Source organism: Magnetococcus sp. PR-3 (assembly GCF_036689865.1).
Taxonomy (GTDB): Bacteria; Pseudomonadota; Magnetococcia; order Magnetococcales; family Magnetococcaceae; genus Magnetococcus.
Genome location: NZ_JBAHUQ010000016.1, coordinates 1 through 57671, shown reverse-complemented (window position 1 = coordinate 57671; position 57671 = coordinate 1). Strand labels below are relative to the sequence as shown.

Here is a 57671-nt window from a genome sequence, read left to right as displayed (position 1 = left end):
CGGTCTTTAGAGAGTGCCCGAGATGAAGCTGAAGAGGCCAATGCTCGTAAAACCAAGTTCATGGCCGTGGCCAGTCATGATCTGCTGCAACCCCTCAATGCCGCCCGCTTAATGATCTCATCGCTTTTGGAGCGAGAGATGCGGCAGGAAAATAAGCAGATGGTGCAGCGTATTAATATGGCCATGGAGGGGGTGGAGAGTCTGTTAACGGATTTGATGGATATCTCCAAATTTGATGCCAAGGTTGTGGAGGTGAATCCATCCCCCTTTGCAACAACCCGACTCCTCAACGCTTTGGAAAATGAGTTCTCTCCGGTTGCCGCTCAGGCGGGGTTGGTTTTGACGGTGCAGCATCAGAGCTATCAGGTTGTCAGTGACTATCCGTTGCTTAGCCGGGTGTTGCGCAATTTTATCTCCAATGCCATTCGCTATACGCCACACGGTGAGGTGCAGGTTCGTTGCCGGTTATCTGATGAGGCGGGTTTTTGCCGTTTTGAGGTGCAAGATAGCGGTATTGGTATCGATCAAGAGAAGTGGGCGGAGGTGTTTGAGGATTTTCGCCAACTGCCCAATTTTGCGGATGAAGATCTCAAGCGGCACAAAGGGGCTGGGTTGGGGTTGGCTATTGTAAAGCGGATTGCCCAAATTCTGGATCACCCCATTGGTTTGGACTCCACATTGGGGGAAGGTTCGCTGTTTTGGATTGATGTACCTGTTATCTCTGTACAAACCCATGAACCCGCCCAGGCCCCTTTGGTCACCACCAGTCAGAGTGAGAACTTCACCAACCTGCCTGTTTTGGTGATTGATAATGACCCAGATATACTCTACGGCATGCGCACGCTGCTTGAACCCTGGGGGTGTTTGGTCTATACCGCCCTGGATGCCACGCAGGCTGAGCAACAGTTGCAACAGGTTGTTGCGCAGGGGGCATCATTGGCGCAGGTGGTTGTGTTGGCGGACTATCAGTTGGATGATGGCGCGTTGGGACCTGAGGTGGTACAAAATCTGCGCGCGCAAAGTGGCGCTCAGCTCCCCTGTTTGGTGATTACGGCCAACTACTCCCAAGCGTTGAGCCAGCAGCTTCAAGCTGAGGGGTTCCAGGTGTTATGTAAACCCTTAAAACCCGCCAAACTACGCGCCTTATTGGCCTATACCCTGACCGCATTAGGTTAAAGGGTTGCTCTCTTTCATCATCAACAGAGCTTGGGTACGGTTGTTGACTTTAAGCTTACGAAAAATGGAGGTAATGTGAGCTTTGACCGTGGCTTCCTTAATGCCAATATCACTGGCAATAATCTTATTGGGTTTGCCTTGGGCCAGATGCTCCAGCACCAGAAGTTCGCTCGGGGTAAGGGAACGCAGCGAGCGGATGGTGTTCTCTGACGCAGGGGGGGGCTCACCAGGGGGGCTGTGGGGGGTTAATAGGTGGGCTGGCCACCACTCTCCACCCTGTAACACCACCTCCACCACCTCTTGAATCTGTGGCCTAGGGAGCGATTTTGGAATAAAGGCGGATGCACCGTAGCTCATGGCCAGGGATATGGTCTCCCGTGCTTCACTGGCCGAGACAATGATCACCGGCACTGAGGGGGCTGCACGGCGTACCTCAACCAAACCGGAAAAACCCTCCACACCCGGCATGCGTAGATCCATCAACACCAGATCCAACTCCGGATTGAGTAGCTCCAGCAGTTGATCATATGAGCTGGCTTCCTGCAGCGCCTTATGACCCGGTAGGGTCTCTAATGTATGCCGCAGAGCTTCCCTGAAGAGGGGGTGGTCATCTGCGATCAGTATACGCAACATCATACCTCTCCCCCACGGGTCTGTTCTTCACGATCGTGGATGACTGCACATGCCGTAACCAAGGACTAATTATGATCCGATGGGGAGAATCATACACATTTTCCTCATGGGCGGGTATGGGCTTATGATCAATGGGCTGCTGAATGGGGGTAGTTGGTCTTGCCGCCGTATAACAGGGCAGGGGGGCGGCGGCGGAGGTGGCGAAGAGAACCCTCTTGGTGGTTATCCGGCTTGTTGATGCCGTGTGGTTCGGCCCTAGGTGGTGTGGTCTCACCATGGGCTGTTGTGAACAGACCCCTGGTGAGACGCGCTACTTTTAGTCAAAGTGAGCTGTCCATCTTTAGGAAGGTGCGCACGGCCCCAACCACTTGATCTCGCTGTAGGGGCTTAGGCAGGATCACCACATCATCCGGCAAAGCGGCTGCGCGTTTATGGGCTGGTTGCTCTTCATCTTCACTGGGTTCCCCGAGTAGGACAATGGGGGTAATGGCATTCACCGTTTCAGCACGGCGGATACGCCGAACCTCAGCCAAGCCACCATCGGGCTGGTGGGCGCAATCCATAATAATTACCCCAAACTGGGCCGCCTGGGCATTTTCCAGGAAGCCACAACTGGCTTGGCAACCATCCAGCTCAACAGTATTCAGCCCCAGCTCTTCCAAAATCCGCTTTAAAATCATCCGAGCCACTGGATTGTGGCTGACCAGTAAGGCTTGATCTGAAACCTTGTTGACGTTCAGCGCATTGGCCAGGGACTCTTGGGGGCGCCACACTTTACGACAGGGGAGTTGAATATGGAACACACTGCCGTGGTCGGGTTCACTGCGCAGTTCAATGGTGCCATCCATCAGGTCCACCAACCGTTTGGTGATGGTTAGACCCAGACCAACCCCCCCACGGGTGCGGTTGGGCAGGTCGCCCTGATTAAAGGGTTCAAAAATGGCTTGAATCTGCTCTTCTGGGATCCCAACCCCTGTATCAGAAATGACAAAATGCAGGGTGCCTGAGCGTGCTTTAGGCTCCCCTTCATACCAGGTGTTCAGGCTAACCTGTCCTTCATGGGTGAACTTCACCGCATTGATCAGCAGGTTGTTTAATGCGTGGCGGGCACGGCCTGCATCCAGCATGATCTCTTTAGGTAGGGTGGGCGAGACCTCCATCTCAAAATTAAGATGCTTCTCCTGGGTCTTCTCTTCGATCTCATCATGCAGTTCAGTGAGCAGGGTGTTAAGGTCGCAAGGCTCCTCATGCAGGTGGAACTGCTCACTTTCAACGCGGGAGAGGTCCACCAGATCCTGAATCATGGAGGCGAGGTGAGAGGCCCCTTCCTGAATATTCTCCAGATGACGCCCCTGTTTATCACTGAGATTCTCTTCATCCCGGATCAGTTTGACACACCCTTTAATGATGTTCAGCGGGGTGCGGAACTCATGGGTCATGTGGGTCAAGAATTCGCTCTTAACCTGATTGGCGGTCTCGGCCGCGTTGCGGGCGTGTTCAATCTCTTTTTCCAGCTCAATACGGGCAGAGATATCCTCTTTAATCGAGAGAAAGTTGATCACTTTGCCATCTTGATCCCGGATGGGGGAGATGGTGTTTTTCTCCCAATAGCGCTTGCCGTTTTTCTTACGGTTACGGAACACCCCTTGCCAAGCTTTGCCCTGATTGATGGTCCCCCACAGATCCTTATAGGTTTCCCGTCCGGTCTCCCCAGACTTTAAAATGCGGGGGTTGCGCCCAATCACCTCATCTGGTCGGAAACCTGTTAGGCTGACAAACTCAGGATTAACATAGAGAATGCTGCCTTCCGTATCGGTAATCAGCAGGGCTGTGGGGCTCTGCTCCACCGCTTGAGAGAGCTTGGTAACCTCCGCCTCAATCCGTTTACGTTCCTCAATTTCATCCCGTAGATTATCTCGGGTTCGTACCACCTCTTGCATCATGCGCTCAAAGCGACTGACCAAGGTGCCCAGCTCATCTCGTGATTTCTCCTGGGTCAGTTGTGCCCCCAGGTTCTCTTGGGAAAATTCAGAAATCCGTAAAGATACCCGCCGGATGGTGCGCGTAACCCACAGCATAATAAGAATAGAGGCGAGAATAAGGACAAAAGCGGTAATGGCACGCTGTTGACGTTCTGTAATCAGAATATTCTGACTTTTCTCTTCCGCCAGTTCGGTGGAGATCAGGCTAACCATCTCGACCATGGTGCGGCTGGCTCCGCGACCTTCTAGGTTGATGAAGGTCTTACCCGCAATAATAAACTCCTTCTCCAACGCTTTTAGGGGGGTGCCGGGTAGCAGCGTTTGGGGCGCGTTACTGGCAATAATGTGTTCAGGGGAGCCCGATGCTAATGCGATGATCCCATCGGAGGGTTGGTTAGCCCCCATATGGGTGGTCATAAAGGTGTCATCCAGTGGGGTGGCGGCCACCAGCAGGCGGTTGGCTTGAGCGCTCTCGACCGGCTCTGTGAAGAGCAAGTATGGCGTGTCGCCAATTTCCACAATCATCACTGGTGCTTCCGAAGGCTTGCGGCTGAGCTTATCTAAGCTTAACAGTCCCTTCGGGGGTGGTGGCGTGGTGATGCGGTGATACACCTCCAGCGCATGGCCGTTGGATCCCGCTAAAATAAGATAGGGCACTGGGAGTAGTGAGTTGATCAACCCCTGTTCAGGTAGCCACTGAGGGGTGGCGTTATGCATGCGCGGCTTGAACTGTCCCACGCGACGGGATTCGGGGGATTGCAGGTAGGCATCCACCCGCTGTTGGCTGGCCATGAGCGTCAGCGCATCCCCATAGCTCAGCACTTTGCGTTCAAAGGCAACCCGGCTCTCCAGTGCACGTTCCCACACCTGATGGAGCAGTTCGTTATGGAACAGCTCTTTCAAATGGCGGGTTTGCCAATGGTCCAACGCCCCCCAGGTTGCCACCCCGACCAGCAGCGTGGCCAATAGGGTTTTAAAAGTCAGGGAGGTGCGTCGCAACATGCTGCGTAGCGAAGGGGTTTCTTGATCCATGGTCGCCCAGGCGATTGATTAATGAGTTAAAAAAGTCCATATGAAGACAATGGCCGAGCCCGCAGGTGGCTCGGCCAAATATGATGATACGCCCTTTCCCGGTCTGGGCAAATGGGTTTTTTGCCAAACCGGAAAAGGGGCTGTTTTTTTCAAAAAACGTCAGGTGGCTTAGGCCGGGATTATGCCTCCGCGGCAGCCGCCTCTTTGCGCTCTTTGTCGCTGCCCAGAATATCTGGGTTTTGCTTTTCGGCATGACCTGATGGATTGGTGAACTGATCGTTCAAGCGCTGTACCAGGGCATCGCTCTCTTTAAGAATGTTCTCTAACTCTTTAATGCGGCGGCTGTTCCACTCGCTGGGGGTTTTGCGCAGCAAAGAGCGTGTGGAGCGGGTGTTGAAGCTAAAGACACGCTTTAGGGTCTCCAGCATCTCAGGCTTTTTCTCTTCCCGTTCCATCTTGGCGTTGACCAACTTGGCCATCATTTTACGGATGGTAAAGTGCAGATAACCGCCAATACCCGCAAAAAGTGCCAAAATGGCTACGGAACCGATATGGGCCAGTCCAAAGCCCCCTTCAGGGTTGCTCCAATCCAGCTCCGCGGGGTTGGGTCCGGGCCAGGGCAGAGCGTTGGAGAACATGGCGATCAGCATAACGACCAGGGCGGAGCCCAGGACGATTGCATCGGTCATTAATACTTTATTGCGCCAATCAGCCAGCATACCGGTAATGCGGGGGATGACCTCTTCATTAATGCTACGGGCCGAGAACTCCAGCACACCCACAATGCGGTAGGCACGTTCCACCTCCACCTGCTGGATGCGGCTCATGATCTCTTGCATATCCTCCTCGCGCTTTCCTTCATAACGGGCACGCAAGCTGGAATCTTCAATGGGTTTGGCCGCTTCTTTATTGTAGATCTGGTAAAAACGACCAGCCGTCAGGCCCGATTGGGAGAGTGAACGCTGCCATGCCGCCACCACATCTTCCAGGTTATCCTCTTGGGCTGTGCAATCAATTTGATTAAGCACAAAGAGAAATTTGTTGGAGTCGTGACGGTGAATGGTGTTGGCAACCAGATGCTCCAGGGTGTCGCGCATGGCGCCGGGTTCGGGGTGGCGGGCATCAAAGAACACCAACACCAGATCGGCCAGCTCCATAATATGATCGGTAATACGCAGGGTTGAGTTGCGTTGATCGTCGGCATCAAAACCGGGGGAGTCGATCACAATTTTACCGCGCAGATCTTCAGAACGGCAGGTTTTTAGCTGGAGATAAGCATCGATACGGCGTCCTTCTCCCTCTACAACCTGGTCGATATCACGGCTGATTTGGTAAAAGGGGAAGCGGGGGTCAGCATCCAGGGCAAGACCGGGCAGTGTGTGGCTTTCGGCTTCTTTGCTGTAGCACAGCACGGTGAACTTGTCATCCACGGCCTGATTGCCGGTGCGCTGTAATTTATCATCTAAAAAGGTGTTGATAAAGGTGGACTTGCCTGCTGAAAAGGTGCCCAGGATTGAGATCAATGGCCACCAGGGAACCCGGGTGGCATAGGAGTCGTCGGGATCCAGGATGCCCAATTTATAGGCGATGGCGTCGAGTTCGCGGAAATGTCTAACCGCCTGAATAAGTACTGGGTTTTCTTCCTGTAGGTGATTCTCCAGACTGTCAAGTCTGCGTTTGACCAGGGTACTGGGACCTTGCTGCATCTTCCACGCCTCCTCGTTACTTACGGGACACTTTTTTTCCGAAAAAGCTACGCCTTTTTGTAGGAATGGTGTAGTCTCTTGTTGGGGTATAGGTGTATTTTATACACCCTCTTGAGTGTCCATTATAGTATGGGCCGTCCAATCATTTTCTAAAAAGCAGTGTACCCATATTATGGGGTGGATTGAATCCCAATTTTTGCTAAATTTTGAAAAAAAACGTGGAAGTTTAAACCGGTGAGGCAAAAGTTCAGTAGCGTGGGCTGCCTCATCGAATCTTTAGTTTCAGCAACCTAAAGAAGAGCGGGGTTGAGTTATGTCCAAGGAAACCATCACCATTCGCGATAACCGTACCGGTAAAGAAGTGGAGTTACCCATTCAAGAGGGTACAGCCGGGCCGCCCGTGGTGGATGTGACCAAATTTTATAAGGATTTCGGTCTGTTTACTCTGGACCCAGGGTTTCGTTCCACCGGTTCCTGCCAAAGTACCATCACCTTTATCGATGGTGACAAAGGTATCCTGTTGCACCGGGGCTACCCGATTGAGCAACTGGCTGAGCAAAGCTCTTTCCTGGAGGTCTGTTATCTGCTGTTGAACGATGACCTGCCCAGCAAAGAAGAGTTTCAGAAGTTTGAGAATACCATCACGCATCACACCATGGTGCATGAGCAGCTGTTGCGTTTCTTCTCCGGTTACCGCCGGGATGCCCACCCCATGGCCATCATGGTCGGGGTCGTTGGCGCACTGTCTGCCTTCTATCATGATGCCCTGGATATTCGTGATCCTCAGCATCGTCTGATCTCAGCCCATCGTTTGATCGCCAAGATCCCAACCATTGCTGCGGCCTCTTACAAGTATCACAACGGTCAGCCTTTTGTTTACCCCAACAACAAAATGAGCTACTCCGAGAACTTCTTGAACATGATGTTCAAGACCCCTTGTGATGAAGACTTCAGCATTGATCCGCGCTTGGTGAGTGCCATGGATAAGATCTTTATCCTGCACGCAGATCATGAGCAGAATGCTTCGACATCCACCGTGCGTCTGGCGGGTTCTTCTCTGGCCAACCCCTATGCCGCCCTGTCGGCTGGTATCTCCGCGCTGTGGGGACCTGCTCACGGTGGTGCCAATGAAGCTGTGCTGAAAATGCTCGGCGAAATTGGTAGTGTGGATAAGATTGAAGAGTACATTGAAAAAGCCAAGGATCCAGACGATCCCTTCCGTCTCATGGGCTTTGGGCACCGTGTGTACAAAAACCACGACCCCCGTGCGGTTGTGCTGAAAGGGGCCTGTCAAGAGGTTCTGGACGCCGTGGGTAGGCATGATGAGCCCATGTTCAAGATCGCCATGAAGCTAGAAGAGATTGCTCTGAGTGATGAGTACTTCATCAAGAAGAAGCTCTTCCCCAATGTGGACTTCTACTCCGGTATCATCCTCTCCGCCATCGGCATTCCGGTGAACATGTTCACCGTGATCTTTGCTCTGGCCCGTACCGTGGGTTGGGTCAGCCAGTGGAAAGAGATGATCGAAGAGGAAGGTCAATCTATCGGTCGTCCCCGTCAGCTCTATGTTGGTGCAGCCCAGCGTGACTATGTGCCCTTAGATAAGCGTGGATGAGGGGAGCTTAAGCTTTCCCTAAAACCCACTATTGACAAAGTGGGGTGTAAAATCGCATAGTTCGATATTTACATCCTTTGAGAAATGCGCCCGCCTTCATCACTGGAGGCGGGCGTCTTGTTCGAGACCGGTTGGCTTGTGGGCAGGGTCTAGGGAGATACGCGCTGTATTTACCTGCTTTTGCGCCATAAAGAAAACCGGTCAATTGTTCTTTGTTATGGGAGTCGAGTCGTGAAATTGACCGGCGCGGAAATCATCGTTCAGTGCCTGCTTGAGCAGGAAGTTAAAACCGTTTTTGGCTATCCAGGCGGTGCCGTACTGAACATTTATGATGAAATCTATAAATGTGAAGATATCCAGCATGTGCTGGGTCGGCATGAGCAAGGTTTGCTGCACGCAGCAGACGGTTACGCCCGGGCAACCGGTGAGGTGGGGGTAGCCCTGGTGACCTCAGGTCCGGGTGCCACCAACGCTGTTACTGGCTTGGCCACCGCCTATATGGACTCGATCCCTATGGTCTGCATTACCGGTCAGGTGCCGGTACCGCTGATTGGTAATGACGCCTTCCAGGAGGCCGATACCGTGGGTATTACCCGCTCCTGCACCAAGCATAACTACTTGGTGAAGGATGTGAAGGATCTTGCCCGTGTGATCCGTGAGGCCTTCTACATTGCCCGTACAGGCCGTCCTGGTCCTGTGTTGGTGGATGTGCCCAAGGATATCACCATCGCCACCACCAACTATGAGCCAGCCAAAGGTGAGGTATCTATCCGCTCGTATAAGCCCACCACCACCGGTCATACGGGGCAGATGCGCAAAGCGGTTGAGCTTATGGCCAAGGCCAAGCGTCCACTCTTCTACACCGGCGGTGGGGTTATCCTCTCCGATGCAGCAGATGAGCTGACCAAAATGGCCCGTAAGGTGGGTGCGCCCATTACCAACACCCTTATGGGTTTGGGGGGCTACCCCTGCACCGATAAGCAGTTTGTGGGTATGTTGGGCATGCATGGTACCTACGAGGCCAACATGGCGGTGAGCCGTTGTGATCTGCTGATTGCCATTGGCGCTCGGTTTGATGATCGGGTAACCGGCAAGATTGCTGAATTTGCACCGGAAGCCAAGATTATCCATGTGGATGTAGATCCAACCTCCATTTCTAAAAATGTGGAAGTGGATGTGCCCATCGTTGGGGATATCAAAAAAGTCCTCACCAAAATGTTGCCTATGATGGAAGAGGATGCCTTTACCCAAAATCGCCCAGATATGGGGGATTGGTGGGTTGAGGTTGAGGCTTGGCGTCGCAAAGAGTGCCTGAAGTTTGACCAGAGCGACGATGTCATTGAAGCCCAATATGTGATCCAGAAGCTCTATGAGCTGACCAAAGGCAACGCCATCGTAGCCACGGATGTGGGTCAACATCAAATGTGGGCCGCACAGTTCTACGGTTTTGAAAAGCCCCGTCGCTGGCTCACCTCTGGTGGTCTGGGTACCATGGGCTACGGCTTACCAGCGGCCATGGGTGCGCAAATGGCGTTCCCCAATGATACCGTGGTGTTGATCACAGGTGAGAGTTCGATCCAGATGAACATCCAGGAGTTGGCGACTTTGAAGCAGTATAATCTGCCCATCAAGATTGCCATTCTCAATAACAGCTTCCTGGGGATGGTGCGTCAGTGGCAGGAGCTCTTCTATGAGCGCCGTTATGCTGAGTCAGATATGACCGTACAGCCTGATTTTGTACAGTTGGCCCAGGCCTACGGGGCCACCGGTATGATGACCAGCCGTCCTGTTGAAGTGACGGGTGTGATTGAGAAAGCGTTGGCTGTGGATGGTCCTGTGGTTATGGACTTCCGCGTAAACCGTGAAGCCAACGTCTATCCCATGGTGCCCGCTGGTGCGGCCCTCAATGAAATGATTTTGCTGTAAGGGGAGGGTGCCATGAAACATGTTCTTTCCGTTTTGGTTGAGAATGAAGCAGGTGTCCTAACACGGGTATCTGGTCTATTTTCAGCCCGTGGCTTTAACATTGAGAGCCTGACTGTGGCACCTGTAGGTGATGGGGAGACCTCCCGCATTACCTTGGTGACCGTGGGTGAAGACAACATTATTGAGCAGATCATTAAGCAGTTGCATAAGCTGGTTCCTGTGATCCAGGTGCATGATCTGACCGAGCGTTCCCATGTGGAGCGTGAGTTGATGATGGTGAAGGTGGATGCGGAGCGTGATGTCCGGGCAGAAGTGTTGCGTATTGCCGATATCTTCCGTTCCCGGGTGGTGGATGCTACCCCCAACACCTTTGTGGTTGAAGTGACCGGCAGTAGCGATAAGTTGGATGCCTGCCTGAATCTGTTAACCCCGCTGGGTGTGGTTGAGGTTGTACGTACTGGTAAAGTAGCCATGGCACGTGGACCTAAGCGTATGAAAGAAGTATTGCCCGCATAAGTGGGCGGAGCATTATAACGGGGTTAAGGTTCTCTTTATCCCCCGGGGCAGGATTGCCCCAATCGCGTTCAGGTGCTTGGAGCGTCTATTCAAGCCCGTCTATTAAAACAGCCGCACCGTTTGTTGGTGCGATACAGGAAAAAACCTCGAACAGAGGGCAGAGGAGTCACCTACGATGAAAGTGTATTACGACAGCGACGCCGATTTGGGTCTGATTCAATCCAAGAAAGTGGCCATCATTGGCTACGGTTCCCAAGGGCATGCCCATGCGTTGAACCTGAAGGATTCCGGTGTGGATGTAGTGGTTGGCCTGCGTGCTGGCTCCTCCTCCTGGGCCAAAGCTGAGGGTTCCGGCCTTAAAGTGGCTGAAGTGGCTGACGCTGTTGGCGGCGCTGATTTGGTGATGCTGCTGGTTCCCGATGAGCATCAAGCCAAGATCTATCGTGATCAGGTTGCACCTAACCTTAAAGATGATGCCGCCCTGGTCTTTGCTCATGGCTTCAACATCCACTACGGTCAGATCGAAGCACCTGCAGGTGTTGACGTGTTCCTGGTAGCCCCTAAAGGCCCTGGTCACCTGGTCCGTGCTGAATACCTGCGTGGCGGTGGTGTGCCTAGCCTGGTGGCCATTCATCAAAACGCCACGGGTAAAGCTCTGGACATCGCGCTGTCCTACGCTTCTGCCAATGGTGGCGGCCGCGCCGGTGTCATCGAAACCTCCTTCAAGGAAGAGACCGAGACCGATCTGTTCGGTGAGCAAGCCGTACTGTGCGGCGGTGTGACAGCTCTGATTCAGGCGGGTTTTGAGACGCTGGTTGAAGCGGGTTATGCCCCTGAGATGGCTTACTTCGAGTGTCTGCATGAGACCAAGCTGATTGTGGACTTGATCTATGAAGGTGGTATCGCCAACATGCGTTACTCCATCTCCAACACCGCTGAGTATGGTGACCTGACCCGTGGTCCTCGTGTTATCACCGACGAGACCAAGAAAGAGATGAAGAAGATTCTTGATGAGATCCAGACCGGTGAGTTCCCCCGTGAGTGGATTTCAGAGAACATCTCCGGTCGTCCTAAGTTCCTGGGCCTGCGTCGTCGCGGTGAAGCCCACCAGATCGAGGAAGTTGGCGGCAAGTTGCGCGCCATGATGCCTTGGATCCAGTCCAGCAAGCTGGTGGACAAAGAGAAGAACTAAGCTTTATTGGCTTAGCTGAAAAAGGGGGGCGTTCGTACAGTGGTACGGACGCCCTTCTTGTTTTATCCCTTGTTTCTTGGCTTAAGAAAAGGCCCTTTGCCCTTGAGATTAAGATGCCTTGGTGGGGGGATGTGCTGTGTTTAAGCATGTTTGGGCTCTGTAGAGGTAGATCTTTAACGCGCCCCTGTTTTTGTTGAGGGGGGCGGGTGAGATCTTAAACCAGAGGCGTTTACCCTTAAGTCAGGTGTGGATGCATAGGGATGGCGTGGCGGGCAGCGCCTGCCGGGTTTTAGGAGAATGTCAGGTTTCCCCTTGCTCCTAGGCGAGGATAAATCGACACTGTAGCGGCGGTCTGGTTCGCCCCAGGCTGTAATTTATTGAAAACACCACGCTGGTCACTGGATCAGGGTTGATCACGAAGGATAGTCAATCATGGAAAAGACAGGCCCTGTAGCCAAAGAGGGTTACCCTTTTATTGCCATTTTTATTGGGGTGGCGGCCATCAGTACCGCGCTTAATTTGCACAGCATTCTCCAGTTAGTGCTGTGGGTGCTGGCGCTATGGTGTATCTGGTTCTTCCGTGACCCAGAACGTGAAACCGATGCCCCTGCGGATGCGGTTATTGCCCCGGCAGATGGTAAAATTGTGGCCATTCGAGAGATGGAAAAAGGGCCGCTTACCGATGAGCCCGTGCGGATGGTCTCCATTTTTATGAATGTGTTTAACGTACATGTGAACCGGGCCCCGATTGCCGGTACGGTGACGAAGATTAGTTACCACCCAGGTAAGTTTGTGAATGCCGACCTGGATAAAGCTTCGATTGAAAATGAGCGTAATGTGTTGCTCATGGACAATGGTAAAGGTGTTAAAGTGGCCTTTCAGCAGGTCGCTGGCCTGGTGGCTCGACGTATTGTGTGCCGGATTCCAGAAAACACCCCTCTGCAGCGCGGTGAACGCTTTGGTCTGATCCGCTTTGGTTCGCGGGTGGATGTGTTCTTTCCCATGGATGCCGAGATCTCTGTTAATCTGGGCGACAAAACCGAATCCGGGGTTACGACCCTGGGTGTGTTGAAGAATCAAGAAAGCTGAGATCATGGTCGAACCTGACGCGCCCAACCCCAAAAAAGCGGTCTATATTCTGCCCAACCTGTTGACGACAGCGGGGATGTTTTTTGGTTTTTTCAGCATCATTGCAGCCTTGACAGGCCGTTATGAGTTGGGGGCCATTACCATCTTTATTGCGGCGATTTTTGATGCGCTGGATGGACGTGTGGCGCGGGCTATGGGGGCGACTTCGGCCTTTGGTAAGGAGTATGACTCCTTAGCGGATTTCCTCTCCTTTGGTATTGCACCGGCGATTTTGGTGCAGCAGTGGGCGCTGGATCCTTTTAACCGCGTTGGTTGGGCGGCGGTGTTTTTCTACACGGTGTGTGGGGCGTTGCGCTTGGCACGCTTTAATGTGCAGCACTATGTGCAGGAATCCCGTATCTCCAAGCGCTATTTCCAAGGCTTGCCCAGTCCCATGGCCGCTATGGTCATGGCCGGTATGGTGCTGTTGTTGCTGGATTGGGACCTGTTGACGATTGCAGATGGCAGCCAGAAGACCTTTGGTGGCTGGGTGGTGTTGGCGGTGGTGATTACCATGGGTGGTTTGATGGTAAGCAACATTCGTTTCCGCAGTTTTAAGGATTTTAACTGGCACCGTGAGAAGCCGTTTATGACCTTGGTGGCGGTGGCGGCTTCTATGGCGCTGTTGGCAATGCATACCCATACGACACTGTTTGCTGTTGTGGCGGGCTATCTGCTGCTGGGTTTCCATAGTCATCGTGAATATTTGATGCTATTGGCTGAGGGCAAAGAGGTTGAAGAGGATGAGGTTGAAGATCTGAGTGTCTGACCCCATCTTACGCTACGGGGTCTGGATGCTAAGCGCCAATCGATGAGGATGGTGAAGCCTATGCTTGGGTTAGGGCTTCACCCTTCACCCTCACTGCAACCGTGCCAGAAGGCTGGCTTGGCCCGCTCTGGCTCCCCTGTACGGTTTAAGGGGCTCTTTGTACCTGTTGGGTCGGTTGGCTCGCCGCTCTGGCATGTTTGGCTGTTGGGTGAAATAGGGCCCTGCCAAAAGTGATAAGCATTAAATCCCGTGAGAAGATTGGGAACTTCTGCCCCCAGCCTCTCCTCACATCTTTACATTATAAATCGTGAACGACCGCACCGCATAGCCGCACGGGGGAACTCACCATGCCGACCAGCAACCGCATTATAATTTTTGATACCACCCTGCGGGATGGAGAACAATCGCCTGGCGCCTCTATGAATGTGGAAGAGAAGCTGCGCATTGCCAAGCAGCTTGAGCGTCTGAAAGTGGATGTGATTGAAGCCGGTTTTCCGATTGCATCCCCCGGTGATTTTATTGGTGTAAAAACCGTGGCTGATGCCATTAAAGGGTGTCAGGTTGCCGGTCTGTGCCGGGCTAAGGCGGCAGATATCGACCGTGCCTGGGAGGCGCTGAAGGGCGGGGTGGATCCCCGTATCCACACCTTTATTGCGACCAGCCCTATCCACATGCAGCATAAGTTGCGTATGGAGCCCGAGCAGGTGATTGAAGCGGCGGTGGATGCAGTAAAAAGGGCCAAGTCCCACACCAGTAATGTGGAGTGGTCTGCGGAAGATGCCGGACGTACGGAGCCTGATTTTCTCTGCCGCATTGTTGAAGCGGTGATCAAGGCTGGTGCGACCACGGTGAATATTCCCGATACAGTGGGGTATACCTTGCCCCATGAGTATGGCGAGCGCATAAAAAACCTGGTGGATCGGGTGCCCAATATCGATCAAGCGGTTATCTCTGTGCATTGCCATAATGATTTGGGGTTGGCGGTGGCGAACTCTCTGGCTGCTGTGGTCAATGGGGCCCGTCAGGTGGAGTGTACCATCAACGGTTTGGGGGAGCGTGCGGGGAATGCCTCTTTGGAAGAGGTGGTCATGGCTCTGCGAACCCGTAAGGATATCCTGCCCTTTGAGTGCCAGGTTGATACCACAGAGATCGTGCGCAGTTCCAAGTTGGTCTCCTCCGTAACCGGTTTTCCAGTGCAGCCCAATAAAGCCATTGTGGGGGCCAATGCCTTTGCCCATGAGTCGGGTATTCACCAGGATGGTGTGCTGAAAAAAGCGGATACCTATGAAATTATGACACCCGAGTCGGTAGGGTTGACCACCAACCGTATGGTGTTGGGTAAGCACTCGGGTCGCCACGCCTTTAAGGATCGTTTGGAGAGCCTGGGGCATGATCTGAATGAAGAACAGTTAAAACGCGCTTTTGAGCGTTTTAAAGAGCTGGCGGATAAAAAGCACGAACTGTTTGATGAAGATCTGGAAGTGTTGGTGGATGATGAAATGTACCGCCACTTCAGTGCCTACTATAAGCTCTCTCGCCTGCATGTGGCCTGTGGCACCCGTGATACCCCCGTGGCGGTGGTGCAGATTGAGCGTGATGGCGATGAGCGTATGCACAGTGCCTGGGGTAAAGGCTCGGTGGAGTCGGTCTTTAACGCCCTGCGTAAACTTATTCCCGAAGCGGCCGAGGCAGAAGTGCTGCTCTATCAGGTGCGGGCAGTCACTGAGGGTATTGATGCCCAAGGGGAGGTGACGGTGCGTCTGCGTTTAGGGGATGCCACCATCGTACAGGGGCAGGGGGCAGATACTGATATTGTGATCGCTTCGGCCCATGCCTTTATTAACGCTTTGAATAAAGCAGCCTTCCAGCGCCATAAACCCACCAAAGGGGTATAGCCTTGGCCGGTGTGCCCTGCTTATAACAGGCAGGCGCTGTGTGGCTCTGTCGGTTTACGGGAACGTAAGCCGTGTGCCTAGGCGTGGTGTCTATTAAACCCGTTTGGGATCCGCTGTCGGCGGGGTAAGGCTCAGGCCGTATGGCGGGTAGAGTGTTCTGCCCGTTGTGTCTGTGCGTTTAAACTGTGGGCCTCTCTTTTCTCAAGGTAGGGTTATCGAGCTGCTGAGGGGCGGGCGCCAAGATCTTCTAAATTCAGGGTCTGGTGGTGTCACTGAGCCGGGTGGAATAATCCCCCAAGGGGTGGGTGGATAGAGACATCTTTTTGCAGCTCCTAGACCCCCCCTAAACAGAGACATTGGACAGAGAACCTTCCCCCTGCTACGATGTTTTGGCACACGGCTTGATTCATAAGGGGGTAAGGCACCGCTTTTTGGGGCCGAATCTGGATCAAATTGCCCACCAAGGGAGATGAACATGAGCATCCGTCGCGTTGATAAACCGGGCACGTCCCTGCCCACGACGGGTACCCGACGTACCGCACAACGTGGTGCCGTCTCGGGGGAAAAATTTACCGAAGCCCTGGACTCTGCCCAGTCCTCAACGGTGGATGCGGTCGATGAAGTAGCCTCGACCGATGCCGTAGAGCGGGTTGATCAGGTCTCTGACCAGACCAAGCGTCGCCAGTTGAAACAGGCTGATGAAGTGCTGGAAACCCTCAGCGCATTGGAAGAGGACCTGCAAGGTTCTGCCTCCAAGAGTGATGAGGAGGTTATGGACCGTCTGCGTGAAACCCGGGACGAGGCCCTGCGTAACTTAACTGAAGAGACCCGTGGGGGCGAAGAGCGGGAGCTACTGCACCGTACCGCCGTTATGGCCACTGTGGAGTTGGCCAAAAAAGACCGGGGTGACTACCACTAATCTGTGGTCTCACTTTTTAGCCAAATCATGAAATCGAAAAGCCGCTGTCGATACTAGGTGACGACAGCGGCTTTTTTTTATATGATGCTCCGATTGTACCCTTGGCGAAGCGGGGCAGAAGGTGTGGAAGGCTTGCTTGTATCGGCATCCCCCTTGGTTTTATCCCCTCTTCAAATAGCGCACCATTTTCATCCTCTTTAAAAGATGTTTAGGGTGCCTGTTTAACCTATCTTTGGCATGTGACGACCCAATATGTCGTTGGATCATATACGCAATTTCTCCATTATCGCCCATATTGACCATGGTAAAAGTACCCTGGCCGACCGTCTGATCGAATATACCGGTGCGCTTAGCGAACGGGATATGAAAGAGCAGGTGCTCGACAGTATGGAGCTGGAACGGGAACGTGGTATCACCATTAAGGCTCAGTCCGTGCGACTGGAATATAAAGCCAAAAATGGGAATACCTACATTCTGAACCTGATCGATACCCCCGGACATGTAGACTTTACCTACGAGGTCTCTCGCTCACTGGCCGCTTGTGAGGGGGCACTACTGATTGTAGATGCCGCTCAAGGGGTCGAGGCTCAGACGTTGGCAAACGTCTATATGGCGATTGAGCATGATCTGGAGATTATTCCTGTTCTCAATAAAATTGACCTGCCCTCTGCAGAACCCGAACGGGTGAAAGAGCAGATTGAGGAGGTCATTGGCCTGGATACCACGGATGCCATTGAAGCTTCGGCTAAATCCGGTATTGGTATTGAGGAGATCCTGGAAGCCATTGTGCTGCGGGTTCCCCCACCACAAGGGGATCTTGACGCTCCCACCAAAGCACTGGTGGTGGACTCCTGGTATGACAACTACCTTGGGGTGGTCTCTCTGGCCCGGATTTACGATGGTAAGCTTAAGGCAGGGGATAAAATCCGCTTTATGGGGGTTGGTATGGACTACCCCATGGATAGTGTGGCTTTTTTGACCCCAACCTTGACCAAAGTAAAAGAGGCCAAGGCCGGTGAAGTGTGCTGTGTGCTGGCGGGTATTAAAAAACTGGCTGATGCACGGGTGGGGGATACCATTACCACCGTACGACGCCCCTGTGAGGAACAGCTCTCGGGCTTTCAGCCCGCTAAATCCATGGTCTTTGCAGGTCTCTACCCGGTGGACTCCGCCGACTATGAAGATCTTAAAGAAGCACTGGAAAAACTCTCCCTGAACGATGCTGCGGTCAGCTACGAAATGGAAACCTCCCCTGCATTGGGCTTTGGCTTCCGTTGTGGCTTTTTAGGCATGCTGCATATGGAGATTATTCAGGAGCGCCTGGAGCGTGAGTTTAATCTGGATCTGGTCACCACAGCCCCAACGGTGGTCTATCGGGTGAAAAAGACCGATGGTGAGACCGTCGATATCCGCAGCCCTGGTGAGCTGCCCCCGCCCAATAAGCGGGAGTATATTGAAGAGCCCTATATTTTGGCGGCCATTATGGTGCCAGCAGACTTTATGGGGCCGGTCATGCAGCTCTGTACCGAGCGCCGTGGCACGCAGAAGGATATGAGCTACATTTCAGAAACACGGGTTATGATTCAATATGAAATGCCCATGTCTGAAGTGGTCATGGACTTCTTTGACCGTTTAAAATCCATGACCAAAGGCTATGCTTCTTTGGATTATCAACTGCTGGATTACCGGCAGAGCGATCTGGTGAAGTTGGATATCTTGATCAATGGTGATCCGGTGGATGCCTTGACGGTGATTGTGCATCGGGATATCAGCCAGTTCCGTGGCCGTGAACTGGCCAAAAAGATGAAAGAAATTATTCACCGGCAGATGTTTGATGTGGCGGTGCAAGCCTGTATTGGTGGCAAAATTATTGCGCGGGAGACGGTTAAAGCACTGCGCAAAAATGTGACCGCCAAATGTTATGGTGGGGATATCAGCCGTAAGCGGAAACTGCTGGAAAAGCAGAAGGCTGGTAAAAAACGCATGAAGCAGGTTGGTAAGGTGGAAATTCCCCAAGAGGCCTTCTTGGCCGTGCTGAAGGTAGACTAAATCATGCTCAAGCGGCAAACCAAACATCTGTGGCATGGTGTTCTCTTTATGCTGGCCGGGCTGTTCATGCTGGGTGGCTATGTGGCCGTTAGCCTGGATGGCGCGGTGGTGGTTGAGCCTTTCCATTTTTGGACGGCTGTAGCGGTTGTGATGATCCTGGGCGGCGGCTTTATGATGCTGCGCGGGAAGAGCTGGTTTGAAAAGGAGAGTATTGCCCTGGAGTATTACGACGCCATTGTCGTGGCTTTGGGCTTTGCTCTATTGATCCGTACCTTTGTGGTTGAACCGTTTAAGATTCCATCGGGTTCGATGATTCCCACCCTCTTGGTGGGGGATTACCTGTTTGTTAACAAGTTGGCCTACGGTTATCGGCTGCCCTACACCCAAAAGCGCATTTTAATGGGGGATGGCCCCGAGCGTGGGGATGTGGCGGTTTTTAAATTTCCCATGGAGCCTTCCAAGGACTATATCAAGCGTATTGTGGCCCTACCTGGGGACCGGGTCTCTTATGAGAATAAGCGGCTCTACATCAACGGTAAGCCGCTGGATTATAAGATGACTGGCGAATACAGCTACCTCAATGAGTATGAGCGCCGTATTAATACGCTGGGATTAAAAGAGAACAATGGTGAACGCAGCTATCGGGTTTTGATCCAACCCAATGTACCGGCTGCTTTTCCCATGGAACATGTGGTGCCAGAAGGGCACTACTTCGCCATGGGGGATAACCGGGACAACAGTAATGATAGCCGTTACTGGGGCTATGTTCCGGCCTTTCGTCTGGTCGGACGAGCCACCCGCCTGTTTTGGTCTTGGGACCATGTAGAAGGGCGTGTGCGCTTTGACCGGGTGGGTGATCCCATCCGTTAACCTGGAACCGTAAGGTACCCTCATGAAACCGCAGCATGCGTTACCGGGTGTGGAAAAACTGGAGCAGCAGCTACACTACAGCTTTGCCAATCCCGCCCTGCTGCATTTGGCCCTGACACACCGCTCCGCCCCTTTGGATGCCCAAAAAGCAGACGAGGCCGTTGCTACGGCCCATAACGAACGTCTGGAATTTCTGGGTGACTCCGTACTCAACCTCATTGTTTCCCACATGCTCTATAACCGCTTTGGTGAGGTGCCTGAAGGGCAGCTCTCTCAGTGGCGTGCCATGTTGGTGAACACCCGTTCTTTGAGTGAAGTGGCCAAAGAGATTGGGGTGGGGGCTTATTTGCGTATGGGCCGAGGCGAGGCCAAAAGTGGTGGGCGGGATAAATCCTCCATTTTGGGCAACGCCTTGGAAGCGCTTTTAGGCGCGATCTATATGGATGGCGGTTTTATGGCCTCAGAAGAGGTGGTTAAACGGCTGTTCCAGTCCCGTGTTGATGCCATTGAACCCAAACAGCAGGGCAAGGACTATAAAACCCTGCTGCAAGAGTATCTACAAGCTCGGGGGGAAGCTTTGCCGATCTATACTGTGCTTAGCTCAGATGGTCCCCCCCATGAGCGTACCTTTGTGGTCTCCTGCCAACCCCGCGAGCATATGACTGGCCAGGGGCAGGGGCGTAGTAAACGAGAAGCTGAACAGCAAGCCGCGCAGCAGGCGTTGGCACAGCTGAGAGAGAGTGAGACCTAACTATGTCCGAGAACTTTCGTTCCGGTTTTGTGGCGATTGTGGGCCGTCCCAATATGGGTAAATCCACCTTTTTGAACCGGGTCATGGGGCAGAAGTTGGCCATTGTTAGTCCCAAGCCACAGACCACCCGAACTCGGGTGTTGGGTGCGCTGAACCGGGATAATTGCCAGATGGTGTTTCTGGATACACCGGGTATTCATAAAGCGGGTAAAAACCTACTCAACAAAGCGATGGTGCAAACCGCGATGCAGAGCTGCCAAGAGGTTGAGGCTGTTCTGTATTTTGTGGATGCTCAAAAAGGGGTGACCGAGGGTGACCTGGAAATTGTTCAGCGCCTGCCCCGTGGTGAAGCCCCCATCTACCTGGTGATCAACAAGGTGGATAAGGTAGAGCAAGAGCAGCTGTTACCCCTGCTGGCTAAGGCGGGTGAGAGCGGCATGCCCTTTGATGAGGTTATTCCCATCTCTGCCCTTGAAGGCAGTAACGTTCAGTACTTGGTTGAGCTGCTGGATAAAAAAATGCTCGCGGGCCCCCGTTATTTCCCTGAAGATATGGTGACTGACCAGCCTGAGCGTTTTATCGCTGGGGAGATTGTTCGGGAGAAGCTGTTTCTTAATCTGCAACAGGAGCTACCCTATGCCTTGGCGGTACAGGTTGAGCACTATGAGGAGCGGGAAAACGGCCAGTTGGAGTTCCATGCACTGATTATTGTGCACCGGGATAGCCACAAGGCGATGGTCATTGGTAAAAAAGGGGCCATGTTGAAAAAAATTGGTTCCGCAGCCCGTTTTGAGCTGGAGCGGCTGTTGGGCACCAAGGTGGTGCTTAAGTGCTGGGTGAAGGTTAAGAAAGATTGGATGGATAACCGACAGCTGCTGCAGGAATTTGGATATCCCGACGATTTAAGCGAGTAAGTGGTCCATGCCTGAAGGGGTGCAACCGGCCATTGTACTGCGACGCATTCCCTACCGGGACAGCTCGTTGGTACTTAACCTGTTTACTCAGGAACATGGGGTGCGTTCGGTTATGGCAAAAGGGGCCCGAAAAGGCTCTAAAAGTCTACCGAGGGGGGATCTGGCAGGCTTTCATACCCTGGGCGTGCAGCTTAGTGGTCGGGAAGGGCAGAGTATGATGACACTGCGGCGGGTGGAAATTCTCTCCCCTCGCCACGGTTTAATGCATCATGTTGCTGGCAGCAGTGCCGCCCAGTTAATGCTGGAACAGGTGTATCGCCTGTTTCCCGCAGAAGATCCCCACCCAGGTTTGTTTGCCGCTTTGGATGGTGCGATGGCACGGTTGGAGGCTCAGGCATCACCACTGCAGGTGGTCGGCCTGTGGCAAGGGCAGTTACTGCATAGCCTGGGTTTTGGTTGGCAGACAGCGTGCTGTGCAGGGTGTGGCCAGGGAGATGATCTGATTTTTTTCTCCCCCAAACGTAACCAAACGGTTTGCCGGATGTGTGGTATCCCGCATCGTGATCGACTCTTGCCGCTGGCGGAAGGGGTGCTGGCACTTATGCGGGGAGAGATGGTTGAGGATCTCCGGGCACAACGTAATCTCCTGGCGCTTACCTGTAAGCTGCTGGAGCGCCATGGTGAGAAAGCTTTTCATGCTCTGGAGCCCTTTTTAAACGTTTCAGGGCTTAGATAAAGACTCTTTAGGAGTAGATCCATGTTGGATAAGCAACTGTTGGATATTTTAGTTTGCCCCGTATGCAAAAATGCACTGCAAGTGAATAAAGAGCATACCGAACTGCTGTGTGAAAAAGATAAATTGGCCTTCCCTGTACGGGATGACATTCCTGTCATGCTGGTTGAAGAGGCCCGAAAACTTGAGGATGATAATGTTTGACCAACCTCCCAGTATTGGCGGTGGGGCCCCTGACGCGGGCTCTGCCGTTCAAACAATGTCCCTGCAGGAGCCGTTGTCATGGATCTGATTACCGTGCTGCAACTGCTTCTTTTTGTTGTTCTTCTGCTCCTCTCCGGGCTTTTTTCAAGTTCTGAGACGGCTCTGTTCTCTCTGGATAAGCTTACACTGGAACGGATGCGCCAAAATCAGCATCCTAAGCTTGCACAGATCCAAACTCTGCTCAGTGAACCACGGCGTCTGATTGTGACCATCCTCATTGGTAATGAGCTGGTTAATGTGGCGGCCTCCAATATTTCGGCAACCTTGGTGATGCAGTTCATGGGGGGGACCGATGCATGGTGGGTCAACATCTTTATTATGCTGCCCATTCTACTGCTGGTTGGGGAAATTACCCCCAAAACCATTGCGGTGAGAAATAATGATACCGTCTCAGGTTTGGTCGTCGGTCCCATTAATCTGTTTGCCACTCTGGTCACGCCGTTACGGGGCGTTGTACGGGTTATCTCTGAACTGTTGATCACCTTATTGACGGGGGGGCGAAAGCGCTCATCAGGCAATATTGTGACAGAGGATCTGGTACGTACCTTGGCGGATGAGGCGGCTGAGGATGGTGACCTGGATGAGGTTGAAGCGGAGTATATTCACAACATTATTGAGTTTGGTAATCAGACGGTCGAAGCGGTGATGACCCCGCGCTCCAATATGGTCACCCTGAATATGGATGATTCCATGGATGAGGTGATGGCGGTGTTACGGGAGCAACGGGTAAGCCGGGTTCCGGTTTTTGATGAGGAGAATGAGGCTGTTGTTGGGGTGCTCTATTACCGTGATCTGCTCTCAAACGATGTCTCACTCTTTAAAAATATGCAGGAGCTGCGGCCGATCCTGCGTCGTCCGTTCTATGTGCCAGAGACCAAGCCTATCTTGGACCTGATGCATAACTTCCGAGAAAAAAAGCGCTCGTTGGCGCTGATCCTGGATGAGTATGGGGGCACCATTGGTCTGGTAACCATGGGGGATCTGTTGGAGTCGATCTTTGGTGAGATCCATGACCCGGAAGATCCTGATAATGATGCCACGGTTGAGTCTTTGGAAAATGGTTGTTTCCGTCTGGATGGTAATCTTGATGTCGACCATGCCAACGCCTTGATGAAAGCCCGTTTTGATACCGATATGTCCGAGACCATTGCCGGGCTGTTGTTGCATGCCCATGGTGAGTTGCCAGAAGAGGGAACGGTCATTGCCCTTAATGAGTGGTGCTTTCGCATTACCAAAGTGGAGGGGACCCGTATTATGGAGGCCATAGCTTGCCATGCAGGGCGTGAGATCGGTAAGGCAGGGTGTTTGGCCCTTTTGGAAAAAGGTGAAAAGAGTGCAGAGTTGGCTTTGACCAGCAAGGGAGAAGGGGCTGTGCCGGTGAAGGCAGAACCCACTGCCGATTCAACCCCAGAGAAGGAGGCGTAAAAGGTGGATAGTTCTCTTATTCTGATGTTGATGGCCATGTTCCTACTGATGGAGGCCTTTTTCTCCGGTTCTGAAATTGGTGTGGTCAATGCGGATAAACTGAAGTTACGCCATCAGGCAGCCAAAGGCAGCCGGGGTGCGCGTTTGGCGTTGGATATGCTGGAAAAACCAGAGTGGCTACTGGCCACAACTTTGGTGGGCACCAATATTGCCATTGTTAGTAACACCACACTGGCCACACTGCTGGCCACCCAGTGGTTGGGTGAAGGCAAAGGGTGGGTGGCCATTTTGTTTGTGGCCCCGCTTATTTGGGTTTTGGGGGAAATTGTCCCCAAAAGTATTTTCCAAGAGCATGCCGACACCATGACCCCCAAGGTGATTTTTATCCTTAAAGGGGCGTCTATACTCTTCTTCCCGGTGCTTTTGGTCTTTACCCTGCTAACCCGTTTGATTACCTCTATGATCGGACGTGGTAACGAGCGGAACCCTTATACTTTGCGTGAAGAGCTCGACATGATGTTGCAAATGCCCGGCTCTGAAGATGGGGATGTGCAGCAAGAGGAAAAAACCATGATTCGCCGTATGTTCAAGTTTAATGAACTGCGGGCGCGGGATATTATGATTCCCCTGATTCATGTGATCTCCATTCCCCGTACAGCAACCTGTGGTGAAGCCTTGGATCTCTGTGCCCAAAATGGTCACACCCGTCTGCCCATTTATGCGGGCCGGGTGGATAACCTGATTGGTCATGTCAGTGGTTTGGATCTGTTGGGGCAACCTAAAGATGGGTCCATTGCCCCTTTTATCCGGCCTGTACCGTTTGTGCCCATGTCTAAACCAGTAGAAGATCTTTTGGTTGAGTTCCGTAAGAGTGGCGAGCATGTTGCGGTGGTGGTTGGGGAGTTTGGTGGGTCCCAGGGTATTATGACGCTGGAGGATATTCTGGAGCGTGTGGTTGGGGATATTGAAGATGAGTATGACAGCAAAGAGCAATCCCCCCGCTGGGTGCAAAAGCTGAATGCCAATACCTTTATTGTCAGTGCCAGTATGGATATTGTGGCGTTAAAAGAGCATATCGGCGTGGCACTGCCTGACGGCAGTTATGAGACACTGGGTGGTTTTATGCTGGAACGGCTGGAGGATATCCCACAGCCCGGCCAAACCCTTACTTACCAGAAAATGACCTTTACGGTCGAAAAAGCCACCCGTAAGATGATTCAGGAAGTGAAGATATCTTTCTGATAGATAAGAGGTAAATTGAAAAGAAAAAAGCCCCCACAGCAGATTGCTATGGGGGCTTTTTTTGACCGTAAAGCTAGCCTGTTTTAGCTCTGATGATCATCTAGGCGCGCATAGATATCCTCAAAGCGCACAATATCATCTTCTCCCAAATAGGGGCCGCTCTGTACCTCAATAATCTCCAGTGGGATCTTCCCTGGGTTGGCCAAGCTATGCTTTACCCCCAACGGAATGTAGGTCGACTCATTCTCTTTCAGCAAAATGTCATCCTCCCCTCGGGTGACCAGGGCGGTGCCTTTGACCACAACCCAGTGTTCGCTGCGGTGGTAGTGCATTTGTAAGGAGAGCTTGGCGCCTGGCTTGACCATAATCCGCTTAACTTGAAAACGCGGTCCGGCATCCACCTGGGTAAAGGTACCCCAAGGGCGGTAGACCTTATTATGGTGGCTAAACTCATGACGTTTATCGAGTTTAAGTTGCTCAACCACTTTTTTGACATCCTGAACCCGATCTTTGCGGGCCACCAGAATGGCATCTGCCGTCTCGACAATGGCCAGATTTTCAACACCCACTGTGGCCACCAAACGGCTGGAAGACCAGATGAGTGAGTCTGAGGTATCTAGGGGTAGGGTATCCCCAACCATCATATTGCCATCCTCATCTTTATCCCCCACCTCCCATAGGGCGTTCCAGGCCCCCATGTCATTCCAGCCGACATCCATGGGAATAACCACCCCATCTTGGCTTTTTTCCATCACGGCATAGTCGATAGAGTCGGAAGGGACATCCAAAAACAGCTTGCCAAGACGGGTGAAAGCGTGGTCCTCCTGGGCGGATTCAAAGGCGGCCAAGCAGCGGTCATGCATTTCAGGGGCAAGCCGGGCCAGGGTTTCCAGGAAGAAACCGGCGTGGAACAGGAAGATGCCACTGTTCCAGCTGTAATCCCCTTGGGCAAGGTAGGATTCAGCCGTGGCCACGTCTGGCTTTTCGGCAAAATTTAGAATGTTGTAGACGCCATCGGCCAGCCCTTCTCCCCGGCGGATGTAGCCATAACCGGTATTAGGCGTGTCCGGCACAATGCCAAAGGTGACCAATTTGCCCTCGGCAGCATGGGGAATGCCTTGGGCCACCGTGGCTCGGAAGCCCTCGGGATCACCAATCAGGTGGTCGGAAGGCATGAGGAGAACCTGAGCATCTTTATCTTGTGCCCGGGCATACATGGCGGCTATGGCTGCGGCAGGGGCCGTGTTACGCCCTTTGGGCTCCAAAAAAATAGCCTGGGTGGGGGTGCCAGCTTCGCGGAGCATCTCTTCCACCATAAAGCGGTGTTGCTCGTTGCAGATGACCACCGGCTCAGCCAAGTTGGGCAAACCCTGTACCCGCGCCGCTGTTTGCTGTAACAGCGGGCGATCATCCCCTAACCCGTGATGAAACTGCTTCGGGTAGAGGTCTCGGGAGAGGGGCCACAGACGGGTACCGCCACCACCTGCCAAAATTGTGGGTATCAACATACCTAACTTCCTGTCTCGGACGTGCTTTTTGCACGATTTGGTTACATTTGGGGCTCTGTTTTGTCAAAAAAGTAGGCAAACGACTAAAAAAACCTGTTCGTTGCAAAAGATCCCTTGCAAAAAGCCCCTCAATATCTTCATATTGCGCTGATAAGCCTTGGGATGCAATGCTCCTATGGGTAATAAAACGCAGCATTATGGTGGCCTGCGGGGTATAGCAGACCGCCTATTCCCTTTAAAGCTCCCCCTTTCTGTTTGGAAAAATCCTGGCTTTTCCATGGGGGGGTGAGTAATGATCCGGTTGTGGGTTCCCGTCGGCCTTTTGGCCTCTCAAGGAGGAAGTGAACAATGAATCTTGGTGAACTGAAAAAAATCGTCGCAGACAAAACCAACATGAGCCAAGCTGATGCTGGTCGTGCCGTAGCTGCTACTCTGGAAGCCGTCAGTGAAAGCCTCGGTCAAGGTGCTACTGTAAGCCTGCTGGGCTTTGGTACCTTCTCTGTTGGTGAGCGTGCCGCGCGTGAGGGTCGTAATCCTCAAACTGGTGAGAAAATCCAGATCTCTGCAAGCCGCACCATCCGCTTCAAGGCTGGTCAGGCCCTGCGTGAGAAGGTGAACGGTTAATCTCCTGCGAGATTCTCCAAGAAAAAGCCGCCGCTGTATTCCAGCGGCGGCTTTTTTATGCCCAAACCAGGGCTCACACCCGCTGTCTGGGGCTGGGCATCGCGGTTAAACGACGGATCCCCACAAGACAGCGTGTGTTGAGGGGGGATTAACCCATACCAATGGCTTGACGGTATAGATGCAGCAGCATCTCTTTTTCATCAAGCTCATGCTGTTCCATTTTACGTAATTTGACCAGCTCACGGATTACCTTGGCGTCAAAGCCGGTACCTTTGGCTTCTGCATAGACATCACGGATATCTTCAGCGATACCGGATTTCTCTTCTTCCAGGCGTTCAATGCGGTCAATGTATTGGATCAGAACTTCACCGGCAATGCCTTGGGCATCTTCGGTGGTGGGTTCCACGGTCAGTGCTGCAGTCATGGTTTACACTCCTTCAATGGAAAAAAGGTGTCAAGGCGAAGACACCCTGTCGTCTCTGAGAATGGAAAAAGCAAAACCCGTGCCCGACATGTCACCTTTTCTCTTCTGATGTGAGAGTGTTACCCTTGGGGCGTACATAAAAAGATTATTCAGCATAGGGTGAAACCATGGACGTGCATGAGCAGATTGTTGTTAAAGGTGGTGGGCTGGATGGTCCGGTCATTGTGAGCTCTTTAGAGGAGCTGCAGAGTCTGCAGGCCAGACTGGCGCAAATTGCCAGAAATGCCGCCCAGGCCCAGCAAGAGGCGGATGAAGCCCAGGGGGCGGAACCTTCCCAGGCTCTGCAACTGGTGCCTGCCCCCATGGAAGAGCTGGAGATCAGCTATCTGGAGGGTGTACACGAAGATTTTTTTGAGATGCTTGAACTGGACCTGGATGGGCTGGTTTTATGGTTCCAGCAGTTGCGCCAACTTAAACAGCCGCAACGTGCTGCGCTCTATTTTTGGCGTGTTTTCCGTAGTCGTAGCCTGCCTGAGTCGCTGGATCATATCGAAAAGCTGGAGATTCTTGCCGGGGATGCAGCCGATGTGATGGAAGAGATGCATGAGATCCGTGGGGAGCTTGAGCAGATCCCGGAACCTTTTGTACACTATATCGATTGGGGGCGTATGGCCCACGATTGGCTCGATCGGGGTGAGCTGGTGATCTTCCAGTTCGAAGGGATGGAGTGGGTGGTGATGAACCCGCCAGAATTATAATACAAAATGAAAAGTGCGGTTAAGGTTTACGCCTTTTTAACCGTTAAGTAGGAGAGAAGGCTAAGTGATCGTTTATCATGGGGTGAAGTTCGATAAACGGGACGAAAAGAAAAGGGTACCCATTCTTGTTTCGATTGGGTACAACTGAATGAAGCTTGGCTTTTCGACGCTTTCATTAGACTATTCGATTGATGTTGCTGGAAGATAAGGAGGGCATTCATGACCACACAGTGGCCTTCACCACCGGGCTTTGGACCAGTGCGTCCGCTCGATCGGGTGCGCCATCGTGGGTTGGGCGTGAAGGTGGGTTCCTATGCGTTTGCCTTGACGATGCCGACGGTTCGGCTCTCTTTGAGTGAGTTTTTCTCAGCCTGCCGTGATTATCCCATCGTGTTTGCGCGTAATGCGACTGGGCAGCCCTTGGTACCCATGGTAATAACGGGTATTAAGCAGAATGAGAATATCTTTATTTCCCGTAAAGGTAACTGGCGCAAGCCCTATTATGTGCCAGCCTATGTACGCAGTCACCCTTTCTGCCTGGTACGCCTAAAACGCGGTAAGACCGCCGACGGGCAGCCCTCTCATCAACGTATTGTCTGTGTTGATGAAGAGATGCTTGAGTCCAACGATCGGCCCTATATTGATTATCGTGGTAAAGATACACCGGCTTGGAACTACATAAACAAGCTGCTTATGGAGATGGAGGAGATGAAACCCAAGGGGGATCGTTTCATCCAAGCTTTAGAGGAACATAAGCTGCTGATTGAAATGCATGTTGGGGGGGGGAATGAAACCCATGTGCAGATGTTCCGGGTGGATGAAAATCGTTTCCATGCCTTAACGGCTGAGCTGACTCACCAGTGGCTAAAAAGTGGTTATCTACGGTTAATCCACGCACATTTGCTCTCGTTGGATAACTTTAACCGCTTGGCCCAGCTGCGGCACAAATGGTTAGAAAAAAGCTGAACAGTTGGTTCATGTCTGTAAAAAAGGCCCCGATTTCCTGGAAATCGGGGCCTTTTTTTTGGGGGCGTGCGATGGATGCTCTGTCTCGTTCCGCGCCTAACGTCTCTCTGGCCAGGGTAAGGAGAGCCCTGGATGTATAGGCTAATCCATGTCTGACCTTGTCTGTGGATCGTATAGGGGCTCTCACCGGTGCCTCATGGGCGAGAAAGAGAGGCGCAGGAGAGGGGGGGCGCTACAGTAGTAGGCGGCTGCGGATAGGCTGTGCATCCGACTTCACGGGTGGTTGGGACGGGTTAGGCACATAAAAAAACCCGCCTTCTGCAAAGCGGGTTTTTTTGAACTTACCGTCGAAACCGGGTCGGTTTACTCATCATCTTCATGCATTTTAAAGAGCTGAATGATGTAGTTGAGCTCTTCTGTAATGGCAAAGACCTGTTCAGAGAGTTCATTAATACGTTCACTGACGTTGTTGACCTCTCCTGCAGAGTCTTTAACCTCTTGCATGGTGCCGCTGATGGCCCGGGAGATGTTGGCCGCCATGGTGAGCTGGTTGGAGATTTCAGCATTGGTCGCGTAGGCCAGGCGTACATTGTTGGCCATTTCAGCCATGTGCCCGGATGCTTCGGCCACATTGTTGGTCACATGGGCGATGCCGCTTGAAATGTCGGTGATGTTGCGGCTGACATCCTGCATGCCATCTGAGGCAGAACCCACCTGGCTGGTGACCGCTTCGGTCTCTTCCGAGGCCTCGGACATGGCTTGGGTGATATCCTGCAAGGTGTAACCCTGTTCATCCACCGAGCGGTTAATGCCCACGTTGGATTTTTCCAGGTTTACGATCACATCGGTTACCCGGCCGATCATGCGTTCCACCGCCGCGGTATTATCTTGGATGTCATCAATCTGGGCAGCGATCATCTGGGTTGCTTCGGTGGTTTTACCGGCCAGATCCTTCACCTCATTGGCCACCACCGCAAAGCCTTTACCTGCATCACCCGCACCGGCCGCTTCAATGGAAGCGTTCAGTGCCAGCATGTTGGTCTGTTCGGCAATATCGTTAATCAGCTCCAGAACCTTACCAATCTCCCGAGCGGAGGTGGTGAGGTTATCCATGGCCTGTTGGTTCTCTTTGGCATAACCGCTGGCTTCGCTGGATTCCCGAGAAGCAACTTCACACTGTTTGCGAATCTCTTCCAACGACTGGCTCATGGTTTGAACCGAGGCGTTGACGTTACGGATATCCTCACTGGAACGATCAGCCGCACCCTGGATCGCCTGCATGGTGACGCTGGCGGAGTCGGAAGAATCAACCACGGTGGAGAGATTGTGGCTGGCTTCATCCGCCGCTTGGGAGATGTTCTCCATATTGCCGCTGGTATCTTGAGCAAAGGAGGCGATGGTATCCATTTTTTGACTGGCGTGGTCTGAGGCAACCGCGATGTTGTCCATTTCAATAGACATCTTCTCCGCTTCATCGGCGGTGGAGGTGGCATTGTCAGACATGGTGCCTGCATGGCCATGCATACTATTGGCGGTATCAGCCAGTTCCTGGGCCACACCGGCCAGTACCCCAGCGCTTTCACGGACATGGCCTAAAACCTGACCAATGTTGGCTGCCATTTTATTCAACGCTTGATCGATACCCGAAGCATCCCGGCCATCTTTACCAAAGATGGTGAGATCCCCCTCAGAGAACTCCCATGCACGCTTGGCCAGTTCTTCAGGGTCGCCCCCCAGACGCTTAAGCACGTTGTTCATAACATAGAAGGAGAGGCCACCAACCAACAACAGAGCGCCCATAATGGCGATGATGGTTAACCAGCGTGTGGCTTGAGCTGACTTGGCCGCCTCTTTACCGGCATGATCACGGGCAATTTCCAGGGCTGTCAGGTTACGAAAAATGGCCACTGTGGTGGCTTTAATATGTTCCTGTACCACTTTGGCTTGGGCACTAACGGCACCCAGGTCACCAATTTTGATGGTATCAATGAGGGTGGATGTGGCGGTAAAGCAGGCGGGGTAGTGATTACCGACCGCTTTGGCTAAACGAATGGGCTTGCCCTCGTTGGGCATGGCCTGATAAGCCTTGAACTGAGCTTGAGAAGCTTTGCCTAATCCCGTTAGCTCCTCTTTAAGCTGAGCGGCATCTTCGCCTGCCAGTGCCCGGCTGATGATCTGCTGGGTGGCGTCTAGCTTCTGCAGCATCTTGTGCAGCTTAACCGCTTTATTGCCATAGGCTTTTAGCTCATGGGTGCCATCCACCTGCCCTTGAGTCATGGAAAGCTGAAAAAATCCAAACAGGATGACAACCACCGACATCCCTAAAAACCCCATAACAAAACGGCTTTTTAGGTTGAACTGTCTATAATGTCCACTCACGCTTTGGTCCTCTTTCCTGGTGTTGAGGCTGTCATACGTTTTGGCCGGCCCACACACGTGTCACTTACCCCACCCAAACCTGCGGGGATCATACCTGTGTGATTCTATGACCTTTTTGAACGCTTCTTTATATTTAGGTATCGGTCCACAAACCAAAAACCTTAATACCAGCTCTCAAAGTAGCCGCTCAGCCTCTCTTCATTGAGAGGAGGAGATAAGAGCCCGAAACAAACCAAAAAACCATAATTGCACAACATGCAAATCAAAAGCCAACCTCCATTTGCTTTTAGAGAGAGAAAAAGCCTTTTAGGGCATGAAAAGTACGCCAGAGGTGGCTTTTGCATAATTGCAGTGGCGCTGTAGGGTGAATACCTGAATACTCATTTTTTTCTGGATATCTTTGTTGAATGCTGGCTATTTGAATACCTTCAAGAAGATATATGGAACCTTTTATGAGTCTCTGTTTATAACGGTTTGAGCGCTGTTTTTAACATGATGTTTCAAATGTTTGATCACTTAGAGAAAAAGTTATCTTCATAAATGAATGATTTGGTCGATAACGTTTTTAGCGGATGTTTCTTACATATTCGGTCAGCTTAGAAATATTGTTTTATAAATTACAAATAAATGCTGGATCACACTACCTGTTAAGGCAACTTAACGTATGATTAGGGATGGACGGGGATCATGAAAGCAAACTTGAAGTATCTACTGGTTGCAGCCGGGGTTATCTCAGTGGGTTGGGGGGCGAGCTCTGCGCACGCAACCAACGGTATGAACCTGGAAGGTTATGGTGCTCGTGCTCATGCTATGGGTGGTGCTGCATCAGGTTATGACAGTGGTAACTCGGCCATCATGAATAACCCGGCCACGTTAAGCCTGTGGGAAGGTAAGCAGCGTGTTGGCGTCGGTCTGCGCATGCTGGGGCCTGATGTCGATGCGGAAAGTACCGCTTCTTCAGCCGCCTTTGCCAAGTCTGATGGTGATGCCTATTTTATGCCTTCATTCTCCTACATGCGTAACAGCGGTAAATTTACCTACGGCTTTGGTGTGATTGCTCAGGGTGGTATGGGTACAGAATATGCCGCGGGTAATACGCTATTTGCTCAGGGGCGCAACACCGCGGCAGCTTTGGTGGATTTGAGTGGTTTGGAGCAGCGTTCTGAGCTCTCCGTCGGGCGTGCCGTCTTGCCGTTAAGCTACCGGGTTAATGAAAAACTGAATGTTGCGGCTTCGGTTGATTTTGTCTGGATGGGCTTGGATCTGAAAATGGATCTGGATGGTGCTAACTTTGCGGCCATGGCTACTGCTGGTACAGCATCGGGTGCGTTGGCGACCAATGCTTTTGCGGCTTCCGGTGGTGACATCGATTATGGTCGTTTTGATTTTTCTGATGGAAACGACTTTACGGGTGAGGCCAAAGGGTATGGCGCTGGGTTTAAGCTGGGTGCAACCTACCAGTTGACCAATGCTGTTACGCTGGGCTTGAGCTATCACTCCAAAACCGCCATGGAAGATCTGTCCACAGAGGGGGCCACGGTCTATTTGTTTGAGGACGGTGGTGCCATTAATCAGACCATTCCCGGTACCATCACCGTTAAAGATTTTGAGTGGCCCCAAAAAGCGACCTTGGGTGCCGCTTACCAGTTCAATAAAAAATTGATGCTGGTAGGTGATGTCAGTTGGATCGATTGGTCCAACACCATGAAAGACTTTAAAATGGAGTTTGTGGCAAACAGCACAAACGCCACCTATGCCGGTCAGGCTATGAACGTTACGTTGGAGCAGAACTGGAAAGATCAGTATGTGCTCTCCTTAGGGGCTGAGTATGCACTGACCGATCAGTGGCGTATTCGTGGGGGGGCCAATATTGGCAACAACCCCGTCCCTAACGACTATCTGTCTATCCTGTTCCCTGCGACGGTAACCAACCATATTACGGGTGGATTTGGCTACACCTTTGCCAATGGTGGCCAGATCAATGCAGCGGTGGCCTATGCCCCAGGTACAGACAATGTGGCAACAGGTAACGTCAACACCGACAGTGATGTCAAACTTTCTCATGGTCAGTACAACTGGTCTTTGAACTACAGCTACGACTTCTAAAGCTGCAGGTTGAAGCGATTAAAAAGCCCTGGTGCCTCTGCACCAGGGCTTTTTTTCTATCCAATATCAGGGTGTTCTAAGGGGGGGGCTTGGATGTCTGCCAAAAGGTTAACCGTTTGGCCTGTGGGATAACCTGGCTCCCTTGCCCTGTTTGTATTGATATGCAGATCTCTTCAGGCGCCTCTTTGGCCAGTGATGGATCATTTGGGGTGAGGGGATTAAAAAAAGCCCTGGCGCAGAGACGCCAGGGCTTTTTTTCTAATCAATATCGCGGTGTTGCTATGGGTGCATGGCACCATGGATGTTGGCCAAAAGGTTAACCATTTTGCATGCGGGATAAAATGGCTTCTGCGCCCATTTGTGCTTTAAACAACATCTCTTCAGGGACCTCTTTGGCCAGGGACTGGTAGTTTTGTACAGCTTCTTCCAGGCCGTTATGGGCGGCCAGTCCAAACCAGATTAACGCCTGAACAAGGTCCTCTTGTACCCCTTCACCTTGGGCGTGTAGGATCGCCAAGTTGTTCTGTGCTTTGGCATCCCCCGCCAAGGCGGCTTTGCTCAGCCACTTAACCCCGGTCTCTTGATCTGGTTCAACACCAGTACCTTCCAGATAGATCATGGCTAGGTCATAGGCAGCGGGGGCGTATCCTTGTGCTGCGGCAGCCTCAAACCAGAGCCGGGCACCTTCCAGATCCTGTTCCACCTCTTCCCCTTGCAGACAAAAGACGCCAATACGGTGTTGGGCCTGACTGTCTCCCCCTTCGGCTAAAAGGACTAAGGCATTGAGGTACTCACTCATAACGACTCCCTGTAACAAATAGCACGGTGCTGCCCACTTATGGCCACGGTACAATGGGGGCCTGTTTAAGTGGATAAGCCGGTTTTCGCAAATGGTTTATGCAAATAGAAGGCCTGCAAATGGGGTGGAGGAAAAATTGTCATTCAGGTGGGGTTGGCCCAGATCGTGAATTCCATCTGCATGTGTTTCCATCGCAAAGGTGACACATATCTATGAGCCGTACTTGTTGGCGTTGTTGAAAGGGTAAACCATGCAGGTGATCATTGGGGTCAACGCGTATCACGCCGATGCTTCGGCGTGTATTGTGGTGGATGGTCAACTTGTTGCCGCTGTGGAAGAAGAGCGCTTTCGCCGGATTAAGCATTGGGCAGGGTTTCCCGAAATGTCGATCCGCCACTGTCTTAAGGTGGCAGAGCTTAGCTTGGCCGATGTCGATGTGGTGGCGGTGAATACCGATCCTAAAGCCAACCTTGGGCGTAAGTTGGCGTTTGCACTGTCAAAATTTCCAACCCCTGCACTGATCCTGGATCGCATGCGTAGTGCCAAAAAACGGGGAGGGGTGGCCGATGAACTGGCCAAACTGTTTCCGGATACTCCATTTAAAGGGGAGCTGGTACAGGTTGAGCACCACCGTGCCCACTTGGCATCCGCGTTTTTGGTTTCTCCCTATGAAAAAGCGGTGGCACTGTCGGTGGATGGTTTTGGGGATTTCAGCTCCACGGCATGGGGACTTGGGCAAGGTTCTGCATTAAGTATGGATGGTGCCATCCACTTTCCGCACTCCCTGGGGATCTTCTATCAGATGATGACCCAATATTTGGGTTTTTCAGGGTATGGGGATGAGTACAAAGTGATGGGGCTGGCCCCGTATGGTGAACCCCGTTATGTCGAGCGTATGGAGCAGATTGTTCGTTTACGGCCCCAAGGGCGTTTTGCGCTGGAGATGAAGTACTTTAAACACCATAAGATCCGTTCTGTGTTTAAGTGGGATGGAGGGTACCCAGACGTTGCCAGTCTGTTCAATGCCCAAGCGCTTGAACCTCTGCTGGGTCCACCCCGTCATAAAGATGCCCCGCTCAGTCCGTACCATAAAGATCTGGCACGCTCGATTCAGGCGATGTATGAAAAAGCGCTTTTTCATATGCTTAACCATCTGCATGCCCACTATGGTGTTGATGATCTGACCCTGGCCGGTGGGTGCGCCATGAACTCTGTGGCCAATGGTAAGATCACCCGGAATACACCGTTTAAACGGGTTTATATTCAGTCAGCTGCTGGGGATGCGGGCGGGGCTGTTGGGGCTGCTGCAGCCCTATGGGCAGAACGTAACCCACAGCACGGGCGCCGTGTGGCCATGCCCCACGCCTACTGGGGACCCCAATATGATGATACAGAAATTGCACAACTTTTAACCGCACGGCAAGAGGAGATCCTGGCCCAAGGCTGTACCATCCGGCAGATAAGCAATGAGGATGAGCGGTTGAGCTTAACCGCAGAGAAAATTGCCCAGGGTGAGGTGATCGGGTGGTTCCAGGGGGGGATGGAGTGGGGGCCGCGGGCGTTGGGGAACCGCTCTATTCTTTGTGATCCAAGGCGGTCAGATATGAAAGAGATCCTTAATCTAAAAATTAAGCGTCGAGAGTCCTTCCGCCCCTTTGCCCCGGCCATTTTACGAGAGGCGGTGTGTGATTGGTTTGAGCTGGAAGATGATGTGCCCTTTATGATGAAGGTCTTTCCCATCCGTGAAGAGAAGCGGGCGGAGATCCCCGCCGTCACCCATGTGGATGGTTCTGGCCGTTTGCAGACGGTAGAAGAGGGGTATAACCCCTTATATTACCGATTAATTAAAAAATTTGGCAGCATGACAGGTGTGCCGATTTTGCTGAACACCTCTTTTAATGAGAACGAACCGGTGGTCTGTCAGCCTGAAGAGGCCTTGAACTGTTATCTACGCACCAAAATGGATTGTTTGGTCATGGGCTCTTGGGTGGTCACTCGGGATGGGCGTCAGTCGTGATCGCCCTATTGGCAGCAGCCATAACCACGCTGCTTCTGTTGGAACTACTGCGTCGTGTCGCGGTTCCTATGGAGTTGGTGGATCATCCTGATACCAAGCGTAAGTTCCATGATGTGGCGACCCCGGTGGTGGGTGGGTTGGCCATTTTTTGTGGGTGGGCCGCAGGGTGGTGGATGCTGATTGATGGACCCATACCCAGAGCAGAAGCTGCGCTCTTTATCGGTATGGGTGTGTTAGCACTGATGGGGGTGATGGATGACCGCTATGACCTGAGTGTGCGTTTTCGTTTAACCGCCCAGGTGGTTGTGGCTTTAATGCTCGACCTGTGGGGTGGGGTGGGGTTGGACCATTTTGGCGATCTGTTTGGGCTGGGCGTCATTGAACTGGCTCCCTTTGGTACCCTGTTTACGGTGATCTGTGTGGTCGGGGTGATCAATGCCTTGAATATGATTGATGGCATGGACGGTGTCTGTGGCTCTGTCACCTTGGCGGCGATGGTGGTTATGGCGCTGCTCTGTCAACTTTCCGGCTACACCCAGGTGGGGGCGCTGGCTTGGCTGTTCGTCGCCTGCTTGGTGCCTTTTTTGCTGTTTAATCTGCGGGTTCCTGGGCGCCCACGGGCCAAACTCTTTTTGGGGGATGCCGGTAGCATGGTGCTGGGGTATGCCCTGGCTTGGTTTGCCATGGTGATCACACAGGCACCCAGTTCAACCACCTCACCCGCTGTGGTGCTTTGGGTGGTGTTGATCCCACTTTTTGACCTGTTTGGCTCTGTCTTCCGCCGTGCGCTAGATGGCTCTGGCCCGTTGGATGGTGACCGCCGACACTTACACCACCTTATGGCTGCCATGGGGGTACCTGTCGCTTGGGTGGCACCCCTGATGGCAGGTGTGGGGATTTTGGCAGGTGGTATGGCGATTCTCTACACTTATTTGGAGATGTTAGGGCCCTTTCCTTTTTTTCTTATCGTTCTTTTGTTCTTGTTTTATCTACGCTTCATACGCCGTTTTTGGAGGCGCCATTCTTTGTGAACCTTGCTAAGGTATGATCCTTGCGAATGTGACCCATGCACACCCTTTGGCATGGTCGGCAAGGAGGCTGACACCGTTGGGCGAGGCACCATAAGGAAAATGGCGGACTTTCCAAGGAAGGAAGAAGCATGAAGGGGTTTTCCTCTCTGTTCACGGGTACCGGTTTTCGGCGCTCCCTAATCTTACTCACCTCATTTGTGGGGTTGATGGCGGCACTGTTGCTGCGGCCAGAACTGTGGGAAGAAACAACGGCACCTGCACAGATTGCCAATGCCTATTTTACCGAGCACCTAAGCAGCGCCAAAACGCTGTTGTTCCCTTCTGATCAAGACAATTTGCGGGAAACTGCCCCACAAGGTGATGGCTACTTTGTCATGGACGTCGCCATGAACAGCCAAGGTTTGCACCACTTGGAAGTTGAGGTGCGTAACCAACGTGGTGAGAAGTTGAATGCCCTGGTCTACGATGCCGTACCCTCTGTGCAGGATGGCTTTGTGCATACCATCGTGGGTAAAATTGGTTCGGATAAAGGGGCCCGCACGGTACATTTATACGACCGCCTCTCAGGATCTGACCGTACCCCCATTGGGGTCTTCAATGTTTTGACACCCAAAAATGCTCGTGGTAAAGAAGAGCCCACCCTGAGCGTGAAAAACCTCAGCCCCGAAGCGTTGGTTGAGAGTGCCGCTGTCTTACGTTCCATCGATGCCGCTCAGAGTAAAAAGCGCCATGGTGAAAATGGTGAGACCGTCAGTGGTAGTATGGCATCGGATGTATTGATGAGCGCCATGCGTCTGGTGGAGCAGGTCACAGGTCTGGAAACCGCCAATGCGGGTGACTACACGGGTGAAGATACCCTCTGCTGGTTGCCGATCTCTCCCCGTTTGGCCAGTCGTGAAAATATCAAAGATCGCTTTCCTCACTTCAATATTCCGCTTAAGTTGGATGACCGCACCTTCCGTCTGGATGGGGTCGGTCCATACACCAGCTGGTTGCAGGCCCGTATGGCTGCACGGCAACTGACCCCAGGTGGTGAGAGCCAGGTGTTGTGTATTCATGGTGATGGCAAGTTCCAAATGCCGGAGCGTACCGCCAACACAGCCTTTATCAGCAGCGGACAGGGTTCCTACTGGTATTTGATCTCTGCCACCGCATCCTCTCGCCAGCTTTCACGCATTCAAGGCGTTTTGGATACCATCGGTACCCCTTTCAATATCTATGAAGTACCGGTCACCGATAAGCGTGCCGCCTTTGTATTGATGGGTCCTTTTGGTGCACAAAAAGAGGCACAAGAGCAGGTTCAGGTTGCTCGGGAACATCTGGGCTCAACAGGGATCTGGTTGCATGGTGGTCCTTCCCGTGTGGCCCAAAAGAAGATTAAGCCTCCCATGGTTGCTCAGGTTGAAAGTGTTCAGGAAATCACCATCCCCATACCGCTCTCAGCCGAAGATCCAATGGCCAAGTTTATGGCTTTGTTGGGGCGTTATGCGGATGAAGAGACCGCCAAACGGTTGGTAAGCAGTCTGAAAAAGCAGGGTATTCCTGCCCGTCTGAAGCAGGATGTTTCCGGGTCGGCTTATCAAGTTTATATGGGGCCTTATGCCAGTTGGCTGGGTGCCCGTATGGGGCTGCGTGAAGCACGCTATCGCATGGGTTTAGAGGGCGGGGAAGTTACCCAGTGGGAACGTCCTGATGGGTTGTCCCAGGGGCGTTTTGCTAAGGTTGCACAAATCATAGAAGAACCAGAGCAGGAGAGCATGCTGGAACTGCAACCTCAGGATGGCTAAGGCGTATTGATCGGCCTGCTGTTGGTCCTGTGTGCTGTCGGTGCATGATCCTTTGAACAGCCGCATTGTAAAAAACCAACCTCTACTCAAGCTCTGGTTGACAGGAGTACGGTAGCAGGGGGGATAAATCGGGGAGTAAACATCCATGAGCGTATATCGCACCGCTCTGGCCTGTCGGTTAAAAGATCCGTTTCGCTGGTTTATGCTGGCGTTGGTGTTGGTGATGTTGCCCATAAAAAGTATGGCACAAGAGCAGCCTGCTTTTATTACCAATGCCTATTTTGCAGATAAGCTGGAAGTTAAGGATGATCTGGTCAAACCCAATACACTGGTGAGTGTGCTGCCCGCACAAAACCCCGGTATGGTGGGTTATTTTGTTATGGATGTCCTGCTTGCCCAAAAAGGCAAGCATATGTTTGAAATTGATATTGTGGATGGCAACCGGCGTAAAGTCGCCGATATGGCCTATGACCCCGTTCAGGCTATGGATACCGAGCATATCTATACGGTGGTTGGTTCGGTGGCGGGCTCTTTTCCGCCTGGTTGGCTCTACTTTAAAGTCTATGACCGCTTTAATGGCGGTCCGCGTATTCATATCAGTACATTCTCCATCATGGCGCAGTTAAGCCGTGGTGCATCTGCCGCCGTGGCCAGTGCACCTGCCGCACCCGCCAAGCCTAAGCGTGTTGCTACGACCAAACCCAGTCAAGCTCCTGTTCAATCGACGGTAGCTGCTGTGGTCCCCAAGCCAGCCAAGGTCACGCCAACAGTGACGATGCCTGTAGCAGCGCCTAAAGCCGACCCTATCGAGCGTGCGGTGGCTTCTCAGGCTGCCAGTGGTCAGTATGTACGCATTGGTGCAGAGCCTTTTGGGCATGAAAAAGCTCAAGCGATCAAGCAGCAGGTTTCCGATTTGGGATTGCCGGTTAGTCTGGAGGCGGTGAGCCGGGGTTATCAGGTGCTGTCTGGCCCTTATAGCCGTAATGAGGCTGCTGAGTTTGCCCGACGCTTTATTGAAGAGCAGACCGGTTTGCCCAGTCGGATCAAGCGTGATGGTGAAAACATCCAACAGGTTCAACCCAAAAAGCACCAACCTGCAGTGGTCGCCAAAGAGGATTCTTTAGGGGTTTTTGCCCCCAAAACGCCGGTTAAAACCAACGGTCCACGCTACATGGTTGCCTTGGGCTCTTTTGGTAACCAGGACAATGCCAAACGGTTGGAAAAAAACCTGGCCAAACGGCGCTTTGCCGTCTCAACCGAGCAGGTAAAGAGTAAAGGGCGTACCTATATCCGTGTATTTGTAGGGCCTTATGCCGACCGTCAACAGGCTAAGCAGTCGATGCAGACGATCTTGGCGCAGTTTAAAATTTCGGGGGTCATCCAGCGTTGGAACACGAAGCGGATCTCCCGTTTAACCCAGGTTGCTCCAGCCTCTGCACCCGTTGTAAGCAAGCCTGTCGCGGTTAAAAAAATGCCGCAGCCCAAGCCGGTTGCTCCGGTCGATAAACCCACCGTGTCGGCACCGGTTAAAGCGGCTAAGGCGTCGAAGTCAGCGCGCCGTTATGCGGTACAGGTGGTCTCTTACCGGGATCAGCCCTCGGCCAAGCGGATGGAAAAGCGGTTAATGGCGTTGGGTTTGCCCGCTTATCAAAATCTCTCCCAAGCCAGAGGGCGTCAGCTCATCCGCTTGTTTGTTGGGCCCTATCAAAGCCGAGCAAAAGCTGAGGCGGTACAAGGGGTGATTAAGGATGAGATCGGTGTGGCTGGAAGTGTGATTCGTCACACGGCTTCTGCCACACCCGTTGTGAGCAAGCCTGCGCGTGCCGCGGTACAACCTAAGACCAACAGTTGGCAGGCGGCCATTAAGTCGGCTACGCCACCAGCACCTAAGGCGGCAGCTCAACCGAAAAATTTTGCACAGGCCATTCAAGAAACCGGTGAGACCCCCATTTTTAGCGATACCGGGCGTCAAGACTATACGGTATATGCAGGGTTTTTCTCCAACCAGGGCAATGCAACCCGGCTACGTGAACGGATTGAGTCACAAAGCTTCCCAGCTTTCCAGCGTCAGGTTCTGGTGCGTGGCAAAACCATGAACAGTGTCTGCGCCGGACCTTTTACAACCCGCGGTAAAGCGGAGCAGGTTGCCAAAATCTTAAAGCAGGATATGGGGATTCATCGCCCCATTATTCGGGATGCCTCATTCTCCGGTCGGGGTGGTCTTGGCTGTGGGCCAGGGCGTAGTCGCTAAGTAACTGCGTCCATATTTCAGATCCTCTCTTTTCAATTCATCCTTATCTTCCCATGGGGGATAAGGGTGAATTGAAGGGTCATCTATCCTTCACATAGCTGCCATCCATGCATCTTGTGCGTGGTCTATTCTCGTGGTCAACACAGGGGAATAGGCCGTTAACGCAGAGATTGGATGTGACCCATGGATACAATTCTTCTTGCCAGCCATGATCAGCGCGCCTTCCAGCGCCTAAAGAGTGCATGTCAGGATCAAGGGTATGAACTGGTGGGGGCTTGCCATGTTCTGGATGTCATCCATCATGCCCAATTAGGGACTGTTGGTGCCCTTATTATTGATCTGCGCTTACCGGATATGTTGGGTTGGGGTATGTTGCGCAGTGTGCGTGCCAGCGGTATCTCTTTACCCATTATCACTTTGGTGGGTGCTGACCCTGGTTTTGACCGGAATTTGCTCTTTTCCATGGCATGTCAAGCTGGCGCGGATATGGCTGTGCAGGCGCACACCCAGAGTCAGCAGTTGGCAACCTGGGTGGTGGATGCCATACATGCCCAGGGTGATGGGGCGGATGCTGAAGGGCACTCGGCTTTGGATGTGACCCATAACAGACTAAACCCTTTGGTGTATGAGTGTGTTCGTAAGCCCGCTAAAGTGATGGCCAAGGTCTGAAACATGTGTGTGGATCGTAAGAAAGCCCTTCCCAAAGAAGGGCTTTTTTCTTATGGGGTGAGGATGCGCTGTAGATGGTTTGTCAGGGGCGTGCTTGCGGATAAAAACTGCCACTGTATACCAAGCCAGTATATAGGCAGTTCACTCCACTGAGGTTGTAGCTTAACGGCATCTTTTTCAGTGCAGACCAATGCTGTTGCGCCCTGCTGCTTGGCTTGGCGGCTTAGCGGTGACAGGGTTTGTGCATTAAAAGGGTGATGATCCGGGAAGGGGTGTTGCCCAGCCATGGGTATATCCAGGTGGTGCAGGGTATGCCAAAAGCTTTCGGGGCGGCCGATGCCTGTAAAAGCCATGACCGGCCCCTTGGGGGGGGGGATCTCCTGGCCATGCAGGTCATGCCATTGAGAGGGAACATGGTTTGCCCGTAAAACCGGTGTGTCTGGGCTAAGAAAAGGGCGGATGGTCTGTTCCGCGGCTTGGGCCTGCTGGGGATTGTCTGCGCGGGTGATGATGATGACATGCGCCTGCTTAAGGGCGGCAGGGGGTTCCCGTAAGACACCACCTGGCAGTAGCTGCCCATTACCCAAGGGGTGCTGAGCATCCATCAAGACCACATCCAGATCACGTTTGACCTTCAAATGCTGAAATGCATCATCCAATAAAATACAGTCACACCATTGATGGGAGAGCGCCTGTTCAATGACTTGTTGGCGTTTGGCGCCAGTCATGACAGGAATCCCCGGGAGTGCGCGTGCCAGAAGGTAGGGTTCATCGGCGGCTAAGGGGGGCGTGGTCAGCACTTGGTGTGGGTCAGAGACGACGGTGACGGGCTCGGTGCTCTGTTGACCATATCCCCGGCTGACAATGACACACTTGACCCCTTGGGCCTGTAGCCACTGGGCAAGCCAGCGTATGAGCGGGGTCTTGCCTGTTCCCCCTGTGGTCAGGTTACCGACACTGATCACAGGGCAGGGGGGGGTGTAGGCGGCAGATTGACCTTGGGTGTAGTTTTGTCGGCGTTGCTGCATATACCAGCCATAGCCGCGACCCAGCAGGCCTAGCAGAGCGAGCAGCCGCTGCTGAAGTATCCCATGGGGGGCTTGTTGGCCATGAAGGAGCGGCAGTAACGGTTGAAACAGCTTCATGATCGCGTCCCCGTTGTGGTGCCAGGGTAGATCTGTTCAATTTGTGCCAGGGTGCGCTGCAAAGCGCCGGTGTTGCTCTCGACCACGCTTTTTGCCGCTTGCCCCATGTGGTGTTGATGGTCGGGGTTACTCAGCAAGCGATGCCAGCCTTGCTCGAGGGTGGGTTGATCGGCCACGCGGATGGCGGCCTTGGCCTCTTCCAATTGCTGGGCAATGTGTCTGAAATTAAAGGTGTGGGGTCCGTAAAGAGTAGGGATGCCGCAAGCGGATGGCTCCAGCATGTTTTGCCCACCCCTAGGGATTAAGCTGCCCCCCATAAAAACCCCTTGGCATAGGGGATAGAGCCGGGTTAACCAGCCGATGGTATCCACCAACAAAACAGACTGCTGCCAGGGGGCCTGGTTCTGGGTCAGTGCTTGGTAGCTTAGCTGGCTGCTCTCAATGAGCTTGCGCACTTCAGAGGCCCGTTCAGGATGGCGTGGCGCAAGGATCAATCGCAGATCCGGGTACTGTTGGCGCAGGTTGATAAAGGCATCCAGCACCAGACGCTCCTCCCCGGGGTGGGTGCTGGCCGCCATAATGATCGGTGCGGCGGTGTTGATCTCTCCTAAGCAGGCCTCTCTTTGGGCCATCTCTTCTTCCGAAGGGGTGCGCAACGCTTGATCATATTTAAGGTTCCCCGTTGTACTTACCCGTTGGCTCTCCCCCCCAATGGCCTGCATGCGCTGAGCGTCCAGTTCAGACTGCATGGCCATATGGGTAACCGGGGCCAAAAAGGGACGCATGGCCCAGCGTGCCTTGTGGTAGCTCTTAAACGATTGGGGAGAGAGACGGCCATTTACCACCACAATCGGGCAGTGGTTCTGGTGTAAGGCGCGGAAAAAATTGGGCCATAGCTCGGTTTCCATCACAATACAGAGCTTGGGTTTGAGTACTTTGATCACCCGGTTGATGCAAAAGGGAAAATCCAAGGGAAGGTAGAGGTGGTGGTGGACGTGGGGCATTTTCTCCAACACCACTTGCCGGCCTGTTTTGGTCACGGTGGAAACCACCAGGAGATGATCGGGATAGCGCTGGGCCAGTTGAGCGCTTAGATCCCGAGCGGCCATGGCTTCCCCTACAGAGACAGCATGCAGCCACACAACCGGCTTTTTTAGGGCCTGTTGAAGTAATAGGGGGTCCAAAAAGCCCAGTCTTTGGTGTATGGTTCCCCGATATTTGGGCGTGGTCCAATAACGATAGAGTAAAAAGGGCAAAACCAAGAGGCCCAGCAGTGCCAACAGCAGGGTATAGATCAGATACAGCACAGTTTGGATCCCGGTTTTTAATGGCAAATGGAGTGGGTTTAACCCAACGGAAACCCAATTGTGAGACAAAGTCTAAAGGCTTTCAAGTTTGGTGAGGATTTTGCAGTGAGGAAATGGGCTGCAACTGTCGTATGTGAACCTATATCTGTTACATACAGATGCACTTTGATTGATAGGGCTGTATAGCCAAGTGTGTTATGTTAGCGACAATGGGCCAAGCTTGGGTTGGGCCAGTGATGCAGCTTTGTTTGTTTATATGCAGAATGCTAGATCTGATTGAAGGATCCGTTTGATGAGCAATGCTCGTTGGTTCAATATTTGGGTGTGGGGCTTGGTGCTGCTTTTAAGTGGTTGTCAATCCTTGGGTTTTCCTGCAAAAGATGCAGATAAGAAAACCACTGAAAAGCCCGGCTCCATTTTGCAGCAAGCCCATAGGGCGTTGGCTTTAGAGTCTAATGATATGGCCCGCCAGCGCAGTGAGCTGGTGCGGGATATGAAGGTTATTAGTTCCGGTATGACAGCTGGACGGGATATTCATAAAGTGTTGACCAAAGAAGGTCAGCATATGGATAACCGTCTTCAGCAGATTCAGCGGGATTTGGAAATTACCCGTCGTGCCCCACCCCCCCCCCTGCCTGTGCCCCCGGTGTATAACCCTCTGGATGATCTGAAAGTTAGTCTAGAGATGGATAAAGAGGATGTGCGGCATATCCTCAAAGCCCTGGCCAAAATGACGCGGATGAATCTGCTCATTGAGCCACGGGTGCTGGAGGAGCCCCCGGTTATTACCGTCTCCTTCCGTGAGCTGCCGGCTTCTCAGGTGTTTAGGGAAATTTTGCGCCTATCTGACCTTTATGGCCATATCGATGGGAATATTTTGCGTGTTCAAATGTTCCAGGAGATGACCTACCCCTTGGAATTTTTGGAAACCAACTATTCATCCAACTTTTCGGTTGGGGGGGATGTGCTCGGGAGTGCCGGTGGCGGTAGTGCGGGTTCAGGTAAGCTCACGGGTGCTTACCGTGTGACGGGACAGTCCGGGGCCATTACCAACCCCTATGGTGCCATTGAGCCGGTCATTCAAAACCTGCTGAACAGCAACGATACCAAAGGCCAAACCTATACACTTAACCGTATGACCGGCACCTTGCACATGAAGGCCCGCCCTTCGGTTATTCGGACAGCAACCAAGTTGGTGGATCAGTTTAAAGAGGTTATTGGCCGTCAGGTCTTAATTGAAACCCGCGTGATGGAGATCTCGCTGAGTGAGACCTACCGTGCGGGGGTGGATTGGTGGGCTTTTAAAGGAAGTATCGCCAGCATGGTCGGGCAGAGCGGTACATACACGGGTGAGATTGGCAGCGGCAACAGCTTGCGTGGTGGTACTTTTAACCTGGCGGATGTGACCTTTCCTGCCACATCGACCGCAGCGTCAGGGCTGGGGGTGGTCATTTCTGGTTCCAGCGGTGCGGCCATTGTTGATCTGTTAAAGCAGTTTGGTGATGTGCAGGTGCTCTCCAACCCCACCATTCGTGCGCGCCATGGTCAGCCCTCCATGATCAGTGTCGGTACCAGCAATACCTATGTCTCTGAGACTGAGGTCACCACCACCGGTACGGGGACCAGCGCAACCACTGAGACCGATGTGACCGTAAATACCGTCTTTGATGGTTTGATGATTGGTGTAACCCCTTTCATCAAAGAGGATGGCAAAATCATTATGACGGTTCATCCTATTAAAAGTGATGTAACTGCCTCTAGCCTGGACTTGGTCACGGTGGGTACCGCAAACCAGGTCGCCTTGCCTGAGGTAGAGCTTAAGGAGATGAGTACCATCCTGGAGACCCGTTCGGGTGATCTGGTCTTTTTGGGTGGCTTGATTGATAAAGAGAAGAGCGCAACCAAAACCGGTGTGCCTGTTCTGGGGGATATCCCCGTGCTGGGCCGGCTCTTTTCTACGGACTCCAGCAGTGACCAGACGCGTGAGATGATTATCATGATGCGCGTTACCGTGCTGTGAGCAGGCCGGAGCCTACCCCATGAGCGTGATTTACAAAGCGATGCGCAACCTGCAGCGTAAAAAAGCAGAGGATGAGGTCTCTCCTTCTGCGGCAGATGCTGCCCCAGAGGTGGTTGCGGAATCGGAGAGTGAAGAGAAGGTCAGTCTGCTTAAGCGGCTTAACAAGCGCCAGTGGATTATGCTGGGCGCTGGGCTGGTTATTCTGTCGGGGCTGGGTGGTTGGATTGGCTTGACCTATATGGAAGGGGTGAAAGAGGATCAAATTGCCCTGCAAAAACGCCAACAAGCCCAACAACAAAGGGCCCGCCGCGCTGCTGAGGATGCGACCACAGAGTCGTTAGGGGATCTTAAGCTTGAAGATGTTATCTCACTGTTCAGTAAGGATGGTGGGGTACCGGTTATGGATCAAATTGCTTTGCTCCAAGCCGCTAAAGCGCAATTGATTGTGGCATCGGAAAAGGCGCAAGTTCCAGGCAAAAAGGCAGAGGCAAAAGACAAACTGCCCGATGCTCTGGAGGCTTTTCTCTCCTTTGATCAGATCCTTGAAGATGCAAAAAAGAAAAAGGCTGAGAACCTTGCGGCCATTGCCTCTGGTAAACCCGGTCAAATGCCGGCGATGACAGAGTCCAATACGGCACCCCTCTCCCTGGATCAGTTGGAGTTTGTGCGCCAGCTAACCCTTGATCTGAACCATGCGATACAGAAAAACCGTAGCAAGCAGGTTAAAAAGCTGTTGGCCAAACTGCGTCAATCCCGTGGTACAGAACACCCCATTGTTTTAAAAATGGAAGCATATTGGCATTTGAAAAATCGCCAGTATAGCAAGGCAGCCAAACGTCTATATAAGGTGCTGTATACGCAGCCATTGGATCGTGATGCCCGCTTGAACCTTGTCATTACACAAATGCACCTGGGACAGTGGCGCGAGGCCAAACGTGGCTTGCGTGACCTGCGAGAAGATTTTCCTGACGATGTACAAATTGCTCAATTAATGAAACGCTATACGGAATGATGGCCTCTGCCCCCCCTACCGATCCTGTACCCGCTTCTCAAAACCGTGGTGTTGCCTATGGTGAACTCTACCTGGAGTTCCTGGGGCTGACTAGACCACCTTTTCCGGTGGTGCCCGATGCCGAGAATTTTTACCTGCCTTCGCGCCTGGATGCCCTCATTGCTGAGATCACCCACGGTATTTTGACCCGCAAAGGTTTTATGGTCATTACTGGCGAGGTCGGGTGCGGTAAAACCACCATTACCCGCCGTATTCTCCATACCTTGGAAAATCACCCGGTTGAGAGCGCGCTGATCATCAACACCTTCTATCAGGGTGTTGAGTTGATCGAAGAGATCTGCCATGACTTTGGTATCCCTTTGGATGACGATGGCGGGCTGGGTAACCGGCTTAAACAGCTCAACCTATTTTTGATTGAAAAGCACCAGCAGGGGCAGATCTGCACCATTATTTTTGATGATGCGCAAAACCTCTCCCATGAGAGCCTTGAGCTAATTCGCATGATCTCCAATTTGGAGACCGAGCATGAAAAATTGGTGCAAATTCTCTTGGTGGGGCAGAGCGAGCTGACCGACCGGTTGGATGAACACGCCATGCGGCAGCTTAAGAGCCGGATTGTCATCCATGGCCAAGTGACCCCCTTTAACCCGGAAGAGATGAAGCAGTATATCCACTTTCGTCTGAACAGGGCGGGGTCTGGTGGGGTTATTGCCATTACAGAGCAGGGGTACCGGCAGCTTTTTAACTGGACCGGTGGTAACCCTCGTCTCATTAATAAATTGATGGACCGCTGCCTTTACGGTCTGTTTGCCGACAATACCACCCGTATTGAGGCTGCGCTGGTTGATGGTGTTGCTTCTGAAGTGGGGTTGACGGAACAGTGGGGAGCACCACCAGAAGTTCATAAACCGCATCCTCAAACCCAGCTTTTAATACGCTATATGCTCTCTGGTGTGGTGGGGGGGGCTTTGGTGGTTGGCGGGCTCTATCTGGCGGGGCTGTTGGGGAGCGGGTCGGTTCAAACCGCAAAGGGTGACCAAGTGGTTACCATGGTGGCGGATGCCCCTAAGCCTGTGGTCAAAGCTGAGCCTGTGGTCCCCCCAGCACCAGCTTCTGAGCCGCAGCGTGTGCCCCTACAAACCACAGCAGCCGCTTCTCAGCCGGTCTCTCCCCCTCAGCCGATTAAGCGAGAGAAGGATAGTGTCCAAGCTGAGAGCTTGCAGTTCTATGCTGCGGTACACCACTTTTTAAGTGATAAGGGTTTGCAGCGTCACACCAAGGCTTATATGCAGGCCTTGCGTGAAGGTTGGTTGGAAACCCTGGCCCACCGGATATGGACCGAAGAGCAGTACCGTCTGGTCCGTTTACCTGTGGTCAGTAAAGAGGTGCGTCAAGAGTACCTTCTTCTCAAATATAATGATCCGACACGGGGTGAGGAGTTCCACCTGTTTTGGAAACCGAGCCGGTGGTTGGATCCCAAACAGGTGGGGCCGCGTAATGAGACCTCCGCCCGTTTTCAGCGTATGTTGGCTTTAACACCGTTCTACAGTGGTCTGCCCGATGGCATGATTGGCCCTGGTACACTGGCCGCGGTTAAGGCTTTTCAGCGTGCCTTTGATCTGCACGAAAGTGGCCAGCCCGATGCCGCGACACAGTTTGTGCTGGAGCATTATGTCCGTAAACAGATGGTGTTGGCCGAGCGTTTAAAACAGCGTAAGCAGGCGCTGGAAGCCAAGCAGGCACGTGAGCAAAGGGCTGCGGCGTCGTATACTGATCAAGCCACTGCCCATACGGTGAGTAACCAGACCAATACGACCCCGGTGGTGGATAAACGTAGTAAAGAGCAGCCTAGAGCCTTGGCTGAGGGCATGCGTTATGCGGTACAGGTCGCCACCTTCCAAACCGTGAGACCCGCAAGCAAATTGGCACAGATGCTCCGTGGTCATGGTTTAAGTGCCTATGTGCAAAAACTCCCTGCGGCCAACGGTGGCTCTTGGCATGTGGTCCGTTTGGGGCCTTGGGGGGAGGGGCGTTTGGCGGTTATGGCACGAGATCGCGTCAAGAAGCAGTTTAAGCTCTCTGCCATTATTGTTCAGGTTAAAGCGGTAAACCCTACGCCTGAAGTGGCGATTGATGGAGGGGGTAGCCAGATGGTTAATGGGGGAGAGCAGCGATGAATGATGCACCGCGTAAAAAACCCATAGGTATGCTCCTTCAGGAGAAGGGGCTGATCTCGGATGCACATATTGAACTGGCTTTGCAGGACCAGAAGATCACCAAAGAGCGTGTGGGTGAGATTTTGGAACGGCTGGGCTTTGTCTCTCAATACGACGTTGCCACCACCATCTCTGAACAGGAAGATCGGCCTTACCTGGATATTAATGCGGTTCGGCCTGCCGAAGAGAGTTTGCGTTTGTTCAACCGCAATATCTGTGAGCAGAACGACTTTTTGCCCATGCGTCATGATAGTATTGAAGGGGCCATTGAGTGCGTAACGGCCGCAGATGATGTGGTGGCGCTGGATAAGTTGATTACCCGCCATACGGGATTAAAGCCCTTTTTCTACCAAGGGGAAAAAGGCAAAATCCGTAATGCCGTACAGTACTATTACTACTTTTTGGAAAACCCCGTTGAAAAACTGCTTGAACGGGAGATCCAGCTGCTGGGTATGGATAAGGATGATGTCCGTAATCTGGATAACTTCATCAGCCATCTGTTCCAGTTAGCGGTTAAAACCCGTGCTTCTGACGTCCATATACGACCCATGGACCGGGCGATTAATATCGCCTTCCGTATCGATGGTGTGTTGCGCCCCATGTTCTCACTGCCCTCCAGCATGAAACGGGTCGTTACCACGTTGAAAATGCGGGCGGATATGGATATTGCTGAACAGCGTTTGCCCCAGGATGGTAGTTTTGGTGAGACCATTCTAACCAACCACTACGATTTTCGTGTCTCCACCACCGTTTGTCCCTATGGGGAGAATATGGTGTTGCGTCTGTTGCCCGCTAAGAGTGATTTTATGGGCCTGCCGCAGTTGGGCTTTGAGCCGGATGATATTGAGCTGGTTCGGCAGATCTTTAACGAACCCTTTGGGATTGTTTTGCTTACAGGTCCCACCGGTTCGGGTAAAACCACCACGCTCTATGCCGCGGTACGTGCGCTTAACCTGACAGAAAAGAATGTGATGACGGTGGAAAACCCCATCGAATACCGCATTCCTTTGATGCGTCAAACCCAGATTAACGTCAAGGCGGGTTACACCTTCTCCAGTGCTGTGCGTCACTTTTTGCGGCATGATCCTGACGTGATCCTGGTCGGTGAGATCCGCGATAAAGAGACCGCAGAGACCGCGGTATCCGCCTCGGAAACAGGTCACTTGGTGCTCTCTACCCTGCACACCAATACCGCGTTTGGTGCGTTGCCGCGTTTGCGCTCTTTGGGTATTGCGCCCTTTATGTTGGCCGACTCCCTCGTGGGGGTGGTGAGTCAGCGCTTGGTCCGTAAAATCTGCCCCAACTGTAAAGAGGCCTATACCCCCAGTCAGGAAGAGCTGGATTATCTAAAGCTTGAAGGGGTGGATACACTTTACCGGGGGGTGGGGTGTGAAACCTGCTTTGGTACGGGCTTTCATGGTCGTACGCTGGTTTATGAGGTGCTGCGCTCTTTCCCTGAACTGGCGGTTGAAATTGGTAAGGATGCCACCCTGGATACCATGCGCCGTATTGCGGTGGATCATGGGTATCGTGAAATTGCCACCTGTGCCCATGCGAAGATGATTCGGGGGGATGTCTCGTTCTCTGAAGTGGTTCGGGTTCTGGGTTATTAAGGGGTGCCTGTTAGGGCGCTCTAACGATGGGGTAATGGTATGGGCTACTTTTACTACAAGTACTTAAGCAAGGATGGTCCCATTGAGGGTGGCTTTGTTGATCTGCCCTACGACAACCCCATTTCAGCGACGACCTATCTGGAGCAGCAGGGCCACACCGTCATTGTTGTTAAACAGTTAAGCAATGCGGTGGGGGCTATTGTTGGCCTGTTGGTGCACACCTTTGAAAAAGAGGTCACCATGGAGGTCCTGGCGGAGGCCCTGACCAACATGGCGGTTATGCTCAAAGCTGGTATTCCGCTTATTGCCTGTCTTAAAGATACCCTGGCCGACCACGATAACCCCACCTTAGCCAAAGTTGGACAGCAATTGGTCATGCGGGTAGAGGCGGGCTCCAACCTGACCGAAGCGCTGGCGGCTTTTCCCCGCTATTTTCCTGAAACACTGGTGTTTCTTGTTCGTTTGGGGGAGGAGACCGGTAGCCTGGACCAAACCGTACGAGATGCAGCAGCGCATACCCAAAAAATGGATAAGATCCGGCGTGATACCAAAAGCGCCATGACCTACCCAACCTTTATGTTTATCGCCATTTTTGGGGCCATGTTCTTCTGGATCTATCTGGTAGTTCCCCCCATGGCCAATATGTTTAAACAGTTCCAGTTGGATCTACCGGCCTTTACCCAGTGGGTTATTGCAGGTTCGGTCTGGGTTAAAGCCAATATTGGCCTGCTCTTTGGGACCATTTTTGGGGTGGTCGGTTCGATCGTGGCGTTGGTCAAGTCCAGCTCTAAAGTGCGGGTGTTAATTCAAAAGGTACTGATGCACACCCCGATCTTTAAGGTCATTATTGTCGCCTTTAACTTAGCCTTTATCACCCAGTACATGAGTATGATGTTGCGTGCAGGTGTGGATGTTATGCGTACTCTGCAGGTGTTGAAAGAGGCGATCCCCAACGAGGTCTACCGGAACTATCTGGATCAGGTGCAGGAGAACCTCGTATCCGGTATTGGTTTGCGGGAGTCTTTTGAGAAGGTGGGTATTTTCCCCAGCTTTGTGGTGCGGATGATCGGTGTGGGTGAACAGTCTGGTACCTTAAGTGAACAGCTTGAGTTTATTGCAGAAGATTACCGGGTTAAGCTTGAGGAACTGGTGAGTAACATTGGTAAACTGGTGGAGCCTATTGCCATTGTGGTGGGGGGGGGCATGTTTATCGCCCTGGCTATGGCACTCTTTGCTCCGCTCTACACATTGATTAAAAATATCTAACCTCCCTTCGCGGTAACTTGTCGTCCGTGGCGCAAAGAAGGCCGGTTGGGGGTATGCCTTAAGCTCGGGCATGGATGCATGGGGTTGGCGTCTTGTGTGCTCTGTGTGACCGGTAAACCCGCCGACGCGAACGCGCCTTTTGTTCTCCGGCCGTTTCAACCACCAAGCCCGCCGATGCGGACAGACTTCTGTTCGACCACACGGCTTCACACCACCAAGCCCGCCGATGCTGATCAACCCGGTGGTTTCAAACCACCAAGCCCGCTGATGCGTACAGACTTCTGTTTGCCCGGTGGTTTCTGACGAGAAGTCTGACTGTACGGACAGGCATGTATCCTGCTCGATAGCTTTGGGCCACCAAGCCCGCTGATGCTGATCAACCCAGCCGTTTCAACCACCAAGCCCGCCGATGCGGACAGACTTCTGTTTGACCATGTGGCTTCACACCACCAAGCCCGCCGATGCTGATCAACCCGGTGGTTTCAAACCACCAAGCCCGCCGATGCGGACAGACTTCTGTTTGACCATGTGGCTTCACACCACCAAGCCCGCCGATGCGGACAGACTTCTGTTTACCCGGTGGTTTCTGACGAGAAGTCTGACTGTACGGACATGCATGTATCCTGCTCGATAGCTTCACACCACCAAGCCCGCCGATGCGGACAGACTTCTGTTCGACCACACGGCTTCACACCACCAAGCCCGCCGATGCGGACAGACTTCTGTTCGACCATACGGCTTCACACCACCAAGCCCGTCGATGCGACCGCCCTTTGTGTTTGACCACGCGGCTTTAAACCATCAAGCCCGTCTAAACGATGATGCTTTTGGGGGCTACCCGGTGGTTTTGGGCCGTCACACCTGACCATGCTTCTGTTCTACCGAGTGGCTTCGCGCTAACAAGCCAGTCGTCGTCAACATGCGTTTTGTTCCAACCTTTGGCTTGCCGCTAAGCCTGCCGACGGGAACGTACTTTGACACCTGTTTGAATCACCCTTGTTTGATATTGCCCCTTATGGTTTGAAGAGGCACGACTGTTCACTTGGCTTGGTACACGTTAGGGGCTTGGGGGGGGAAACTGGCCATGAAGGGGAGGGTGCGTGCGGTTTAGCGGGCTTTGCGGCGAACTCAGATATCAAGAGGGCTGTTGTGTCTCAGCATGGTCTGATGCGGTATGCTCTGGGGGGATCGGTCACTAGGTGCGGGTAAAAAAAGAGGGGCCATAAAAAAGAGCGTCAGCACAAGCTGACGCTCTTTTTAACGATCAGTAACCGCTTTGCTCGCTTACTGCTGCATTTTATAGTAGCAGGTTGCCAAGTTGGCTGCGGCGTTGACCTGCTCTTCAGCCACTAGGGCGTTGGCTGTACCACCATCGACACCGGCGGTATCGCAGCGGAATACACCGCCAGCTACATTCACAATGCCGTCAATGGAGGCTTCAAAGACCGACAGAAGCACAGGGTCCAAGCCCTGAAGGCGCATTAAGTTACCCACCAGACCGTTGGCTGTGCCATCCTGAATGTTTAGAAAGTCAATGATCAGTGTCTGAGGAATACCCTGAGGATCATAATAAAGGTACTCGTTCTCGTTGCCTGCACCACGACCGCTGGGGACACGAATACCGGCATTTTGGAAGAAGGTTGGTACAGCGCCCGCATTATCATCTGCAATCAATGAAATGCCGGTTGGGGCAATCAATACGTCGCCAGGAACAACGCCTGTGCGCTCATAATACTGGTTGTAGGCTTGAGCCCACTGGCCGACAAACTTGTTGGTGATCTTACGGTATTCTGCATTACGCTGCAGATCTTTACCAATGGATACGGCACCAAGAATCAAGCCGATTACCACCAAAACGATGGCCATTTCCATAAGCGTAAAACCGGATTGTTTCCGCTCTTCATATTTCTTAATAAAACTTAACATGGTGCGTGCTCCTGTGCAGCTGCTATAAACGGGCAAATAAACTGGTTTGGATTTCAGTTCCCATGATCACCACTTAACGCAAGTTAAGAAGGAAGTCTGGTGTTCATGTGCCTTATTTGTATCGTCCAACCCCAGCGTCGAGTTTAGCGTTTCACTGCTTTGTGTCAAGATAAGAGTGAAAAGTTGCGTATTTTTACTCATGAAGGCATAAGGCTTTAGGTCTATTTGTTGCAAAAGCCGTAGATGTCATCTTGTCAGGTCTGACAAGGTGTTGAAACTGTGTGGGAGATGGCGTCAAAAAAAGGTTATTCCAACTCAAAGGTGGCATCACTGCAGGTGGGGGTCTATCATGCTCTCATGGCTTCGGCTGTTGGTTGGTGTCGTATGGGTCGTTGTGATCTTTGACGGTAAAGGGCCATTCTAAGTTAGGGCTGTGTTATGTTGTTGATATTAAGGCTTGTTATTCTTACTTTGGCGGTGGTTGGGGCGGGGCTTTTGCCCTTTGTGCTCAGTGGTACCATGGATATGTATACCCAATATACCAAAGCTGAAAAAGCCAGGGATTTGGTCAAACGTAAGCGTGAACACTACAAGCAATATCTCAGAAATGTAAAAACCTACCAAGCTTTCCAGGATCGTGTCAGCTCGTTTGTGCAGATCGCGCAGGATATTGGAATTGATCGCGGGGATTGGGTGCGCTACGAGGTGGATGTTCAAGAACGGATGGTGGATGTTTCTCAAATGGGCTTTTTGTTGGAGAACGCGCGCAACGGGGGGCATTTTTATTATGATCCCAGTAAATTTGAAATTCTATCGAGTGAACACCCTGTGATGAAAGAAAAGATGGAATCCGCAAGCAGCGAGGAGGCCGGTCCCGCTGGCAGTCAGGTCATGGTTACTTTGAAGGGCACCTATTTGGTGTATCAGCAAAATGAGTAATAAACTGATTCTAGAGGTCGATGGTCAGCGCGTCATGCTGGCTCCTAAAAAGGCTCAGGATATTGCCGACGTTAACGAAGTGGATGGTGATCGTTGGCTGATCTCTGACTTCAACGGTTCGGTTCCCCGTCTGATGATGGTGGATGCCCAGATCAAATATGCTGAAATTAAACTTCAACGTAAGCTTCAGGAGATGGGGGAAGGGGATGAAAACAGCCGCATCCTAACCCATTGGAAGAAAAAACGTGGTGAGAGTAGTACCGAGATTCTATTTAGTGTGGTCCCTGGCGATATCATGGCTGTGCATGACGATCTGGCCTATGAAAGTCGCGATGTCCACCTGAACTTCTCATTTAATGCCCTGCTGTTTGCGGCATTAAACAAATATGGCAGTAAACAAAATGTGGTGGTGATGTTTGAACATGACCGCCATGTAGACTATATGGTGGGTAAGAAGGATCGCATCCTCGGTGCAGGGCGTATGTCCTCCTTCGCCGCAACCAGTGAAGCCAAAATGGCCCTGGCAGAGACCATCTCTGAAGAGCTGAAAATTTTAGAAAAACAGAGCCACCAAAAAGTTGAGCGTGTTGTTCACTTTGGGTTCTTCCGCTCAGAACCTGGGGAAGAGGGGGCTGGGCAAACCACCCGGCAGACATCATCAACCGGGTTTGGCCAAACCGCGGCTGCTGGGGATGATAAAACCAGTTGGGTTGGTGATGAGACCGAACTGGTGGATGCGGGTGCCGATACCTCCTGGGTGATCAAGCTGGCGGAGTTTATGGAAGCCTCCACCGACGTGCTCTCGCCGGCCCGCTTTGCCATGGAAGATGGCAGCTTTTTGGTCACCTCTATCCCAAAGGTTACATCTTTGCTGGCTTCGTGGGATGCCGCCAACAAAGAGTTGGACATTGCCAGCTATATCGGTGTTCGGGTTTCTCCTTGGTTAACCGCTGCGGTCTGGCTGTTGGTTGTTGGCGGGCTGTTCGGCCAAACTTGGTTGGAGCGCAACGTCACATTTATGAAGGCGGAAACCCGTAAGATTGAGTCGAGCTTGGGGCAGGATGAAAAGGTTAAAGAGATCACCGAAGGCCAAAAGGATGTGGTGCTCTTTTCTGAACAGCTCAGTAAGCTCAGTCAGATCTATGATGCCAAACGCATTATCGCCGATCTTTCCCTTGCCCGTGCAGACCGGAATATTCAAATACTACGCTTGCTGATCTCCCATGAAAATCAGACCCCCTCGGTGGTGATTGAAGGGCGGGTGAATAACTCTTTCTCCGTTGCCAGTAAGGACCATGAGAAGTTTTTGAACACCTTACGCTCCAAAGGGTACAAGGTTGAAAAAAGCCAGTTGGATACAGATATTTTGCAGCTGAGCTTTAAGGTCACCTTAAGCCGAAAGGCTGAGTCATGAAAACCAAACTTCTGGGCTTGGCCGCATCCTTGGTTCTGGTATTGGGCATTGCCTATAGTGGCTACGACTTCTACACCATTCAGCAACGTCCGGGTGGGTTGTTTGCCAAGAACTATTTTACGGGCAAAAGCAAGTCGGTATCCAAGCGGGATAAATATGGCATTGTGCCCAAGCCGGATAAAACCTTGGATGATCTGCGCCAGCGCAACGAGCCAAAGCTTAAGCAGCTCAGGACACCCCAAGGGCGTGAGAGTGGCCGGGTAAATATGATCATGCTGGGGTTCTCTCAGGACTCGATCCGCATGAGCCAGGATAGCATGAAAGCGCTGACGGAGGATTTTCGTAAGCGTATTATCTCTATGACCTTTATCACTGGCGATGAGCGTTTTGCGGTCATTGATGGCCAGCTCTATAAAGAGGGTGATGAGATCGCCAATGGTGCGAAGATCCGTACGGTACGGGCAGATAAAGTGCTGATTGCCGGACGTGAAATTTTACAATGGGTGGAGGTGCATAACCCCATTGAGATCAAAAAAAAGGTCAGACAGCAACAAGAGATTATACCATCCGTACCTGACCCTGCCAAAGCAGAGGCAGCCGCACCGGCAGCACCGGCTGCAAGCGGTGCTGCGGCTTCCTCAGGCAATATTTTGGAGTCTCTGAAAATGATTCAGAATTATAAGGGTATGTTAAATAACATGTAAGTGTGCCGATGCACTGGTAGGATAAAAAAGGGGCTGCTTAAACAAGCAGCCCC

Annotated in this window: 44 protein-coding genes (1 of these 44 running past the window's edge); 34 read left to right on the top strand and 10 right to left on the bottom strand. The window is 52.4% G+C overall.

What is annotated here, in order from left to right; genetic code table 11:
- A protein-coding gene (locus tag V5T57_RS10865) for an FIST N-terminal domain-containing protein (RefSeq protein ID WP_332891238.1) crosses the window boundary here: on the top strand, positions 1-1176 show its 3' portion. The gene continues 2382 nt to the left of window position 1, outside the view; only the last 1176 of its 3558 coding nucleotides appear in the window; its start codon lies off the left edge, out of view; it ends in the stop codon at positions 1174-1176.
- Here V5T57_RS10865 and V5T57_RS10860 read toward each other — a convergent pair.
- The 3 genes from V5T57_RS10860 to V5T57_RS10850 form a co-directional block, all read right to left on the bottom strand.
- Complete coding sequence (locus tag V5T57_RS10860; protein ID WP_332891237.1) at positions 1168-1812, bottom strand: response regulator; 645 nt, start codon at positions 1810-1812, stop codon at positions 1168-1170. The two genes, V5T57_RS10865 and V5T57_RS10860, sit on opposite strands and share 9 nt — an antisense overlap.
- A 317-nt stretch (positions 1813-2129) precedes the next feature.
- Entirely contained in the window at positions 2130-4823 is a 2694-nt protein-coding gene (locus V5T57_RS10855) for an ATP-binding protein (protein WP_332891236.1), read from the bottom strand.
- A 179-nt stretch (positions 4824-5002) separates the two neighbouring features.
- Positions 5003-6529 carry a dynamin family protein gene (locus V5T57_RS10850; RefSeq protein ID WP_332891235.1) on the bottom strand — a complete coding sequence of 509 codons (1527 nt, stop codon included), beginning with the start codon at positions 6527-6529 and terminating at the stop codon, positions 5003-5005.
- A gap of 313 nt (positions 6530-6842) precedes the next feature.
- Here V5T57_RS10850 and gltA point away from each other — a divergent pair, with 313 nt between their 5' ends.
- From gltA to V5T57_RS10770, 16 genes are all read left to right on the top strand, one after another.
- The gene (gene gltA, locus V5T57_RS10845) at positions 6843-8144 is read left to right on the top strand and encodes a citrate synthase (RefSeq protein WP_332891234.1); all 1302 of its coding nucleotides are present in this window, start codon (positions 6843-6845) and stop codon (positions 8142-8144) included.
- Positions 8145-8375: 231 nt separating this feature from the next.
- The gene (ilvB, locus tag V5T57_RS10840; RefSeq protein ID WP_332891233.1) at positions 8376-10070 is read left to right on the top strand and encodes a biosynthetic-type acetolactate synthase large subunit; all 1695 of its coding nucleotides are present in this window, start codon (positions 8376-8378) and stop codon (positions 10068-10070) included.
- Positions 10071-10082: 12 nt separating this feature from the next.
- The gene (ilvN, locus tag V5T57_RS10835; protein WP_332891232.1) at positions 10083-10586 is read left to right on the top strand and encodes an acetolactate synthase small subunit; all 504 of its coding nucleotides are present in this window, start codon (positions 10083-10085) and stop codon (positions 10584-10586) included.
- Between the two features lie 175 nt (positions 10587-10761).
- Complete coding sequence (gene ilvC / locus V5T57_RS10830; RefSeq protein WP_332891231.1) at positions 10762-11778, top strand: ketol-acid reductoisomerase; 1017 nt, start codon at positions 10762-10764, stop codon at positions 11776-11778.
- A gap of 432 nt (positions 11779-12210) precedes the next feature.
- Positions 12211-12867 (top strand): phosphatidylserine decarboxylase family protein, encoded by a 657-nt coding sequence (locus V5T57_RS10825; RefSeq protein ID WP_332891230.1) that lies wholly within the window; start codon positions 12211-12213, stop codon positions 12865-12867.
- 4 nt (positions 12868-12871) lie between these two features.
- On the top strand, positions 12872-13675 hold the full coding sequence (pssA, locus tag V5T57_RS10820) for a CDP-diacylglycerol--serine O-phosphatidyltransferase (RefSeq protein WP_332891229.1): 804 nt from the start codon (positions 12872-12874) through the stop codon (positions 13673-13675).
- A gap of 347 nt (positions 13676-14022) precedes the next feature.
- Positions 14023-15570 carry a 2-isopropylmalate synthase gene (locus V5T57_RS10815; RefSeq protein ID WP_332891228.1) on the top strand — a complete coding sequence of 516 codons (1548 nt, stop codon included), beginning with the start codon at positions 14023-14025 and terminating at the stop codon, positions 15568-15570.
- A gap of 475 nt (positions 15571-16045) precedes the next feature.
- Complete coding sequence (locus V5T57_RS10810; RefSeq protein WP_332891227.1) at positions 16046-16489, top strand: hypothetical protein; 444 nt, start codon at positions 16046-16048, stop codon at positions 16487-16489.
- A 252-nt stretch (positions 16490-16741) separates the two neighbouring features.
- Positions 16742-18538, top strand: a complete 1797-nt coding sequence (lepA, locus tag V5T57_RS10805) for a translation elongation factor 4 (protein WP_442918200.1) — start codon at positions 16742-16744, stop codon at positions 18536-18538.
- A gap of 3 nt (positions 18539-18541) precedes the next feature.
- Complete coding sequence (lepB, locus tag V5T57_RS10800) at positions 18542-19408, top strand: signal peptidase I (RefSeq protein WP_332891226.1); 867 nt, start codon at positions 18542-18544, stop codon at positions 19406-19408.
- Between the two features lie 22 nt (positions 19409-19430).
- Entirely contained in the window at positions 19431-20159 is a 729-nt protein-coding gene (rnc, locus tag V5T57_RS10795; protein WP_332891225.1) for a ribonuclease III, read from the top strand.
- A 2-nt stretch (positions 20160-20161) separates the two neighbouring features.
- Positions 20162-21073 carry a GTPase Era gene (era, locus tag V5T57_RS10790; RefSeq protein ID WP_332891224.1) on the top strand — a complete coding sequence of 304 codons (912 nt, stop codon included), beginning with the start codon at positions 20162-20164 and terminating at the stop codon, positions 21071-21073.
- A gap of 7 nt (positions 21074-21080) precedes the next feature.
- A complete protein-coding gene (gene recO / locus V5T57_RS10785; RefSeq protein WP_332891223.1) occupies positions 21081-21809 on the top strand; it encodes a DNA repair protein RecO in 729 nt (242 codons plus the stop codon).
- Positions 21810-21830: 21 nt separating this feature from the next.
- Positions 21831-22010: a Trm112 family protein gene (locus tag V5T57_RS10780; protein WP_442918199.1), complete on the top strand. Its 180-nt coding sequence runs from the start codon at positions 21831-21833 to the stop codon at positions 22008-22010.
- Positions 22011-22088: 78 nt separating this feature from the next.
- Positions 22089-23495, top strand: coding sequence for a hemolysin family protein (locus V5T57_RS10775; RefSeq protein ID WP_332891222.1), 1407 nt, complete (start codon positions 22089-22091; stop codon positions 23493-23495).
- Between the two features lie 3 nt (positions 23496-23498).
- On the top strand, positions 23499-24737 hold the full coding sequence (locus V5T57_RS10770; protein ID WP_332891221.1) for a hemolysin family protein: 1239 nt from the start codon (positions 23499-23501) through the stop codon (positions 24735-24737).
- A gap of 83 nt (positions 24738-24820) precedes the next feature.
- On the opposite strand, the gene V5T57_RS10765 is transcribed toward V5T57_RS10770, so the two are convergent.
- Positions 24821-26245: a mannose-1-phosphate guanylyltransferase/mannose-6-phosphate isomerase gene (locus V5T57_RS10765; RefSeq protein ID WP_332891220.1), complete on the bottom strand. Its 1425-nt coding sequence runs from the start codon at positions 26243-26245 to the stop codon at positions 24821-24823.
- A gap of 348 nt (positions 26246-26593) precedes the next feature.
- Here V5T57_RS10765 and V5T57_RS10760 point away from each other — a divergent pair, with 348 nt between their 5' ends.
- Positions 26594-26869 (top strand): HU family DNA-binding protein, encoded by a 276-nt coding sequence (locus tag V5T57_RS10760; RefSeq protein ID WP_332891219.1) that lies wholly within the window; start codon positions 26594-26596, stop codon positions 26867-26869.
- 148 nt (positions 26870-27017) lie between these two features.
- Here V5T57_RS10760 and V5T57_RS10755 read toward each other — a convergent pair whose 3' ends face one another.
- Positions 27018-27293 carry a DUF2312 domain-containing protein gene (locus V5T57_RS10755; protein WP_332891218.1) on the bottom strand — a complete coding sequence of 92 codons (276 nt, stop codon included), beginning with the start codon at positions 27291-27293 and terminating at the stop codon, positions 27018-27020.
- A gap of 167 nt (positions 27294-27460) precedes the next feature.
- On the opposite strand from V5T57_RS10755, the gene V5T57_RS10750 reads away from it, so the two are divergent.
- Both V5T57_RS10750 and V5T57_RS10745 read left to right on the top strand, forming a co-directional pair.
- Positions 27461-28051, top strand: a complete 591-nt coding sequence (locus V5T57_RS10750; protein ID WP_332891217.1) for a hypothetical protein — start codon at positions 27461-27463, stop codon at positions 28049-28051.
- 219 nt (positions 28052-28270) lie between these two features.
- A complete protein-coding gene (locus V5T57_RS10745) occupies positions 28271-29017 on the top strand; it encodes a SapC family protein (RefSeq protein WP_332891216.1) in 747 nt (248 codons plus the stop codon).
- 363 nt (positions 29018-29380) lie between these two features.
- Here the strand turns inward: V5T57_RS10745 and V5T57_RS10740 are convergent, their stop codons facing one another.
- Entirely contained in the window at positions 29381-31396 is a 2016-nt protein-coding gene (locus tag V5T57_RS10740; RefSeq protein ID WP_332891215.1) for a methyl-accepting chemotaxis protein, read from the bottom strand.
- Positions 31397-32083: 687 nt separating this feature from the next.
- Here V5T57_RS10740 and V5T57_RS10735 point away from each other — a divergent pair.
- Complete coding sequence (locus V5T57_RS10735; RefSeq protein ID WP_332891214.1) at positions 32084-33502, top strand: OmpP1/FadL family transporter; 1419 nt, start codon at positions 32084-32086, stop codon at positions 33500-33502.
- Positions 33503-33818: 316 nt separating this feature from the next.
- Here V5T57_RS10735 and V5T57_RS10730 read toward each other — a convergent pair whose 3' ends face one another.
- The gene (locus V5T57_RS10730) at positions 33819-34301 is read right to left on the bottom strand and encodes a tetratricopeptide repeat protein (protein WP_332891213.1); all 483 of its coding nucleotides are present in this window, start codon (positions 34299-34301) and stop codon (positions 33819-33821) included.
- 250 nt (positions 34302-34551) lie between these two features.
- Between V5T57_RS10730 and V5T57_RS10725 the strand changes: the two genes are divergently transcribed.
- The 5 genes from V5T57_RS10725 (at position 34552) to V5T57_RS10705 (ending at position 42056) form a co-directional block, all read left to right on the top strand.
- Positions 34552-36318: a carbamoyltransferase family protein gene (locus tag V5T57_RS10725; protein WP_332891212.1), complete on the top strand. Its 1767-nt coding sequence runs from the start codon at positions 34552-34554 to the stop codon at positions 36316-36318.
- Positions 36315-37349 carry an MraY family glycosyltransferase gene (locus tag V5T57_RS10720; RefSeq protein WP_332891211.1) on the top strand — a complete coding sequence of 345 codons (1035 nt, stop codon included), beginning with the start codon at positions 36315-36317 and terminating at the stop codon, positions 37347-37349. The genes V5T57_RS10725 and V5T57_RS10720 overlap by 4 nt, the downstream gene beginning before the upstream one ends.
- 128 nt (positions 37350-37477) lie before the next feature.
- Positions 37478-39136, top strand: a complete 1659-nt coding sequence (locus tag V5T57_RS10715) for an SPOR domain-containing protein (RefSeq protein WP_332891210.1) — start codon at positions 37478-37480, stop codon at positions 39134-39136.
- Between the two features lie 145 nt (positions 39137-39281).
- A complete protein-coding gene (locus V5T57_RS10710) occupies positions 39282-41387 on the top strand; it encodes an SPOR domain-containing protein (RefSeq protein WP_332891209.1) in 2106 nt (701 codons plus the stop codon).
- 183 nt (positions 41388-41570) lie between these two features.
- A complete protein-coding gene (locus tag V5T57_RS10705; protein ID WP_332891208.1) occupies positions 41571-42056 on the top strand; it encodes a response regulator in 486 nt (161 codons plus the stop codon).
- 50 nt (positions 42057-42106) lie between these two features.
- On the opposite strand, the gene lpxK is transcribed toward V5T57_RS10705, so the two are convergent.
- Positions 42107-43201 carry a tetraacyldisaccharide 4'-kinase gene (gene lpxK / locus V5T57_RS10700; protein WP_332891207.1) on the bottom strand — a complete coding sequence of 365 codons (1095 nt, stop codon included), beginning with the start codon at positions 43199-43201 and terminating at the stop codon, positions 42107-42109.
- On the bottom strand, positions 43198-44508 hold the full coding sequence (locus V5T57_RS10695; RefSeq protein WP_332891206.1) for a 3-deoxy-D-manno-octulosonic acid transferase: 1311 nt from the start codon (positions 44506-44508) through the stop codon (positions 43198-43200). Before V5T57_RS10695 ends, lpxK begins: the two co-directional genes overlap by 4 nt.
- A gap of 292 nt (positions 44509-44800) precedes the next feature.
- Here V5T57_RS10695 and mshL point away from each other — a divergent pair, with 292 nt between their 5' ends.
- The 5 genes from mshL to V5T57_RS10670 are packed head-to-tail and all read left to right on the top strand — an operon-like array spanning position 44801 to position 52635.
- Complete coding sequence (mshL, locus tag V5T57_RS10690; protein WP_332891205.1) at positions 44801-46528, top strand: pilus (MSHA type) biogenesis protein MshL; 1728 nt, start codon at positions 44801-44803, stop codon at positions 46526-46528.
- 19 nt (positions 46529-46547) lie between these two features.
- The gene (locus V5T57_RS10685; protein ID WP_332891204.1) at positions 46548-47540 is read left to right on the top strand and encodes a tetratricopeptide repeat protein; all 993 of its coding nucleotides are present in this window, start codon (positions 46548-46550) and stop codon (positions 47538-47540) included.
- Positions 47537-49717: an AAA family ATPase gene (locus tag V5T57_RS10680; RefSeq protein ID WP_332891203.1), complete on the top strand. Its 2181-nt coding sequence runs from the start codon at positions 47537-47539 to the stop codon at positions 49715-49717. The genes V5T57_RS10685 and V5T57_RS10680 overlap by 4 nt, the downstream gene beginning before the upstream one ends.
- On the top strand, positions 49714-51369 hold the full coding sequence (locus V5T57_RS10675; RefSeq protein WP_332891202.1) for a GspE/PulE family protein: 1656 nt from the start codon (positions 49714-49716) through the stop codon (positions 51367-51369). The genes V5T57_RS10680 and V5T57_RS10675 overlap by 4 nt, the downstream gene beginning before the upstream one ends.
- Before the next feature lie 39 nt (positions 51370-51408).
- Entirely contained in the window at positions 51409-52635 is a 1227-nt protein-coding gene (locus tag V5T57_RS10670) for a type II secretion system F family protein (protein WP_332891201.1), read from the top strand.
- Positions 52636-53919: 1284 nt separating this feature from the next.
- Here the strand turns inward: V5T57_RS10670 and V5T57_RS10665 are convergent.
- Positions 53920-54561, bottom strand: coding sequence for a prepilin-type N-terminal cleavage/methylation domain-containing protein (locus V5T57_RS10665; protein ID WP_332891200.1), 642 nt, complete (start codon positions 54559-54561; stop codon positions 53920-53922).
- Between the two features lie 438 nt (positions 54562-54999).
- Between V5T57_RS10665 and V5T57_RS10660 the strand changes: the two genes are divergently transcribed.
- Genes V5T57_RS10660 through V5T57_RS10650 form a run of 3 tightly spaced genes read left to right on the top strand, consistent with a single transcriptional unit; the run spans position 55000 to position 57618 of the window.
- Complete coding sequence (locus V5T57_RS10660) at positions 55000-55500, top strand: hypothetical protein (protein WP_332891199.1); 501 nt, start codon at positions 55000-55002, stop codon at positions 55498-55500.
- The gene (locus V5T57_RS10655; protein ID WP_332891198.1) at positions 55493-56914 is read left to right on the top strand and encodes a hypothetical protein; all 1422 of its coding nucleotides are present in this window, start codon (positions 55493-55495) and stop codon (positions 56912-56914) included. The genes V5T57_RS10660 and V5T57_RS10655 overlap by 8 nt, the downstream gene beginning before the upstream one ends.
- Positions 56911-57618 carry a hypothetical protein gene (locus tag V5T57_RS10650; protein ID WP_332891197.1) on the top strand — a complete coding sequence of 236 codons (708 nt, stop codon included), beginning with the start codon at positions 56911-56913 and terminating at the stop codon, positions 57616-57618. Before V5T57_RS10655 ends, V5T57_RS10650 begins: the two co-directional genes overlap by 4 nt.
- Positions 57619-57671: the final 53 nt, after the last annotated feature.

Bases quoted from the DNA above. Each gene is read 5' to 3' on its own strand.
- V5T57_RS10860 (WP_332891237.1), bottom strand. From the start codon at position 1,812: ATGATGTTGCGTATACTGATCGCAGATGACCACCCCCTCTTCAGGGAA.
- V5T57_RS10855 (WP_332891236.1), bottom strand. From the start codon at position 4,823: ATGGATCAAGAAACCCCTTCGCTACGCAGCATGTTGCGACGCACCTCC.
- V5T57_RS10850 (WP_332891235.1), bottom strand. From the start codon at position 6,529: ATGCAGCAAGGTCCCAGTACCCTGGTCAAACGCAGACTTGACAGTCTG.
- gltA (WP_332891234.1), top strand. From the start codon at position 6,843: ATGTCCAAGGAAACCATCACCATTCGCGATAACCGTACCGGTAAAGAA.
- ilvN (WP_332891232.1), top strand. From the start codon at position 10,083: ATGAAACATGTTCTTTCCGTTTTGGTTGAGAATGAAGCAGGTGTCCTA.
- ilvC (WP_332891231.1), top strand. From the start codon at position 10,762: ATGAAAGTGTATTACGACAGCGACGCCGATTTGGGTCTGATTCAATCC.
- V5T57_RS10825 (WP_332891230.1), top strand. From the start codon at position 12,211: ATGGAAAAGACAGGCCCTGTAGCCAAAGAGGGTTACCCTTTTATTGCC.
- pssA (WP_332891229.1), top strand. From the start codon at position 12,872: ATGGTCGAACCTGACGCGCCCAACCCCAAAAAAGCGGTCTATATTCTG.
- V5T57_RS10815 (WP_332891228.1), top strand. From the start codon at position 14,023: ATGCCGACCAGCAACCGCATTATAATTTTTGATACCACCCTGCGGGAT.
- V5T57_RS10810 (WP_332891227.1), top strand. From the start codon at position 16,046: ATGAGCATCCGTCGCGTTGATAAACCGGGCACGTCCCTGCCCACGACG.
- lepA (WP_442918200.1), top strand. From the start codon at position 16,742: ATGTCGTTGGATCATATACGCAATTTCTCCATTATCGCCCATATTGAC.
- lepB (WP_332891226.1), top strand. From the start codon at position 18,542: ATGCTCAAGCGGCAAACCAAACATCTGTGGCATGGTGTTCTCTTTATG.
- rnc (WP_332891225.1), top strand. From the start codon at position 19,431: ATGAAACCGCAGCATGCGTTACCGGGTGTGGAAAAACTGGAGCAGCAG.
- era (WP_332891224.1), top strand. From the start codon at position 20,162: ATGTCCGAGAACTTTCGTTCCGGTTTTGTGGCGATTGTGGGCCGTCCC.
- recO (WP_332891223.1), top strand. From the start codon at position 21,081: ATGCCTGAAGGGGTGCAACCGGCCATTGTACTGCGACGCATTCCCTAC.
- V5T57_RS10780 (WP_442918199.1), top strand. From the start codon at position 21,831: ATGTTGGATAAGCAACTGTTGGATATTTTAGTTTGCCCCGTATGCAAA.
- V5T57_RS10775 (WP_332891222.1), top strand. From the start codon at position 22,089: ATGGATCTGATTACCGTGCTGCAACTGCTTCTTTTTGTTGTTCTTCTG.
- V5T57_RS10765 (WP_332891220.1), bottom strand. From the start codon at position 26,245: ATGTTGATACCCACAATTTTGGCAGGTGGTGGCGGTACCCGTCTGTGG.
- V5T57_RS10760 (WP_332891219.1), top strand. From the start codon at position 26,594: ATGAATCTTGGTGAACTGAAAAAAATCGTCGCAGACAAAACCAACATG.
- V5T57_RS10755 (WP_332891218.1), bottom strand. From the start codon at position 27,293: ATGACTGCAGCACTGACCGTGGAACCCACCACCGAAGATGCCCAAGGC.
- V5T57_RS10750 (WP_332891217.1), top strand. From the start codon at position 27,461: ATGGACGTGCATGAGCAGATTGTTGTTAAAGGTGGTGGGCTGGATGGT.
- V5T57_RS10745 (WP_332891216.1), top strand. From the start codon at position 28,271: ATGACCACACAGTGGCCTTCACCACCGGGCTTTGGACCAGTGCGTCCG.
- V5T57_RS10735 (WP_332891214.1), top strand. From the start codon at position 32,084: ATGAAAGCAAACTTGAAGTATCTACTGGTTGCAGCCGGGGTTATCTCA.
- V5T57_RS10730 (WP_332891213.1), bottom strand. From the start codon at position 34,301: ATGAGTGAGTACCTCAATGCCTTAGTCCTTTTAGCCGAAGGGGGAGAC.
- V5T57_RS10725 (WP_332891212.1), top strand. From the start codon at position 34,552: ATGCAGGTGATCATTGGGGTCAACGCGTATCACGCCGATGCTTCGGCG.
- V5T57_RS10715 (WP_332891210.1), top strand. From the start codon at position 37,478: ATGAAGGGGTTTTCCTCTCTGTTCACGGGTACCGGTTTTCGGCGCTCC.
- V5T57_RS10710 (WP_332891209.1), top strand. From the start codon at position 39,282: ATGAGCGTATATCGCACCGCTCTGGCCTGTCGGTTAAAAGATCCGTTT.
- V5T57_RS10705 (WP_332891208.1), top strand. From the start codon at position 41,571: ATGGATACAATTCTTCTTGCCAGCCATGATCAGCGCGCCTTCCAGCGC.
- lpxK (WP_332891207.1), bottom strand. From the start codon at position 43,201: ATGAAGCTGTTTCAACCGTTACTGCCGCTCCTTCATGGCCAACAAGCC.
- mshL (WP_332891205.1), top strand. From the start codon at position 44,801: ATGAGCAATGCTCGTTGGTTCAATATTTGGGTGTGGGGCTTGGTGCTG.
- V5T57_RS10685 (WP_332891204.1), top strand. From the start codon at position 46,548: ATGAGCGTGATTTACAAAGCGATGCGCAACCTGCAGCGTAAAAAAGCA.
- V5T57_RS10680 (WP_332891203.1), top strand. From the start codon at position 47,537: ATGATGGCCTCTGCCCCCCCTACCGATCCTGTACCCGCTTCTCAAAAC.
- V5T57_RS10675 (WP_332891202.1), top strand. From the start codon at position 49,714: ATGAATGATGCACCGCGTAAAAAACCCATAGGTATGCTCCTTCAGGAG.
- V5T57_RS10670 (WP_332891201.1), top strand. From the start codon at position 51,409: ATGGGCTACTTTTACTACAAGTACTTAAGCAAGGATGGTCCCATTGAG.
- V5T57_RS10665 (WP_332891200.1), bottom strand. From the start codon at position 54,561: ATGTTAAGTTTTATTAAGAAATATGAAGAGCGGAAACAATCCGGTTTT.
- V5T57_RS10660 (WP_332891199.1), top strand. From the start codon at position 55,000: ATGTTGTTGATATTAAGGCTTGTTATTCTTACTTTGGCGGTGGTTGGG.
- V5T57_RS10655 (WP_332891198.1), top strand. From the start codon at position 55,493: ATGAGTAATAAACTGATTCTAGAGGTCGATGGTCAGCGCGTCATGCTG.
- V5T57_RS10650 (WP_332891197.1), top strand. From the start codon at position 56,911: ATGAAAACCAAACTTCTGGGCTTGGCCGCATCCTTGGTTCTGGTATTG.